Origin of the sequence: Veillonella magna (assembly GCF_959600285.1) — a bacterium.
In the GTDB taxonomy this organism is placed as follows: domain Bacteria; phylum Bacillota; class Negativicutes; order Veillonellales; family Veillonellaceae; genus Veillonella_A; species Veillonella_A magna.
In genome coordinates this window covers 230,685-288,355 of the sequence record NZ_CAUGKU010000001.1, presented here as the reverse complement: position 1 = coordinate 288,355, position 57,671 = coordinate 230,685, and the positions used below count along the sequence as shown (strand labels likewise).

Below are 57,671 nucleotides of genomic sequence, written 5' to 3'. Positions count from 1 at the left end.
TAAATTGGAAAAAATCGGCAAGGATATTTTTATTTGTGTACCGATGAATATTACTGTTGATTACAGTGATACGGCGTATGCAGATTTATCCGATAAATTAACCTGGAAAGAACCGCAGTTATAATCTGTTAACATATGCGGTTATCATAAAGACCGGGTATGATTGCTTTGTTACAACAGGTATTAGATAAGTAGATTAGATTGGTAGTAAGTAACTGAGTAATATAGTAGGAGCTGATGAAGGGTGAAAAAACGTATTCTATTTATAGGCATCGGTGCGATGGGCGGTGCCGTTTTGCGTGGCTGCCTTACATCAGGAGCAATGACGGACGCGGATGTAGTAGGTGTGGTTAATACAAAGATACATGCTAAGGCATTAACCGAGGAACTCGGTATTCCTGTATCGGCAGAACTTAATGATGTGGATAGTGCTGATGTGATTGTATTAGGAGTTAAGCCGCAGATATTGCAAAGTTCGGTATTAGCACAGCTATCGAAGGTAAAAAAAGATTGCCTTATTATTTCCATGGCAGCCGGTATTCCGTTGGGTACATTAGAAGGAGCTGTTCCGCAGGCTATATGGTATCGCATTATGCCTAATATGCCGGCTGCTATTGGAGCCGGTTTTGTGGCAGTAACGGCCGGCACAAAGGGAAATGATTGTTTGACGGCATGGGTAACGAATCTGCTGAACTCATTAGGTGAAAGTGCAGTTGTGTCCGAAGCGGATTTGGAACGGCTAGGTGCTCTTGCTGGAGCTGGTCCGGGATATGCCTTTGTTATTATGGATGCGTTGGCCGATGCCGGTGTTCGTATCGGCTTAACGCGGCGTCTTGCGTTGCGTGCGGCAATTCAAACGTTATACGGTGCCGGCTTTATGGCTATAAAGACAGAACAGCATCCTGCTGTATTACGTGATCAGGTAACCTCGCCGGGAGGTACGACAATTGCCGGTATTGCCGCTATGGAAAAGGGCGGCTTGCGCTCAGCTCTGCATGACGGTGTGGTGGCTTGTTACCAACGAGCACAGGAACTGGGGAAGAAAGAGAATTGAAGGATAAAGAAAAATTAATTAGATATTTTGAAGCATCTGGTAACGGTGAGGCGGCACGGCGCATGCTTGATTTAGCTGAGCAGGTTGTAGCAGGTAAGCCGTATCGGGTAACGGAGTTCATGTCGCCGGCAGGGCTGACAATTGCCGATGCGGTACGGGCACAGTATCCGCAGTTGCGTGTTGAGTCCGGTGGCGGTTATGAAGGTGCGGAACGCCTGCGTGTGGCATTTATTGATGCCGCTTATCAGGGACCTGTTGACTTAGGGTTGACAGCATTGAAGGTGTCGTGGGATCCGCGATTTCGTTTGTTGACACATCGAGATGTATTAGGGTCTTTAATGGGACTTGGCATTGAACGAGATCATTTCGGCGATATTATTATGCGATCCGGCGGTGCGCAGCTTATTGTAGATAGCACCGTGGCGGATTATGTAGTGTCCAATTTTACAAAGATTGCTATGGTTAGCGTTAGTGTAGAACCTATGGACATTTCCGAAATACAGCCGAAAGAAGAAAAAATCAAGGAAATACGTACGACGGTAGCATCACTTCGCCTTGATGCGGTAGCGTCATCGGGGTTCAGTGTATCGCGGACCAAGTTGGTAAGTGCCGTAAATGCCGGCTTGTTACAGGTGAACTGGCAGTCTGCCAAAGGACCATCTCAAGAGGTTAAGGAAGGCGATGTGATTTCTATGCGAGGTCGCGGTCGCATGAAGGTGGAAGCGATTACGGGTACGTCACGTAAAGGACGTATCGGCGTGTATCTGAAACGATTTATGTAATAGGAGGCGTACCATGATTACACCGATGGATATACATAATAAAGAATTTGAAAAGGGCTTTCGCGGCTATGACAGCGATGCAGTAGATGCTTTTTTAGCGGAGCTCGTGCGCGACTATGAAACATTGTATCGCGATAATCGAGAAATGACCGATAAAATAGAACAACTGGAAAAGCGGTTGGCGCAGTACGAGCAGATGGAAGCTACCATGAATAATACATTGGTGTTGGCGCAAGAAACCGGCGAAAACGTAAAAAATGCAGCGCGCAAGGAAGCAGAACTCATTGTGAAGGAAGCTGAGCAGCAGCGCAATGAAATTATGGCCTCTGCAGAACGTTCTGTGCGTGAAGCACAGGCTAAGCATGCTATTATACGCAATGAAATTTCCGTATTTAAGGCCAAGGTGGAGGCGCTTTTGCAGTCCCAGCTGAAAATGGCGGAAGGCTATGTGTTGGAAGTCAGCGAGGTACCGGCAACACTGGATGAACGTCATGCTGCCGCAGGGCACACGGAAACAGATTCAAAGGATGATATGTTGGCAGCGGCCATTATGAAGCAGGCTGCTGGTGAAGTGTAGCGGTGTAAGACTGTTACAGTATAGTCGCATACGAAGATGTCAATCGGCTTGATTGTATCAAGCCGTTTTTGACGTATTATGGTACATATGAAAATTCGTTATATGTAATGTGCGCGGATAGAAATTATTGTTGTATCGGATATGAAGCGGAGGACTATGTTATGGTGATGTTGGAAGTGACGATGAAAAACCGTCCTTGCTTGGTAGTCGGCGGCGGCGCGGTAGCGGAGCGGCGTATCGGATTGCTTCTTGCAGACGATGCAGACGTAACTGTTATAAGTCCAAAGGTAACGGATACTATTGAAAAGTGGGCCGAGAACGGTGAAATCAACCTGGTTCGGGAAGGCTATGAAAAAGGTCAACTGACACGGGCTGATTTTGTGGTTGTCGCCACGGATTCGCCTATGCTTAATAGGCAGTGTGCAAAAGAGGCACGGGCGATGGGCGCATTGGTTAATCGTGCCGATGATAACGATGATTGTGATTTTGTATTTCCCATGACGGTACGAGAAGGTGCTTTGACGGTGGCAGTAGCCGGCGATAAGGCAAGTCCTCGCCTTTTGAAATTAGTGGGACAGGATATTCGGCAGCGGTATCGTTTGGTGGCAACGATTATGCCTGCGTTAAAAGACATACGTAACGAGGTCAAATTACTATTGCCTACATCAAAGGAGCGCCAAGCATTTTGGCAGAAACATTTCGGTGAGGTGGAGTTGACTCAGATTATAGAAGGAAAATGGAAACTGGTAGAGGAGAAAGTAAGATATGCAGTTAGTCGTATTGGGATTAAACCATAGAAGTGCACCAGTAGCGGTGCGAGAACGCTTTTCCTTCGATAAAGAAGAAGTGAAGGATGCGTTAAAGCATGTATACGAGCATGAAGCGGTGGCGGAATGCGTACTGCTGTCTACCTGCAATCGCACGGAACTATATGCGGTGTTGGAAGATGTAGCAGAACCGCATGATTTTATGCTGCAGTTGCTGAAGCATATCAAGGGCGCCGAACAGTTGATTACGGATGATCAATGGTTTTTCTTTTATGAAGGAAGGGAAATGATTGCCCATTTATTCAATGTAGCATCCAGTTTGGATTCCTTGGTTATCGGTGAAGGCCAAATCCTTAGCCAACTCAAGGTGGCCTATATCACGGCATATAGTCAAGGCCTTACGGGACCTATTTTTAATATTATATTCCAACGTGCTATCAGCGTGGGTAAACGGGTGCGGACGATGACGGGCATTGCTAATACACCGGTGTCTGTCAGCTATGCAGCGGTAAATTTAGCTGAGGATGCATTGACTAAGCCTATGGAAGACGCAAAGGTACTCATTCTCGGCGCCGGCACAATGAGTGAATTAACGGCTACGCATTTACAGTCGAAGGGCGTTAAGAGTATGTTTGTATCGAATCGTACGTATCATAAGGCAGAAGAGCTAGCCCGACGTTTCGGAGGCAAGGCCATTCACTTTGATGCTTTTGCAGAACAAGCAAAGGATGCAGATATTTTAATTACTTCCACCGGAGCACCCCATTATGTGATTGGACCGGAACAGGCAAAAGCCATTGCAGAGGAACGTGGCGGTGAACCAATCGTTATGATTGATATTGCCGTACCTCGCGATATTGATCCGGAGGTAGCGGATATTCCCGGTGTGTATCTCTTCAATATTGATTCTTTGGAAAGTGTCGTAGAGGAGAACAAGCACCAGCGCGAGGCGGAAGCAGAAAAGGCAAAGCCGATTATTGCAGAGGCTATCGGTGATATTGAAGAAAAGCTTAGTTACCTGTCAGTGCGGCCGTTAATGGTGCTTTTATCGGATAAGGCAGAACGGATTCGTCGGCGTGAATTACATAGAGCTATGGCAAAATTTCCCGATGCTACCGACAGGGAACGTAAGATAATGGAAAATATGTCGCGCATGATTGTGCGCAAGTTGTTGCGGGAGCCTATGATTCGCTTTGGTGAAGTAGCCGGTAAAGATGAAGAAGGCGAATATTGGAATTTATTCCGCGAGATGTTCGATCTGGAGAAGGAGAGGCGTTCACTATGAGAGAGGTTATTCGTATCGGGACTCGTCAAAGTGCACTAGCACTGTGGCAAGCAGAGTACGTCGCAGAGCGTCTGCGCACATTGTATCCGATGTGTCGAGTTGAATTGGTACATCATACTACAAAAGGTGATCGCATTCTGGAAAAACCGTTAGCAGAGATTGGCGGCAAAGGCTTGTTTACGGAAGAATTGGAAGCTTCTATGCGTAGCGGTGATGTTGATATCGCGGTGCATAGCTTAAAGGATATGCCGACAGAGTTGCCGGATGGCCTTATTTTGGGAGCTATCACAGCTCGTGAAGTACCGTGTGATGTCTTGGTGTCTCCAAAATATAAAACATTGGATCAGTTACCACAAGGTGCTAAGGTAGGGACCAGTAGCCTGCGTCGTCAGGCACAGCTGTTGCACCAGCGTCCGGATTTAACGATTTGTATGCTTCGCGGCAATGTGCAAACTAGATTACGCAAGTTGGATGAAGAAGGATTTGATGCGATTGTATTGGCCCAGGCCGGTCTAAAACGCTTAGGTTTAGAAGATAAAATAACACAGGTGTTTACGGTGGATGAACTCATTCCTGCTGTAGGGCAAGGGGCACTCGCTATAGAATGCCGTAGTGATGATGAGGAAATGTTGCGTTTGTTGGAACCGTTGAATGATGAAACGACGATGTGGTGCACACGCGGCGAACGTAGTTTCCTTCGCCAGTTGGACGGTGGCTGTCAGGTACCAATGGGGGTGCATGGCACGGTGCGCAAAGGTCAACTTACATTAAAAGGAATTATGTGCTCTTTGGATGGCAAGACTTGTTATGAGGGCGAAATGTCCGGACCGCAAAAGAGTGCTGAGATTCTAGGACGTAATTTAGCAAAAGCTTTATACGAAGAAGGCGGCAAGAGCATTATTGAAGATTTGGTTCAGAAGGGAGTCCTATAATGGCAGGTGTGGTGTATTTAATCGGTGCCGGTCCCGGCGATTATAAACTCATTACTGTAAAAGGCAAGGAGTGTATTGAAAAAGCAGATGTCATCATATACGACTATTTGGCAGATACACATCTTTTGCGGTGGGCACGACCCGATGCGGAGCTGATTTATGCAGGTAAGCAATGCAAGAATCACACGCTGCATCAATATGAAATTAATGAAATCCTGATTGATAGAGGGTTAAAAGGTAAGACGGTGGCACGTTTAAAAGGTGGTGATCCGCTAGTATTTGGACGTGGCGGTGAAGAAGCTATGGCATTGGCCGAGGCCGGTGTGCCATTTGAATTTGTTCCCGGCGTTACTTCCGGTATTTCAGCACCAGCTTATGCAGGAATTCCGGTAACACAGCGAGCTATGGCAACTTCCTTTGCCATTGTTACCGGTCATGAAGATCCGACGAAAAGTGTATCGGGTATTCATTGGGAAGGATTAGCTACAGCAGTGGATACCTTGTGCTTTGTTATGGGGGTAGGTAATTTGCCGCTTATCTCTTCAAAGCTGATAGAGCATGGTCGTCCGGCTAATACACCGGTAGCGGTTATTCGTTGGGGCACTAAGCCCATCCAGGAAACCTTGGTATCGACATTAGAAAATGTAGCCTATGATGTAGCTAAGGCAGGTCTAAAACCGCCGGCTGTTGTTGTTGTAGGCGATGTGGTAAATCTCCGAGATAAGCTCAGATGGTTTGACACAAAACCACTATTCGGAAAGCGTATTGTAGTAACGCGAGCACGCTCCCAAGCCAGTGCATTAGTATCACGGTTGGAGGAGTTAGGTGCCGATGTTGTTGAAGCAGCTGCAATTCGAACAGAGGCATTACCAATAGATGTAGCAACGGCAGAGTTAGTGGCGAAAGCAGGTTCCTACAAGGTGATAACCTTTACTTCGGCTCAAGGTGTTCACTACTTCTTTCAAGCATTAGAAGCACAACAGTTGGATAGCCGCAGCTTGGGTCAGGCAAAGATATGTGCTATCGGTAGTGCTACGGCGAAGGCATTAAAAGCGAAGGGCCTATTAGCGGATATTGTGCCGACTAACTATCAGGCAGAGTCTGTGGTGGAAGCATTGTCACCGGTAATGACTACCGGCGATAAGATGCTTCTCATTCAGCCGAAGGTAGCGCGTCATGTTATTGAGAAGGGGCTGACTGCGCAGGGAATTACTGTAGATGTAGCTCGTTTGTATGAAACCGTACAGGACACGTCGCGTCGCGAGCTTTTGAGAGATCATTTAACGACTGGTGATGTGGATTATATTACCTTTACCAGCTCTTCCACAGTGACGAATACCTTGTCGTTGCTTGGAGAGAATGCAAAAGAACTGATGGCCAACGTACGCGTTGTTTGCATTGGACCTATTACGGCAGCCACCTGTGTAGAAAACGGCCTTACGCCGGATATTATTGGTGAGACATTTACTATCCCGGCCATGGTAGATATGATTGTAGCCGATGCGACAGCTGGTGTATAAATTGTGCAGTAAGATATATATGTAAGATATGGGCAGTCAGCCTCGGGCTGAGGTCCGAGTGTCGACTGTTTGTAGATAATTAGCAGAGTTCTGAAGTGAGGAGACGATGTATAATGTTAGATTTAACCTATCGCCCACGTCGTTTGCGGACGACGCCGGCTATGCGTGCATTAGTAAGAGAAACAACGTTGCAAACGGAGGATTTGGTATATCCGCTCTTTATCGTGCCCGGCGAAGGTGTACGGGAACCTATTGAATCACTGCCCGGACAATATCATCTTTCCGTTGATGAAGCTGTTAAAACAGCTAAGGAAGCATATGAGTTAGGCATTCCTGGCGTAGAAATATTTGGTTTACCTACCTATAAGGACGAGCAGGGCTCTTCGGCATGGGATATGAATCAGCCGGTGCAACAGGCTATTAAAGCTATTCGTGAAACAGTACCGAATCTGATTGTAATTTCTGATGTATGTTTGTGCCAGTATACGAGTACCGGTCATTGTGGTTGTGTGGAAGACCATGAAGTATTGAATGATGAAACCTTGCCATTACTTGCAAAAGTGGCGGTTAGTCATGCAAAGGCTGGTGCGCACATGGTAGCTCCGTCAGACATGATGGATGGCCGTGTGGCAGTTATACGTGAAGCGTTGGATGAAGAAGGCTTTACTAATGTATCCATCATGAGCTATGCTGCTAAATATGCATCTGCTTATTACGGCCCATTCCGTGATGCGGTACATTCTGCTCCGGAGTTTGGCGATCGCAAAGGCTATCAGATGGATGAAGCCAATCGTTTGGAAGCTATGCGTGAAATCGAACTGGATATCCGCGAAGGCGCTGATATTATTATGATTAAGCCGGCGTTGTCGTACTTGGATATCGTGCGCGAAGCACGGGATAATTTTGATTATCCCTTAGCCGTATACAATGTTAGCGGTGAATACGCTATGGTTAAAACGGCAGCGAAGGCCGGTTTAGTGGATGAAAAGCGTATTGTACTGGAAACATTGCTCTCCATGAAGCGTGCCGGTGCGAAAATTATCATCACTTACCATGCCCTTGATGTAGCGCGCTGGTTGCAGGAAAAATAAGGAGGCACCATGCTTAATTTAGATAAATCTCATAAGGCCTTTGCAGAGGCTAAGCTGTATATGCCGGGTGGTGTTAATAGCCCTGTTCGTTCCTATCGTAGTGTGGGTTCGGAACCGCCGTTTATTGCCTCGGCCTCCGGAGATCGTATTTATGATATTGACGGTAATGAATATATAGACTATGTATTGTCTTGGGGCCCGATGATTTTGGGGCATGCTAATGCGGAAGTAGTGGCAGCTTTGCAAGAAGCCGTATTGCGCGGTACCAGCTATGGTGCTCCGACTTTGCTTGAAACAGAAGTGGCTAAGAAGATTCAGGCTTTTATGCCAACGATGGAAATGCTCCGTATGGTTAATTCTGGTACAGAAGCTACTATGAGTGCGTTACGTGTAGCGCGCGGTTTTACCGGCCGTGATAAAATTGTTAAATTTGTAGGTTGTTATCACGGGCATAGTGATAGCCTACTTGTCAAAGCAGGATCGGGTTTAGCTACTTTCGGTGTACCGGATAGTCCAGGTGTACCGGCTGGTGCAGCAGCGGATACAATTACTATGCCCTACAATGATAGCCAAGCAATTCGAGGGCTCTTTGATGAACAAGGAGATACGATTGCTGCTGTTATCGTTGAACCGGTAGCCGGTAATATGGGGTGTGTGCCACCGGTGCCGGGCTTCCTGGAAACCTTGCGAGAAGTTACTGAGGAACACGGTGCTCTGCTCATATTTGATGAAGTAATGTGCGGCTTCAGAGCCAGCGCAGGTGGCGCCCAAAAATTATATGGTATCATCCCGGATTTAACCTGTCTCGGCAAGATTGTTGGAGGCGGGATGCCGATGGCCGTATTTGGCGGGCGCAAAGATGTGATGAGTTGTGTAGCACCGGCCGGGCCGGTATATCAGGCAGGTACGTTAAGTGGTAATCCTATTGCTATGACGGCGGGCTTGGCAACACTATCTGTATTGCAGCGGGATCCGACTATTTTCCGCCGCGTCGAAGCAGCTACAAAGGAGCTGTGTGAAGGATTGGAACGTCTTGGTGAAGCCGCTGGTGTACCGGTGACAGTACAGCGTGTAGGCTCTATGTTTACCTTGTTCTTCCATGATGGTCCGGTATGTAACTTTGACGATGCATCGGCGTGTGACATGGAGGCCTTTAAGACTTTCTTCCATTATAATTTGGAACATGGAATTTACTATGCACCAAGTCAGTATGAAAGTAATTTTGTATCGGTTATGCATAATCCAAAGGAAATTGAAAAAACGTTGGCTGTTGCGGAAGAAGCCTTTCATCTTCTTAAATAAAAAGAAAGTACATTGTAGTGTACGGCAGTGAGCTGTGAATAGGGCATGTAGAAAATCGTGGTGGTCACTGTATTTTTTTTTCTACATACGATATAATAACAGTGGGCATAGTGAAAGTAATAGGTACTAATCATAGATGACTAACTATGCAAATAGATAGTTGTTTGCGTACGAAGTCTTTCCTATGCTTATGGAGTACATAAGCGAAGGAGGCAATGATATGGCAGTAACAGGCGTTGCGGAACACGAATTATATGGTAAGTGCCCGTACGTGACGGTACAGAAGGTATTGACCGGCAAATGGACTTTACTGATCATGCACCACTTAGAAAATGGCCCCTTGCGATTCAAGGAGCTGGAACGCGTATTGGCACCAATCACACAGGCTACCTTAACGAAGCAGTTGCGCACGATGGAACGAAACGGTTTGATTCACCGTAAAGTATATAATCAGATTCCGCCAAAGGTAGAATATTCGCTTAGCGAAATAGGAGCTAAATTTAGCGGTGTCTTGGCAGCTCTCGGTGAATGGGGACAGGATTATCTTGATTATCTGCGCGAAGAGGGCGAAATTGATATGGATAAATAAAGCGTAGCGGAGGGAACATCATGGAAATGCGAACGGAGGAATTGCGGGCAGCAGCCAGAAAAAGTCTGGATGAATGCTTGGCAGATAGCGTGGTTCCCAAGGAACTATGGCCGGATATTGAGGCGTGGCTCGTTGAAACGGGCTTGGGCGCAATATATCTGGAAGGACGGGAGGCCGTTGGCGCATGGTGGGCTTCCCGTGAAGTGGCGCGGTTAGGATATGCGATTAATTTCGCAAAGTGTGGTTGCTTGCCGGGAAATTGGTTCCCGGAAGGTGAAAATTGGCTATTGGCACAGGCGGAGGCAAAGTTCCGCTTGGTAGCCGATTGGGAAACACTTATTGCCAATGCCGCCTTAGAGCGGATATAACAGCATATAGCGATAAACCGGATGCCTTGTGTATCCGGTTTTCTCGTTTAGAAAAGGAGTGAGGCCATGCAGAAGGTAGAAAAAGGTGTCAGCTTATCGGTAGTCACATTGAGCTGGCCTATCTTTATCGAAATATTTTTACAAATGCTGGTAGGAAATATAGATCAATTCATGATGAGTCATTATTCACAAGAAGCGGTAGCCGCTGTAGCTAATGCAAATCAAATTATGAATATTTTTATTATGCTCATTATCGTCATGAGTACAGCTAGTACCATATTGATTGCACAGTTTCGCGGTGCTAAGCAAACGGAGTCGCTGAATGAGGTGGGAACGGTAAGTGTGGCTTTTAATTTGGTGTTCAGCTTTACCGCGGCTTGTTTAATCTGGCTGTTTCATGAAACTTTTTTTCACTGGCTTGGTGTACCGGCAGATATCTTTGCAGAGACATCGCTGTATATGAATATTGTTGCGGTCAGTATACCGATAACCGGTGTATATACGGCATTTGTTGCCATGTTTCGTGGTTATTCTTTGCCAGTTATTTCTATGATGGTGGCCTTCGTAATGAATGTCATTCACATCATTAGTAATGCAATTTTAATTTACGGTTGGGGACCGATACCTTCTATGGGTGTGTTTGGGGTATCTTTGTCGACGACTTTGAGTAAGGCAGTAGGACTTATCATTATATACTGGTTATTTAAAACACAGTTACCGCTGCGTTTATCATGGCAGTATATATGGCCGGTCCCAAAGCGGATGCTAAAAGCATTGTTGCGTATAGGTGTACCGTCCGGTGGAGAAACTTTGTCGTATCAGCTGTCACAAACGACAATTATGATGATGGTTAATCTGTTAGGATTAGTGGTCATCAACACAAAGGTGTATGTATATATTATTGCTATGTTCTGTTATATGTATACGATTGCATTAGCCAATGCGGCGCAAATTGTAGTTGGCTTTTTAGTTGGGGCTAATAGAGAAGAAGAAATTTCACGACGTGTATGGCAGACGGTAGGCATAGGTCTTTGTGTCAGTGTGGGCTTGACCGGTATTTTTTATGTATTTAGCGATAGCGTGTTAGGACTTTTTACAAGAGATCCGGATATGCTTGCCTTGGGACATACTATTTTAGGCATTGAAATGGTTTTGGAAATCGGTCGTTCTGTTAATATTGTAATGGTGCAATGCTTACAGGCCGCTGGGGATATTAGAACTCCGATGTTAGTCGGTGTATTTGGTATGTGGTTGTGTGCAGTTACCTTGTCGTATATCTTCGGCCTGCAATTAGGATGGGGTCTTCTAGGAATTTGGTGGGCAATGGCTATTGATGAAGGGGTACGAGCACTCATCTTTGTATGGCGTTGGCAAAGTGGTAAGTGGAAAAATCGTAAGCTTATTGCCAATGTATGATGTACCATGAAAAGGGCTAGTCTAAAGTATATTGAGTAGGCTATAATAGTAAATATCATGATGTGGCGGAGAGGTCATGCATGGTAGAGCGGTTATGTCGATGGAGTCGTATACGGCAATAATATGGCAGGCCGGGTAGAATAGTAGGTGAGTCTGGAGACTCAAGGGAAGGATGAAGAAGTACATGAGTAGTAATGTTATCGGAATTATAGGATTAGGCTTACTGGGCGGTTCACTAGCGAAGGCGTTATCGTTACATACATCATACCGGGTTGTCGGTTATGCTCGGCGTCAAAGTGTATGTGATAAGGCCATTGCTTCCGGAGCGGTAGCAGTGGCATATACATCGGTGGTAGATGTAGTTAAAGAAGCAGATGTTTTAGTATTTGCTTTACCGCCGGATATTAACGGAGTGGTATTCAACGAAGTCGCCCCTCTTATAAAAGAAGGAGCATTGGTTACGGATGTATCCAGCACCAAGCATAATTTTGTACAGGCTGTGTATAAATATTTGCCGTCACATGTGCGGTTTGTATCCATTCATCCTATGGCAGGATCGGAAAAGGGAGGCTTTGAGGAAGCCAAGGCTACACTTTTTGAAGGCTGTACATGGATTGTGATACATAGTGAAGACACTCCCGGTTGGTCTGATGATGGAGCTGCGGAGTTACGCCATTGGGGGGAGCTGTTTGGAGCACACATCGAAGAGATTACTATGGCAGAACATGATGCATACATGGCATCTATCAGTCATATGCCGCATTTGGTAGCCGGTATGGTTGCCACTGTAGCCGGCGGAGATGCAGACGGAGAACAACGGCTACGTCTTGCGGCTGGAGGATTTCGGGATATTACCCGCGTAGCCGGTGGAAACCCATCCATGTGGCGAGAAATAATTATGGGAAATGCCGAGTGTATTGATGCGGCATTGGCTTCATTGGAAGTAGAAATAAGCCACGTACGTCACCTATTGGCCGAGACAGATAGTGAAGGGATGGAAGCCTATCTAAAACGGGCTAAAAAAATCAGAGATACATTTGCTTCATTACTAGGAGGATATAATGAGCGTATTTGAGGAAACCTGTAAAGCGATTACGCCGAAGAATATAGCTATCGGCGATGCGGTTAAACGCACATGGGACGGAGTAGTCATGTACGGCAATTACGGTAAACTAGTGGATATGACGGCACAGTATGCGATGGCTACGAATCAGTCATTGGAGGATAATACCTTGCATATTCCTAAGCGATGCATGATTATTGCCAGTGCAGATCACGGAGTAGCCGAAATGGGGGTTAGCGCCTACCCACAGGATGTCACGGTAGGCATGACACAGAACTACTTAATACCTAAAGGGGCCGGTGCGAATGCGTTGGCCAATTACTGCGAAGCGGATATGGAAGTTATTGATGTAGGCATTGCGGCTGATATGTCTTGGGTACCGGGTTTGCGGCATGAAAAAATTGCTTACGGCACGAAAAACTTTTTGAAGGCACCGGCCATGACTAAGACTCAAGCCATTAAAGCTATTGAAGCGGGTATCGAACTGGTAAATGAAAAGGTTAAGGAAGGCTATAATGTATTCCTCGTAGGAGAAATGGGAATTGCTAATACTACTTCCAGTGCGGTAATGACAGCTAAATTTGCCGGAATTACTGCTGATGAAGCAACAGGACGAGGAACTAATATTTCCGACGAACGACTTAAGGTGAAACAAAAAGTAGTGCATGATGCCTTGATAAAATACGCTCATATTGATAAAAATGACGGACTTGGTATTTTACAATCTGTAGGTGGTTTTGAATTTGCTTGTATCACCGGTGTTATTCTAGGGGCAGCTGCACAGCATGCTATGGTAGTTATTGATGGCTTCAATACAACAGTATGCGCTTTGGTTGCTCATGCTATTGTGCCGGAAAGCATGGATTATGTGATGGCCTCTCATTTGTCGGCAGAAAAAGCGCATGTACGCGCTTTGAAAGTATTGGGTCTTGAAGCATATGTTGACCTTGGACTCTGCCTCGGTGAAGCCTCTGGCGGATCTATACAGATGGGGATGCTTGATTTGGCGGTGCGTATGTATAATGAACTGGAAGGAGGCGCCCAATGATGAGAGATTTTGCTATCGGGGCATTAAGTACGCAGGCTATGGATGCGTGCCAGTTGCGCATTGATAATTTAACAAAACCGATTTATAGTTTGGCACAACTAGAAAAGATTGCGGCGCGCATGGCTGGTATTTTTAATGTAGAACAGCCAAATCATGTGAAAAACGGTGTTATTATTTTTGCCGGTGATACGGCAGTAAACGGTCGTCAGAATTTAACAGGTGGCAAAGAAAGTCTTGCAGTTATGAAGCGGCTGGCTACGGGGAAAAGTGCTACTCATGCGGTAGCGGCAAAGCTATCGGCGCCGGTATATTTAGTAGATGTAGGTATGGAAGCAGATACGTCTTCTATTGATGGTATAGTGACGGCAAAGGTAAAAGCTGGTTCTGACTTTTTCGGCATGAGCCCTGCTATGACTGCGGAGGAAACTGAGGCGGCTATCGAGGTGGGCGCCGTTTGGGCAGATCGCATGCATAGTGAAGGAATTCAGGTAGTGGCGGTAGGCAATGTTGGTGAACGCGCTTTGCTATCGGCATTAGCGGTAACTGCAGCTGTTACAGAGTATCCTGTACGCCGTCTAGTCGTAAATAATGAATGTACCTTAACCTCGGATGAAAAAGTGGAACGTTTGACGGCCACCTTGCAGCGCTATAGTCTGTCACCGGAAAAACCGTTGCAGATTTTGGCTTCTGTGGGATCTCCGGATATTGCTGCCTTAACAGGATTTATTTTGCAGGCAGCAGCGCACCGTATGGCGATTGTCTTTGATAATGCGGTAACAGGTGCAGCTGTGTTGTTGGCCTCCTTATTACGCAAAGGGGTCACAGACTATGTATTCCAGTCAGCAGCCTATGACGATCCTGTTCACCAGGGGCAGATGAAATATTTAGGTATCAAGCCATATTTGTTTTATCATTTTACAATAGAAGAAGGCTTGGGGTCTGCCATGGGATTATCAGTAGTAGATGCCTCCCTGCATATGTTAAACGATATGAAAACTTTCGGTGAAGCAACAGTTACCGTTGCTGAAGACGGTCCGGGAAACAAACGCCAAGACGGTCGTTGATGAATATGAAATAAGAATTGTTACGGGAAGAAAAGCTAACGCTTAGGTAAGAATGCAGGTTGAAGTAAGAAGTAATACTTACTATAAAAATAGGGTCGCAGTGCATCGGTGGATGACTGCGACCTTTTCTGAATAATGTATAAGATTATTAATTTATAAGGAGATGAAAGCGAATGAAGGTATTACAAGGGCTGGCTTCTTCCGGCATCAGTGGGAATATGATGATAGGAGCTTTGCTTGATTTGGGATTTCCTTATGACGTCTTACAACAGGAGATTGAAAAACTACATCTGGCAGGCTATCATTTTGTTCATCGACGAGGGGAAAAGCTCGGGGTAGAGGGCATCTATTTTGATGTACATTTACATGAACATCCCCATGGATATGATAGAATCAGTGAGACAGTGTTGCCTAGTTCTAGACAGGTTCATCATAGTCATGGGCATGGTGGACATAGTCATGCTCGTGGCGAGGGGAATTACGGGCATAAGCATCTTACTCATGAACACAGCCATGGAGAACGACGAAGCTACACGGAGATAAAACAGATTATTGAAGGATCGGATTTGTCAAAATGGGTTAAAGAAAAATCGGTGGAAGCTTTCTACCGATTAGGCATGGCAGAAGCAGCTGTTCATAATAGCACATTGGAAGAAGTGCATTTCCATGAAGTGGGTGCTATTGATTGTATTATCGACATTGTGGGTACTATGATTGGCATGGAATATTTAGGCTATGAGGCTATTACTTTTTCTCCGCTTCATGTTGGCAAAGGTAAGGTGAATTGCGAGCACGGCTTAATGGATGTGCCAACACCGGCTACAGCAATGTTGCTACGTGAGTTTCCTACATATACGACGACAGTGACCGGTGAATTAGTAACACCTACGGGGGCTACTTTGGTCCAGACACTGAGTGCTGATGTTTCGACATGTCGAGATGAGGCGGCTATTAAAGAACAGGTAGGCCGTATGATGGCACTTTCTGATAGCGCAACACATAAGGGGGTAGGTCTGGGGACAATGAATTTGATAATTCCTAATGTGTTTACTCTGTTTGAAGTGTAACTGATGAAAGGAGATTCGCTGATGTCTGCGTACATCATGAGTAGTAGCACGATGATGCGAATCTCCAATCTTAAAAATTTTTAAAATTGGTGTTGACATAAATTAGGCTCTTTGTTATTATAATAAAGCAGTCAGGCAAGACAGTAAAAAATAAGAACGAAATAGAAATTTTCTTAAAAAGTGCTTGACAGTTTAAACGAAATGAAGTAAAATAAATTTCGTTGTGACATGCGGAAATAGCTCAGCGGTAGAGCACCGCCTTGCCAAGGCGGGGGTCGCGAGTTCGAATCTCGTTTTCCGCTCCATTTTTATTCCTCGATAGCTCAGTCGGTAGAGCAATCGGCTGTTAACCGATCGGTCGTAGGTTCGAGTCCTACTCGGGGAGCCAATATGCTTATACAGGTTTAACCTTTGTATATATAGGGGTATCGCCAAGCGGTAAGGCAACGGACTCTGACTCCGTCATTCCAAGGTTCGAATCCTTGTACCCCTGCCATTTCATGATCCATTAGCTCAGTTGGTAGAGCACCTGACTTTTAATCAGGGTGTCCCGCGTTCGAGTCGCGGATGGATCACCACTGTGGCCCGTTGGTCAAGCGGTTAAGACACCGCCCTTTCACGGCGGTATCGGGGGTTCGATTCCCCCACGGGTCACCAGCATGGACGATTAGCTCAGCTGGGAGAGCGCCTGCCTTACAAGCAGGATGTCGGCAGTTCGATCCTGTCATCGTCCACCATATCTCTTTGCACGAGTCTCTTCAGGAGGCTCGTTTTTTTGTACCCCGTTTTAATAATTATCGTTTTATTCTTATACAGCCTCGGTTATGTGCCGAGGCATTTTTATTAATTATCGGCTCATTATCTATTGACAGTACAGATAGATGTGTTTATACTTATCCATATTAACAGATGTAAAGTTTGTTAAGTTTTGCATATGCATGTAGAGGAAAGCCACGCCCGGACATGGCTGAATTTAGGTCTTTGGGTAATTAGATCATTAGGTAATGCAGAGGATAGGAGTATTTGTATGGCTGAATTAATTGCACGTCTGGATGGGATGAAGTTGCGTCCCTTTCATTACAAAATATTAATGGTATCTGGTTTGGGCTGGGCTTTTGATTCCATGGATACTGGGATTATTGCATTTTTAATGCCTCGGTTAATTCACGAATGGGGACTTAGTGGCGCGGAAGTTGGGTGGCTAGGTAGCATCGGACTTATTGGTATGGCTTTGGGGGCGGTCACATCAGGTACACTGGCGGATGTTATTGGACGTAAACGCGTTTTTGCGTGGACTGTTTTTTTATATAGTTTGGTAACGGCATTGTGCGCAGTAGCACCCAACTATGAATGGTTACTGATATTTCGTTTTTTAGTAGGTGTAGGACTAGGTGGGGAACTGCCTGTAGCGGCTACCCTTATGACAGAATATATCCCTACGGCTGTGCGCGGTCGATTTATTGTTATACTGGAAAGCTTTTGGGCCGTAGGATGGTTGTTGGCAGCGGCTATAGCTTATTTTCTTGTACCTCATACAGGATGGCGCTTTGCTTTTTTAGTTGGTGCGTTACCGGCATTATATATAGGTTTAATACGTGCCCATTTACCGGAATCAGTGCGTTACTTATTGCGCAAGGGACGAATAGACGAAGCTAGGGCAATTGTAACTGCCATTGAAGAGGAACAATGTCCGATTGCATCACATGTAGCAGTGGTAGCTAATCAGCGTAAGCGGAATAGTAAACTGCTTTCAAAGAATAATATGCTAGAGAGTAACATAATAGAAGTTAATAAAGCAGGCTCAATTGAAAAAGAAATGAAGTCACCTTGTACCGGTGTAGTTGAGAAAGATAATAACATAATTACGACTGATGCGAAGAAAGATGGTAAAGAAACAATTACAAAGGGGCCCGGAGCATTATGGCAGCCATCTTTACGTCGTCGTACAGTCATGCTATGGTTGGCTTGGTTCGGCATTGTATTCAGTTATTACGGAATCTTTATGTGGCTACCTTCTCTTGTGTATCAACAAGGTTTTTCTGTGGTGAAAACATCAGAGTATGTTTTCTTTATGACCATAGCACAATTACCGGGATATATGTGTGCTGCTTGGTTAGTAGAACATTGGGGACGTAAATATACATTGTCTGTCTTTTTGCTGGGCAGTGGTGTAGCTAGTTATTTTTTCGGCCATGCAGGAACGGTAACGGTGCTTTTAATAAGTGGTGCTCTGATGTCATTTTTTAATTTGGGTGCTTGGGGTGTTATGTATGCGTATACACCGGAACTTTATCCGACAGCTATTCGCGGGTTAGGTTGTGGTTGGGCTGCCGGTGTAGGACGTATCGGCGGCATGGTAGCCCCTATGTTAGTAGGTGTCCTGCTGACAGCACAATGGGACATGCGCCACATCTTCTATGTATTTGCTGCTATGTTTGTTATAATAGCGGTAGTAGTTATTACTCTAGGTACAGAAAGCAAACAGCGTTCGTTGGAGCAATTAGAGCACCAAGGAGTATAAATACTATCAAGAGATAGTATTTAAAATGGTAGTAAAATTATTGCTAAAAGATTAATATAGAGATAACTACATTAGTAAGAGGATAATAAAATTCTAATTAGAAGAGAGTTAAAAAGGGTATGAGCACAGCGATACTGAAATGGGAATAAGGAGATACTATGCGGAGTAAAGAACGACAACAGACAATTATCAGATATTTGGCGAAAGCGAATGCTCCTATTGCCGGTGGTGAATTAGCGGAAATGTGCGGTGTATCTAGACCGATTATTGTTGGAGATATTGCCGCTTTACGGCAGGAAGGCTATCCGATTTTATCCACTCCCAGAGGTTATACGATGACTATGCCCGGCAGTAGTAGTGTAAAGCGTATTATTGTATGTCGTCATGATGCAGCACGTGTGGAAGAAGAGCTTACCACTATTATTACTATGGGAGGAGTGATGTATACCATCGGCGTGGAACACGATGTGTACGGTCATATTGAGGCGTCCTTATATATCCGCACTTTAGAGGAGTGTCGGCAATTTATAGAAAAATTTGCTTCCTCGGCGAATCAACTGCTTAGCACCGTTAGTGGTGGTGTACATACTCACCTTATTGGTGCTGATACACCGGAACGGTTGTCCCTCATCATTGATACGCTTCGACAAAAGGGATTTCTTTACGAAACAGTTGTCTCATGATATACTGCTGATGAGGTATCGCTGACAGTTAAACGAGTGATATAGAAGGATAAAAAAGACACTGTCCGTGTGGACAGTGTCTTTTATGTTGTAGGTTACGGCGTATTATCTAGGAGAGTACAATGAAACAAATACAGCTGAGATGGATAGGCCTTACCGCAATTTTAGCGGTGGCAGCTGTCATAGCCGGTTATTTTGGCTGGTATCTACCGCGCCAACCGATATACACGGTTCGGTTATTACAAACAGCAGCCGATAAGAATGATGTAGCAACCATTTATGAGCATGTGGATGTGCGATCTATATTGGGACATGCCATCGATGACTGGGTGAGCTCTGATGAAGAGTTAAAAGCAAATCCATGGTCAGCAGCATTAAAGCCGTTAGCAAAAGAGGTAGGTACGGCATTAATAAAAGATGCGATTGCAAAGGAAGTGCATAAAAGGGCACAGAAGAAAACCGACCATGAGATGAAAGATCTTACCGGACATAGCAATGAAATGGAATGTGAATCTGTTGAAAAAAATGGAGAGGATCCTCTGGTGGGTGATATGGTACAGCTACGCCATTCTTACGCTATGGCGGATATTACTTTTTCATGGAAAGAAGTACAAATCACTACGGTAAAGGATGGAGTGGTGGATGTGCGAATTTCTGCTAAAGCTACTAATCCACCTGAAACAATACCTATCGTTCTTCGGATGCGACAATTAGAAGACGGTACATGGCAGGTTTATGAAATACCGAATATTATGGATATTGTGAAGCAACTTCAAGAGCGTAAAACAGCAGTTGACGACAAAGGGCGGACTTCTCTATAATAGATGAGATGTAATATAGTTGAAAAAGGAGATACTATGCGATTACGAAGAAAACCATGGATTGACGAGGCAATTCACGAGTATGATACACATGTGATTTTAAGTGATCACACATCGTATAAAGGGCATTGGAATACTGTGTTTACAAATCCGGAGAAACCACTGTATGTGGAGCTGGGCACCGGAAAAGGACGTTTCATCGCCGGTATGGCAGAGGCGCATCCGGAAGCCAATTTCCTCGGCTTTGAAGTACAGCTGGGTGTTTTATATTATGCAGCTCAAAAACTATTTGAAGCCGGGGCGGATAACGCGAAGGTAACGCTGTTTGATATTGCCGGTATTGAAGATATCATGGATCCCGGTGAAGTGAATCGATTTTATATTAACTTCTGTGATCCATGGCCAAAGGCGCGGCATGCGAAACGACGTTTGACGTATCACACCTTCTTGGACCGCTATGCACGGCTTTTAGGCCCTAATGGGGAAATCCATTTCAAAACAGATAATGAAGGTCTTTTTCTGTTTTCCTTAGAGGAGTTTAAGAACTCCGGTTGGACATTGAAAAATGTGTCTTATGATTTGCATAGTACGGACATACCGAATGTAAAAACAGAGTATGAAGAGAAGTTTAGCGCTAAAGGGCAGCCGATTTTCCGGTTAGAAGCAATCAAGCCCAAGGAGGCGTAATCATGAAAGAGGACGGTCAGGCTAAGGGCTTGCGCCGTGTGCTTCATAATGATGTGCAAGGTGTGTTCTTTGCCGTATTTTTATGGGTAATTATAGGTAGCATCAATATCTATAGTGCGACCTATGTGGAGGCCACCATTGATGGTAGTTTATGGGCAGGCTTCTTCGTTAAGCATTTGGTGTCATTAGTATTGGGATTTATTATTCTAATGGCTATGTATCGTATGGATTATCGGCGATTGCGCTCACAAAAGGTTCTTAACGGTATGGCAGTGGTGTTGGTTATCTTGCTGGTGGCCGTACTCGTTGGTGGTACTGTCGTTAATGGTGCACGGCGATGGCTACAATTCGGCCCGGTATCATTACAGCCTTCAGAATTTGCCAAGCTGGGATCGGTTATTTGGGCAGCAGCTTACGTAGAACGGCAGCGATGGAAGCAGAAATACATTCACTTCTTCGAGTATTACGAATTTGGTCGTAGTCCGGGAAGTAATGGACGCGTACCTTTTTTTGCACGCTTTTTGTTGATGCCCTTAGTATATGCACTGCTTACGATTTTACAACCTGATATGGGTACGGCGATGCTTATTTTGGGCTTTGGTGCTATACTGGCGGCTATTGGCGGTATCGGCTACATTCGACGCATACGTGGTCCTATGCTGTATGTAGCAGTGGGGGGAACGTTAGCGGTACTCGGTATTTTAAGTGCTTTGGTGTATTTATCACCATATCGATGGGAACGTATCCTTGCTTATATAGATCCATGGAGTCATGCGCAAGGCATCGGCTATCAGACTGTGCAAAGTCTATTAGCTGTAGGTTCCGGCGGTGTGCTAGGCCAGGGCCTAGGTAATGGCACGGCCAAGTATTTCTACTTACCGGAAGCGCATACAGACTTTGCCTTCGCCGTGTGGTCTCAAGAGACAGGTCTTGTAGGTTCTTTGGCACTGCTTGCCATTGTGTTGACCTTTACTTGGTACGGGCTACGTATTGCACAACAGGCCCGTGATTACTTTGGTGCATTTGTGGCATTTGGTATTACGTTAATTATCAGCGGTCAAGCGCTGTTTAATATGATGATGGTTTGCGGAGCCATGCCGGTTACTGGTGTGCCGTTGCCATTTGTATCCTATGGCGGTTCTTCATTAATGTTAAATCTGGGAGCCGTTGGAATTTTGGCCAGTATTGGGCGTTACAGCCTGGCGGCACAACAGTCACCGCGCGTTGGTACGCGGGGTGAAGCTCCGTCGCTTCGGGAAGAAACACTCAGTCGGTTTTCGGTGGAAGGTTCGTCGACTTCGCGTAGTCGCTAACGGAAAGGGGTAGTTAATCTATGAAAGACTTTATTGATGTGCAGGAACGCCCGTCGTTTGGGGCACTGTTACCACTTAGCTTCCAGCACGTATTCGCTATGTTCGGATCTACGGTGTTGGTACCATTCCTTTTGAAAGTTGATCCGGCAACAGCCTTGTTTATGAATGGTATCGGTACCTTGTTGTATCTCTTTGTATGTCAGGGAAAGATTCCTTCATATTTAGGCTCTAGCTTTGCTTTTATTGCACCGGTGCTATCGGTTATGGCAGCCGGGATGAGCTATGAAGCAGCGCAAGGTGGCTTTATTGCCTTTGGTGCCGCCTTCATTATCTTATCTATTATCGTACGTTTCGTTGGCATTAAATGGATTGATGTTATTCTGCCGCCGGCAGCTATGGGAGCCATCGTTGCCGTAATCGGTTTGGAACTGGCACCGGTAGCTATGGGGATGGCCGGTATTACCGGTGATCAGTGGCAAAGCCTGGGGATGACGCATATGCAGGTTGTAACGCTGTCTATGTTCTCTTTAGTAGTGACGATTCTCGGTACCGTACTTTTCCGGGGATTTTTTGCTGTTATACCGGTACTTATCGGTGTAGTAGCCGGCTATGTATTGGCAGCCTTTATGGGCGTTATTGATTTTGGTGCGGTGGCAGCTGCACCGTGGTTCTCTTTCCCGCATTTCTACGCACCGGAATATAATCTTAATGCAATTCTTATGATTATGCCGGCCTTATTTGTTGTATTTGCGGAACATGTAGGACACTTAGTGGTAACCAGTAACATTGTGGGCCGAGATCTCATGCAGGATCCGGGGCTAAAACGTTCTTTGTTGGGCGATGGTATTGCTAACATGTTATCCGGTTTCTTCGGTGCTACACCGAATACGACCTATGGTGAAAATATCGGCGTATTAGCTATTACGCGCGTATTCAGTGTGTACGTTATCGGCGGTGCGGCCGTATTGGCTATTCTCTTTTCCTTTATAGGTAAAATTGCAGCTCTTATCCATGCTATTCCGGTACCGGTAATGGGTGGTGTCAGCATTTTGCTTTTTGGTATTATCGCAGCTTCCGGTTTGCGTATGCTGGTAGAACGTAAAGTAGACTACACAAGCCCGGCTAATTTAATTCTTACTTCCGTAGTACTTATTACTGGGGTAAGCGGTGCAAAGGTTGCTATTGGACCGGTAGTATTACAGGGGATGGGACTTGCTACGGTAGTAGCTATTCTTATTAGCTTAGCATTCACTATTTTCCGCAAAACCGGCTTGGGAAATAAGCAATTAAATAGAAAATAAAAAATAAAGAATAAAAGATAAAAGGACGACTCACTTCGTAAGCAGATTATTTGTAAGATGTAAATGCTGTGAAATGAGTCGTCCTTTTATTTTTTTATAGTTTGCTTGGTCATATGTGTTGTTGTACATAATCAATAAAAGCTTGAACAGCTTTGCGCTGCGGTTTGTGCGGATGATAGTAGAGATTTGTTTCGCGTTCAATCGCTATTCCATCGTTCCAATATAACGGTTCAATGCGTATATCGTCGGCAAAGTACTCCAATCCTGTATATGGAAGAATAGACCAACCAAGATTTTTCTGAATAAAACGGCGACAGGTTTCCATGGTATCCAGATACAAACCACTATTAGGAGGGGTAGTATAATTTTGTTCCCACCAAGTATCCATGATGGCATATAGGGAAGGATCAGTAGTGTATCGAATTTGTGGGATGGAAGCCAACCTATTGCGATTGCAGTGTTTTGATGTGACGAGGCAAATCGGTTCGGAGCGAAGAAAAATTTTTTTTACCCGTTGGTGCATGGTTACTAAATTTCTATGGCTCGGTGAATGGTTTCACACCCATTTGGATTTGCACGTATTTCCACCTTTGGTGGCAATGGCGCTATTACTTCTTTTGACTATGCTTATTCGTTATTTCTTCGCATCTACGATTACCTATGTTGTTACCTTGGTACCGGTTATATTTATACTGGGGCAGGTGTTTGGATTACCGGCGATTCCTTTGCTTTTATTGGTAGCGGCATCGGCACAGCTAGCCAGTCTTATGACACATTACGGTAATGCTGTAGGACCGCTTCTCTTTGGTGCCGGGTATGTACCGGAAAGTCGTTGGTGGTTTACAGGTCATATTATTGCATTTTACTCCATGGCAGTGTACTTTGTAGTCGGCTTGGCATGGTGGAGTGTACTTGGCCTTTGGTAACTGTAGTCATTGATATAATTAGTTTTTATTATGCTTTTGATTTTGAATTACATATACTGCTAAGAACATAGAAACTGCTGATCTGGGTAGGCGGCAGACTCCATGTTGTTATAAAATGAGAGGTCCATATATCTCAGTGGTCATATTTATTGAATGATACGCTTTTGATATATGGACCTTTCTTGCAATACGTAAGTTGGCAGTAGAGATATAAGGAGTTCTTTCTATGGCTTCTATGCTTCTTAAGTAGTTCAGTATATACCCCCCTCATGACATTTATACCGAGTATCCGTATACTATAAACAGAATAATAAGTAAGAACATGTGCCTTTGTAAAAGAGAGAGTACAGAAGCACAGATAAGGAGATTATGATGAAAAAAAGTAAACGTATGCAATGGCTACTGGGGAGTGCTTTGGCAGGAACGTTAGTGATTGGCTCCGCAGGATTTGCTTTAGCGGATACAAATGATACAACCGGTGTTTCCTGTATGACGGGAGCAAACGGACAACCGATGAACGATGCACAGCATCGTTCAATGATGAATCGTATGATGGGATATATGCAGGGGATGATGCATGGCAACGGTCAGGGAATGATGAAGGGGCAGACTATGCATCGGTCAATGATGGATGGCAACGATCAAGGCATGATGCAGTCGATGATGTCCGGTATGCATGGCATGATGCACCAGCATATAGCTATTCAATATAAAAATGTAGCTCAAGCAGAGCGGCCGTTGGCAATTCCGCCTATTCTGACACCTACAGAGCAAGAGGGGAATCATGTAACCTATTCTTTGACAGCGCAGCAAGGCGAAACAGAGTTATTAGATGGGCATCGAACACAGTCCTTGGGTTATAACGGAGCTATGCTGGGACCGGTACTACGGTTAACAAAAGGGCAGCAGGTGACGATGAAGTTATCCAATCGGCTTGACGAACCGACGACATTTCATTGGCATGGCTTGAAAGTAGATAGCGATGCTGATGGCGGTCCGCATAATGCAGTGCAGCCCGGCGAAGATAAAACAGTACAGTTTACCGTCGATCAGCAGGCGGCTACCTTGTGGTATCATCCGCATTACATGGGGAATACGGCGCGGCAGGTATACCAAGGTTTAGCAGGACTTATTTTGGTAGAGGATTCGCAAGAGACTGCCTTACCATTGCCACGAACGTATGGTGTCGATGATATACCTTTAGTGATACAGGACCGTTATTTTACGGAGGATGGACGCATCGATTACAATGCAGTGTCAAATCCGGATGGCACACAGGGAGATGTGCTTATAGTAAACGGTACAGTGAAACCGTATATTACGACAAAGTCGCATTGGGTGCGCTATCGTATCGTCAATGGATCGAATGCATCCAACTTTGATGTAGCTTTGAGCGGTCACCATAACTTTTATCAAGTCGCTTCGGACGGAGGTTTGCTGACAAGACCGGTATCGCTTACAACGCTTCGCCTCAGTCCGGGAGAACGGGCAGAAATCGTAGTGGATATGAGTCAGTATAAGGTGGGAGAAATAGCACAGGTTACGGTAAATGGTGCTACGGCACTAGCTGTGCGCATAGCTGATGTGGCTGATACGGTTGCTTTTTCACCGGATATGGCACTGACGACGATAGCACCGTTGCCGGAGTCAGACACATTAGCTACGCTACCGCGCAAGCATATTGAATTGCAAGGTATGGGGCCGATGGTATCCATCAACGGACGAACCTTTTCTATGGAACGAATTGATGAACAGGTTGTATTTGGTACACAGGAAATTTGGGAAGTGACGAATCCATCGACGATGATGGGAGGCATGATTCATCCTTTCCACATGCACGGTGTACAGTTCCGTATTCTTTCGCGCAATGGTCAAACACCGCCGGCGCAGGAGCAGGGATGGAAGGATACGGTACTGGTTAATCCTGATGAAAAGGTAGAATTATTGGTACGATATGAGCGTAAAGGAGTATTCATGTTCCACTGCCATATTTTAGAACATGAAGAAAATGGTATGATGGGACAGTTCGAAGTTAAATAAACGGTACATAAACATATGCCATAGATATATCGCATAGATACAAATTATATACGACGTAAAGAAGGAAAAACGACGATGAAGAACGAATGTAGTAAAAATATAGATTTTCATCGTCGTTTTTTTAGTTGCTTATGATAGCTTCATGTAATAGGTGTATACTTAATGTATAAAGAGCAAAAAAGTATATTTATATTGGCATGAAAGAGAGGTGAAGTAGTGCTGTATTTAGTAATTGGGGGTATTATCCTCGTAAGTATTGAAGCCTTGGTGCCGGGTTTCGGGCTGTTTGGGGTAGCCGGTGTCAGTGCGTTGCTTTGGGCGTTGTATTTGTGGTTAGGTGCTACGGTGGAAGCAGCTATGACGGTGGCGGTGCTGGCTGTTTCCAGTATGCTAATAGGCTTTTGGCTTATATCAAAGTTCCCTGACAGTCGCATTGGTAAGCTACTGACCCTGCAATGGCGGTCGACGACGGATAACGGTTATGTAGGCAGTGAGCCTAAGGCGGATCTACTGGGGAAAACCGGTGTTGTACAATCGGTACTTCGTCCGGCTGGTCGAGCAATTATTGACGGCGAACCGGTAGATGTTGTGTCGGACGGTGAATTTTTTGAACCAGGTACGAAAATCCGTGTAGTGGATGTAACAGGCGGGCGCGTTGTAGTGCGTCGTAATGCAGACTAAATAGTGATAGGTTTATGCGTAGTGTAGAAGGAGGCTTTTATGTTTGAGCTAATGAATGTCAGTTTTATTTTTGTTGTAGTGGCCATTGTTATAATCGTGTCACTATTTCTTCATTTTGTACCGTTAGGCTTATGGATTTCCGCATTGGCGGCCGGTGTCAATGTAGGTATTTTTACATTGGTAGGGATGCGTCTTCGTCGTGTTTCGCCGTCGCAAATAGTTTTGCCTTTGGTAAAGGCCAATAAAGCGGGACTGGGTGTGAATGTAAATCAGTTGGAAGCGCACTACTTAGCCGGCGGTGATGTAGACCGTGTAGTAGATGCACTTATTGCAGCCGAACGCGCTGCGATTCCACTTACCTTTGAACGGGCGGCGGCTATTGATTTAGCCGGACGAGATGTACTTGAAGCGGTTCAGATGAGTGTTAATCCAAAGGTTATTGAAACACCGATTATTTCTGCCGTCGCAAAGAATGGCATTGAGTTAAAAGTGCGGGCACGGGTAACGGTGCGTGCTAATATCGATCGCTTAGTAGGCGGTGCAGGCGAGCAAACGATTATCGCCCGTGTCGGTGAAGGGATTGTTACTACGGTAGGTTCATCCGAAGAACATACAGATGTCTTGGAAAACCCGGATCATATTTCTCGTACGGTTCTCACTAAGGGGCTTGATGCGGGATCGGCATTTGAAATCTTGTCCATTGATATTGCAGACGTTGATGTAGGACGTAACATCGGCGCACAGCTTATGACGGATCAGGCAGAGGCAGATAAGAAGATTGCCCAGGCTAAGGCGGAAGAACGACGTGCCATGGCCGTGGCTAAAGAACAAGAAATGCGGGCGTATACACAGGAAATGCAAGCGAAGGTCGTGGAAGCACAGGCTGAGGTACCGCAGGCGTTGTCGCAGGCGTTGCGTGAAGGTAATATGGGCGTTATGGATTATTATAATATGAATAATATTATGGCAGACACTAAGATGCGTGAAACCTTGGCAGTCGGAGACAACGAAGAATTATCTACCAGCGGTAGTGATGGAAATAAATAGAGGTACTGTGTATGGATATCATCGTATTGATTGTACTCTTCCTGTTGGGGGCGGCCATTTTCGGTAAAAGAAAGAGGCAGTCCGCTCCACCGGAGGATACTGCGAATGGAGAAGAACCGATGACATGGGAAGAGATGGAACGACACTACGGACTTTCTATGGAACCGCGTACAAATGAACAAACTACAGCGAATAAAAATACAGCAAAGTCTGATAGGCTAACGTTAGATACATCAGAAGGCGATACGGTAATGCATACCAATCACAGGCAGTCAATGGAAACATCCGGTTACGGCGAGGACTCCGGCCTATCAAAAGAGGTGGAACGGTATCGCAGGTATATGAATCGCAAAGTGGATGACCAAAGCGATGAGACCGTGGTAGCAAGGGATGACAGAAGAAGACGGCAAGCACTAACGTGGTATGGTGATCGTGAAGCTGCAGCATCACAGCGTGCTGTCTTGACGCAGAAACGTCTGACCGGTACTGTGCGAGACGGTGTCCTATGGTCGGTAGTATTGGGACCGCCGCTGGCTAAGCAAGGACAGTATAGGAGAAAGAGATAAGGAGATAAAGAACACTATGAAACAATACACATGGCATTATGGTGAAGGAGAGTTAACGTTCTCCATAGATGAACGGCGTATAGCCGCAGAATTGCACATGGCAATTACACCGGTACTGGATAATCCGGTGCAAGCTGTTAAGAATGGATTGGATCACCCCATTGGCAGTAAACCCTTACGTGAGCTGGTACATCCCGGTGAAACTGTGGCTATTTTAGCAAACGATCCTACGCGAGTAGCCAATTCGCATGTATTTATGCCGGTATTATTAGATTACCTTAATGAAGCGGGCATTCCGGATAGCCATATGACGATTGTCTTTGCATTGGGGACGCATCGTCGTATGACTGAAGAGGAGATGATTGACTCCGTCGGAGCTGAGGTAGCCGGGCGTGTGAAAATGATTAATTCTTATGCCAAGGATAGTGATGATTTTGTGGAGTTAGGGACGACCTCCTTTGGAACACCGGTGCGCTTTCACAAGGCTTGTGTGGAAGCCAATCATATCATCTGTACGGGGTCGGTAGTTCATCATTTCTTTGCCGGTTACGGCGGTGGACGTAAGGCACTTTTGCCGGGGTGTGCGGAGTATGAAACAATCCGAAAGAACCACAGTTTGATGCTGAACCCGGCAGCAGAAATTGGTCGCCTTGAAGGTAATCCGATTTACGAGGATCAGGTGGAGGGGACGGAAATGTGTCGCCCTACTTTCTTGCTTAACGTGGTGCTGAATGAGGCGGCGGAATTCACCGGTGTATTCTGTGGCGATTATATTGAGGCGCATAAAGAGGCTTGTCGCTTTGTGGACTCGCAAAATGGGGTACGCATTACGGAGAGCACGCCTATTGTCATAGCTACCTGTGGTGGTTATCCTAAGGATATTAATATTTATCAGATGCAAAAAACTATGGATAATGCGGTGAAGGCAGTCGCACCGGGTGGTACGGTCATTCTTATGGCGGAGTGCCGTGAAGGTTCTGGGTCGGCCATTCTCGATGAAACAGTGCGAAACTTTGACAGTATTGATGCTATTGAGGAGTCAGTGCGTGCTGATTTTCAAATTGGACGACACAAAGCCTATGCGGTGACGCGATTGATGAAAAAAGCTGATTTTTATCTTATTTCATCTTTGGATGATGCGTATGCGCGACAAGCTTTTTTCACGCCGGTACACTCTGTGGAAGAGGCTTTGGCTTTGGCGGATAAGAAATATGGTAGCGACGCTAAAATTACATTGATGCCGTATGCATCATATACGGTGCCGCTTTTACGATAGGTGATGAAAAGTAAAAAAGAAGGCCTCTTAATGAGACCTTCTTTTTTTGAATATATTGTAATGCACATAATCTAGGAAAATGTTCGAATCGTAGATACATTATTAAAACAGCATGCGTATTGCATTTTTGTTAGCTATTTTAGGTTAGCGGTAATAGCAAGAATGTAAACAACGTTAGAATCGAGTGTTGTAATGGAATAAGTACGTGACCCAGCAGCGGAGAATAGGCAAAGATAATTAAGATAAGGAAACTAAAACGTTCCCATTGTAAAAAGCGCATTTGCCATGCCGGACTCATTAAGGCCATGAGAAGGCGTGAACCATCCAATGGAGGAATGGGCAATAAATTAAAAATAGCAAAGTTAATATTTAAAATGATAGTGTACAGAAGCACGCGATATAAGCCGTCGGATATAGCAATGTGATGTGTGCGTATGACTGTCAGTACCGCTAAGGTAATAAAGGCAACAATTAAATTTGCCAGTGGCCCTGCGATGGATACCAACATATCATCGGTTTTCTTATCTTTGAAATTGGCAGGATTTACCATGACCGGTTTAGCCCATCCGAATTGAACGAGAAAGAGCATAATCATGCCTACAATATCAATATGGGAAAAGGGATTTAACGTCAAACGGTCCATGCGACGAGGTGTGTCGTCACCGAGCCAATCGGCTACCTGTGCATGCGCATATTCGTGAACGGCCATAGAGATAATAATGGCCGGCAATGTGGCGGCCATGGTAATTATATCAAAATTAAACATAGTCATCTCCCTTGGGGTAGTATCTGTAATATTAAAATATAAAATCAATGCTATAAAGAGATTAGCATCAAGATAAAAATATAAAGAGTAAGTGTAGACTAAAAACTAATAATAGATTAACGGAAACAGTATATGCGTCGCTATACGAAATGATAATTTGTAGCGACATAACTACTGTAAATCAGCTTACTCTGTCTGTATAGTATATCATATTGCAATGCACAACAACACCACCATTGTCAAATTCCTATTTGAAGACAAGTAATATTAGTGACTATAATAAAGGGCGGAAAGGAAGCGGTATGGCATGAAGCAACAGACAGTAGAGATAAGTGAAGAGCGACGCATTACTATTCCGCGAAGCTTGTTATGGACATTGTATGTGGAGAAGCAGATGACAACGTGGGCAGTGGCAGAAAAGCTGCAATGCAGTCAAAATACGGTTGTTCGGAGGTTACACGAATATTGTATTCCGGTACGCGGGATTAAAAAATCACTTCCCACCGATGAGATTGTCTATCTATATGAGGTGAAGGGTAAAAGTATGCAGGAAATCGCTACTATTTATCAATGCTCACATACGACAATTGGTCAGCGCCTTCATGAACATTATTGTTTGAAGGAGTCCAACAAAGCTACGGCTAATAAAAATGATGGTCGAAAGAGAGCTTCACGGCCATGTTTGCCGACGGCAGAAATTATCAAGAGCTATCAGGCGGGCACGAGTGCTACGGCAATTGCCAAAAATCTCAAGATATCACGGTGGTATGTATTAAAGGTGTTGCATCATGCCCAGATTACGATTCGCCATAGCTGTAGGTACAAAAATATTTCCGAAGACGAGTTGGTGTATCTGTATACAGTAGCTCATATGTCGACGGAAAGACTGGCTAATTTATATCATGTACGATCAGGTACGATTGCATCGCGCTTACGTGATGCGGGAGTTTCACTGCGCGGGCATCGCCGTCAGTTGGATGAGGTGCGAATTTGCGAATTGTATGCTAAAGGAATCAGCGTCAGTGCTATCGCCAAAGATCAGGGATGTTCGCACACAGCAGTGCGTTGTCGCCTGGAGAGACGAGGATTATATCGAGGTCGGAAGAAGGCAAAATCCATATAACAGCTCTTGCCGTGAAGCAGATAAATGCGTATACTTATAAATAGACTTGTATACTAACATTGAAGAGGAGCGGTTTTTATTATGGAATATATTACAGTGTTGTTACCCTTTTTAGGGGCTGGGTTTATGAGCGCCGTTATTTCGCGATTCACCGGTGTGGCCATCTCTATGCTGTTGGTGCCGACTATTTTATATATGGGCGCAACACCGGCAGAAACGATAGCATTTATGCTTACGTTTGTATTATACAATAACTTTACTGTAGAAACGCAAGATGTGCGCATGAGTGCTAAGGACTTGGTGTTCTTCCCGGGATGGCGATTGATTATACCGGTCATCTTATCATTGGTGATTGGATTAGTATTACCTTATGTAGGCGTAGGAATTTTTATTTTCTGTTTTATTCTGGAATTGGCTGCGGCTTTATATTGTCGGATTCCGGTGGAACAGCGTCCGACAGTGGCTAGTGTCGTGTATTATAGCTTGGCGGCGATGGTGGCATGTATAGCCGGGGTATTGTTGTTCCCCTTTATTCCGGCACCGTACTTCTTCATTGTTGTAGGTGTAGCTATCTTAGCGGTTACCGCATTTGCTTGGTATGCTGGTAAACATCGTGATGCTTTTCGCGGTTCTTGGGGGACTATTTGGACGGCCTTAGCTTTTGTGCTTGGCTTCGTTGGTATCGAAGCATCGTCGTATAATAAAGGACTGCGTCGTAGTTTTTCTACCGGCTTTGATGGCGTGCTATCCATTGTCATGGCCATGGGAGCTTTTGCCGGTATGATGCTGTACTTTGCTATGTACAATGAGTTCTCTATGCCGTCTCTTATTGCGGCTATTGGTTCGGCTATAGGAATTCGTTTTTTTGGTGTGTATGAATTCAGTCGTGGTGGTTCCTTCTCGTATATAGCCATTGCGTTGGCTGTGCTTGCTGTGCTTTGTCTGTATTTGGTAGCACCGGAGCCGATAGGATTTACTGCTGTGCAGCAGGTTTTCGATCAACAAGTAGTAACACCGCGTTAGAAAATTAGTTATGGGAATATCTTTGTGTAGATAAAGGAAGCCCGTCACATCTGTTATGTAGACAGATGTGACGGGCTTTTATTATATAACTATTTTTCTATGCAAATATATAACTAAAAAGAATATTTATTATAATAATTTTACAAAATAAAAGAGGAGATTATAAGATGTATGTCTAATTAGTATAACTAAGAAATAAAATAGAGAGGGTAATGACACGGGATTGTATTTTACTTTTAGGGTTTAGGTAAGGAGGTCTTGGCATGACAGTGTCACAGCAGGAACAGACTGCAATTTGGGATAAGCTGTTCAAAGTAAAAGAGAGACAAAGTACGGTGATGAGGGAGTTGTTCGCGGGATGTACGTCTTTTTTATGTGTAGCGTATATTTTGGCGGTAAATCCGATTATTTTAGGTGAAGCCGGTATGGATATGGGGGCCGTATTTACGGCGACGGCAGTATCTGCGTTTATTATGACATTGGTATTGTCTTTATATGCAAACGCGCCATTCGTTGGGGTAGCCGGCATGGGGATTAATGCATTTTTAGCTTATACTGTTGTTGTGCAGATGGGATATAGCTTTATGTTTGCACTGACCGCACAGCTGTTGTCAGGTCTTATATTTTTACTAATTGCAGTTACACCGTTTAAAGATTTATTATTTAATGCTATACCGCAGAACATTAAACTGGCAGTAACGGCCGGCATTGGTTTATTTATTACGATGATTGGCTTAGGCAGTTCAGGTATTATCGTAGCTACTCCGGGTACGATGGTGGGGATAGGCTCTTTACATAATCCGGCAGTTTTGATAACGTTAATAGGCATTATACTGATTGCTGTATTTACGGCACGGCAAGTAAAGGGTGGAATCTTTTTGGCTGTAATTATCTGTACTTGTTTGGCGTGGGGTATCGGTCTTACTCAGTTGCCGGATAAAGTGGTAGCTATGCCACCATCCATAGGGCCGGTTATGGGGAAATTTGATTGGGATGAAGTGATGCAAGCAGATATGCTATTCGTAACATTTACATTTTTATTTGTTAATTTATTTAATGTTGTAGGTGTTACCATTGGCCTTACCGATCAAGTAAAAGTATCTGGTGAAGAATCTCGCAAAACCAACGGACGCTCAATGGCAGCAGCTGCATTAGGGACAGTAGTGGCTAGTTTATTGGGAACCTCGGCCCATATTGTGGCTGTGGAGTCAGCAGCGGGAATCGCTGAAGGAGGTCGTACAGGTTTGACTGCCCTGACGGCAGCCGTTCTTTTTCTGGCTGCCTTATTTTTTGCGCCTCTCTTGATGATTATCCCTGCGGCAGCTACGGCTCCGGTGCTTATTGTAGTGGGGCTTTTCATGGTAACAGCTGTTAAAGGGGTGGATTTTGAGGACATATCGGAGGGCATCCCTGCATTTTTAACAATTATTATGATGCCCTTTGCGTATTCGATTGGTATTGGCATCGAATGGGGATTGGTAAGCTATGTGATTATTAAGGTGCTTACGGGGAAACATAAAGATATATCGCTTATCATGTATGTATTGAGCTTAATTTTTATCGGTAAAGAATTATTCATGTGATAAATGTGATTAGCATAGGCAGAAAAGAGGTATAATATGAATTACAAAACCTATAGACGACTGTCACGGATTGCGCGCGGCTTGGAAAAAGCAGATGTGGTATTGCACGGGGCGCATGTGCTTGACGTGTTTAATGAATGTTGGCGTACTGCGGATGTGGCGATTGCTGATGAGTATATTGTAGGTATCGGTACCTATGAAGGTGTAGAGAACGTCAATTGTACAGGAAAATACATCGTTCCGGGATTTATAGATAGCCATTTACATCTGGAGTCGACGCTGGTAAATCCACAGGAACTTGTCTATGAAGCCATGCAGTTTGGTACGACGGCATTTGTAGTGGATCCGCATGAAGCAGCAAATGTAGCTGGGCTTAAAGGAATTCAATATATGTTGGATGCGACAGCGCAGTGTGAAGCAGATGTATATGTCATGGCTCCGTCATGTGTACCGGCTATTGCCGGCGAAGATAACGGCGCTGTATTAGATGCGGCGGATTTAGCTAAGCTTATGGATAATCCGCGGATACTGGGACTCGGTGAGGTTATGGATTGCCCCAGTGTGTTGGATGGGGAGCCGGGAATGATGGATAAGTTAGCATTGTTTGCCCATCGAGTAAAGGATGGGCACAGTATCGGTTTATCACCGGTACAGGTGCAGGCATACGCTTTGGCAGGTATTACTACCAATCATGAATGTGTTACCTATGAAGAAGCTAAGGACCAGGTAGCAAATGGCATGTATGTATGGATTCGCGAAGGCAGTGCAGCGCATAATTTAGATGCTATTGTAAAAGGTTTAGTAGCTGACGGTGCACCGACAGCGCGCTATGGTTTTTGTACGGATGATAAACATATAGAAGATATTCAAGCACAAGGGCATATCAGTTACAATGTGCGCCGTGCTATCGAGTTGGGAATTCCCCCTATTGATGCATTCAAGATGGCTTCGTATAATACGGCTATATGTTATAATTTGCAGCGCCGCGGTGCAGTTGCACCGGGATATCGGGCTGATATGGTTATTCTCGATGACGAACGAGCACAATCAATTGCCGGTGTTTGGATACAGGGAAAGCCGGTTTCGGAATGTGTGCGTCGACCAAATGTGCCGGCGCCGGTAGAATTATTACAGACCGTTAATATTGGGCGTTTTACGGAAGACAAGCTACAGATGATTGTCAACGGGCCTCAGGCTGTGATTACAATGGTTCCGGGACAGATTGTAACGACAAAGACGGTGGAAGAGCTACCTACCATAGATGGTGTCTTTACACCTAACGCAGTATACAATAAAATTACCTGTATTGAACGGTATCGTGCATCCGGTCGTAATGGTGTGGCAGCGGTGAAAGGCTTTAATTTACATAATGGTGCTATTGCTACTTCTTTTGCTCATGATGCACATAATGTGGTAGTTATAGGTGACAATGATACAGATATGATGGTGGCTATCGACCGTATGGTACGCATCGGTGGTGGCTATGTCATTGCGTCCGAAGGCAAGGTAATAGCTGAGTTACCATTGGAAATTATGGGCCTTATTAGTAATCGGCCGCATGAAGAAGTGGATGCAAAGGTAAAGGCAATGAAGGAAGTTGCCTATGGCATGGGAATCAGTCGAGCCTTTGATCCGTTCATTAATCTCAGCTTTTTGGCATTGTCGGTAATTCCTAGTTTACGTATTACTACGAAAGGGCTGGTGGAAGTAGGTATGTAAACATGCTTCGTCGAGTGTAGAAAAAGTAAATGTAATGGGAGCAAATAATAAAAGCAATCCTGTCCATACATAGTAAAAGAAATAACAAAAGTAAAAATAAAAGCCGGTATACGATGGAATGATGGATAAGCATCATTCTTGTATACCGGCTTATTGTATGGGAAGGGGAGTAAGTCTGTGTATAAAAATACTTGTTCGAGTCCATAAATAGACTATGGGAACAGTGGCAATGCACTGTATTGTTAGCATAAGAATACTAACATATAAACGGATTGTTATCTATGATTATTGTCGATATTCATTCCCGTCAGAAGAGCTTGTTCAGAATGTTCCATGTGAAGGCGAGCAATCTTGCGAGCTTTATTAGCATCTCGATCGGCGATGGCTTCTACTAAGAGGCGATGCTCTTCCCAAGTTTTTGCAAGACGCCCCGGTTGATTCATGGATACAGTACGGAAGCGTAAAGTTTGTTCGCGTAGATTGTGGATGATTTCTACTAATCGTTCATTGCGTGATGCTTTATACAAGACTTCGTGGAAATTTACGTCGGCTTCTACAATCCTATCCATGTCTTTCTTTTCGATGTAGGTGCCGATTTCAACAAGCATTCGTTCCAAGTACTCAATTTCTTCGGCCGTAATGCGTTCGGCAGCAAGTGCGCCTGCCAATTCCTCCAAGGCGGAACGAATTTCAAAGACCTGTGAAATATCTTTTAACGAAATATCCGCCACATAAGTGCCGCGACGAGGAATCATGATAACAAAACCTTCCAGCTCTAATTTGCGGATGGCTTCGCGAATAGGTGTGCGACTCACTCCAAGCTCTTCGGATAAAGGAATTTCCATTAAGCGTTCGCCGGGCTTGAAGATACCGTCGCGGATAGCTTGTCGCAGGGTTTCACTGACAACTTCGCGCAACGGTTTATACGCATCGAGACGAATCGGTTGTAACCGTGATGTTTCTTTACTCATGCAAGTTCCTCCTTCGCATGTGTACGAGTAATAAGTGACAGCCAGTTGTGTCCGGCTGCTTTAATTTCTTCTTGTAAATCCAGTGCATCTCGGGCCTGGTTTAAATAAACGGCCATGGTAGGACCGCTGCCGGTCATGACAACAGTATGACCGCGATCGGCAAAGAAGGCTTTGCACTGTGCCAGTTCTTCGTTGTTCGGGAAGAGTAACTCTTCGAAAGTATTGCCGCTGCGCTGCATGGCTTCATCCATGCGACCGTCGTTCATAGATTTTTCCACGGCATCGATAGTAGTGCTATTAAAAGCGGATATTCCGTTGAAGCGATTATATGCTGCGCCGGTGGATACAGAAATCTCCGGTTTTACCAAAAGAAGCCAGTGTGCTTTACCGGTAGGTAAATAGCGAAGTTCTTCACCACGGCTGGTACCGCGGGCGGTACCGCCTTTTAGTAAAAAGGGAACATCGGAGCCCAGCGTTTTGGCAAGCTGGAATAATTCGGCTTCGGTCAGGCGTAAATCCCAAAATGTATTAAGCCCTAACAGCATGGCAGCGGCATCACCGCTACCGCCGCCCAGTCCGGCTGCAGGCGGTACTCGTTTTAACAAATGAATGGCACCGCCGGTGGTACATCCTGTATAGTTCTGTACAGCGCGCAATGCTTTCATTGCTAGATTTGATTCGTCGTAAGGAATCATGTCGTTCATATACGGGGGAAGTTCTGGGGCAATGCCGCTAAATACTACGGAGTGATGCTTGGCAAAGTAAATGGTGTCGCCTAAGTGAATGGATTGAAAAATTGTATCAATCGCATGGTATCCGTCGGCGCGTTTGTTGAGAATGGCCAAGCCTATATTAATTTTACTGATACTGTGTTGAACCACCGAATTCATAACTGGTCTCCTTCTTACATCATCTGTTAAAGTAGCGGCCTCATGTCGTATCCGCGTGGACAGCTACCTTACTATTTATCTATTTGTAATATAGCAATTCTACATGAAATTTGCAATAGTAAAGGGATAGTGATAATGCTGAGAAAGGGCATGATAACTGGTTTTTATTGATTTATATGACAGTTTATATTATGATGTACTTGCAAGCATCGGCGTATGCGAAGAAGTTACGGATGTACTCTCGACGCGGCGCGGATGCATATACTTTTATATGTAGGCGGTCTGCGAGCAAGTTATCGGATCGAACACAACGTAACATGGGTAGTCTTGAAGGAGGTTATCATGCTGATAAAGTGGGGTCCCACAGCGAGAACAGTAGTGCTTATTACCATTGGTGCCGTATTATTTGCAATCGGTATTAATGCGTTCATTGTGCCGCACAAATTAGTTGGCGGCGGTATCAGCGGTATAGCGTTGATGCTTTTCTATTTGACGGGTGTTCCTATTGGTACGCTGAATTTGGTGTTGAATATACCGATTTTGTATGCTGCGTATCGATGGCTGGGGCGCTGGCATTTGATGATTACACTCATTGGCACGGCTATTTCATCGTTTACGATTAATGAATTCTCCTTTTTGCAAGACTATAGCTTAACACAAGAACCGTTGGTAGGAGCTATCCTAGGCGGGATAACATGTGGACTCGGCCTTGGGGTTGTTTATCGTTCCGGCGGCAATACGGGTGGTCTTGACCCGATTGCATTGATTATTCGTAAGTACTATGGTTTGCAGATGGGAAGTATCGTCTTTGCCATTAACATGGTTATTCTCGTGATTTCGGCGGCTATTGTTGGTGTGGAACCGGCGGCGATTACTCTTGTAAGCCTATATATTTCGGCAATTATTACGAATAAGGTTATCGTTGGTTTCAGTCAGCGAAAAGCCATTTTTATTATTTCTTATAAGCCGTATAAAATTTGTGATTTGATTATTCATCATATCGGCCGTGGGGCGACGATTTTAAATGGTGAAGGGGCTTATACGCATCAGCATAAGCAGGTCATTTTAGTTGTGGTTGGCTTAATGCAGGTGGCAAAGTTAAAAGCAGCGGTTCAAGAAGAGGATCCATCTGCGTTCTTGCTCATCACCGATGCGGCCGAGGTTATTGGACGGGGATTCACCTTTGGCAGTTTACCGGAACCGCAACAGGCAGTGCAGCAGGCTCTTCACGAAGGTGTTTGTACGGAATGTGGTCATGAACACAATACTGTGAAGACTGATTATGAAAAATCCCAAGACAATCACATGGCGGTAAACGCAGAGCAAGAGAGTACATCGGCAATTGCTGCAGAAAAACCAATAAATACGGAAGCAGCTACGGCTGCGGAGAAAAAATAAAGTGATAGATGAAAGCGGTGGCGACGGCAGGTCGCCCATGAAAGGGGTACAGGTTATGATTCATCCGTTGGCGGGTAAGAAGGTACAACAGGAAGATTTGATTAATCCAGATGAGTTGGTAGAGGCCTATTACAGTAAGATACCGGAGGCAGATGATAAGCGGCAACGTGTGGCATTCGGAACATCAGGACATCGTGGCCGAGCGCAGGATACAAGTTTTAATGACTTACATGTGGCGGCTATTGCACAAGCTGTTTGTGATTTGCGTAACGAGTTCGGCGCAACGGCGCTGTGTTTTGTAGGGGCCGATACTCATTTGTTATCGTCGCCGGCGTTGGCTACGGTGTTGGAGGTGTTAGCCGGTAACGGTGTTGTAGCCGGCGTGGATGAAGATGCAGGCTATGTACCGACGCCTAGTGTATCGCGGGCTATTATCCGATATAATGAAAATCATGACAAAAAGGCAGACGGTCTGATTATTACGCCGTCTCATAATCCGCCCGATAACGGCGGTATTAAATACAATCCTCTTAATGGTGGACCGGCGGATACATCGATTACAAAACGCATCGAAGAAAAAGCCAATGCGTATATTGGGGCTGGTGGTAAAGGAATTAAACGTATTGCTGTTGATGAAATTCCACCGGAGCTGCAGGTGGAATATCCCTTCAAGCGGCTCTATGTGGAAGAATTGCCTCAAATTATTGATATGATAGCGATTCAAAAGGCGCGTCCCCATGTGTTGATTAATGCTTTGGGCGGTAGCGGTGGTGCGTATTGGGAAGCGATTCGTGATATGTACCAGCTGGACCTGACAATTATCAACGGTGAAGCGGATCCCACATTTAGTTTTATGGCCTATGATCATGATGGTGTGGTGCGGATGGATTGCTCCTCTGCCTACGCGATGGCAGAAGTGATTGCCGGCATCGGTGCGTATGATTTAGCGGTAGGAAACGACCCCGATTATGATCGGTATGGGATTGTAACAGCAGAAGGTTTGTTGCCGGCTAATCATTTTCTCGTGACAGCAGGGGCGTATTTATTTGGGACGCGGTCATGGCAAGGCAAAGGTTTTGGCAAGACAGTAGTAGTTACCGGCTTGGTAGATCGGTTCTGTAATGATAAGCACATTCCCGTTTATGAAGTACCGGTAGGATTTAAATATTTTGCGCCGCTCCTCTTTGATGGAACCATTGGTATTGGCGGTGAAGAAAGTGCAGGCGCGTCGTTCTTGAAAAAAGATGGCACCGTATGGACTACGGACAAGGATGGAATGATTATGGGACTATTGGCTATGGAAATGTTGGCAACTACGGGTCAATCACCGGCACGGTTATATGAGGCATTGACGAAGGACTACGGTACGCCGGTATTTACACGTGTGGATACAGCTTGTGATGCAGAAACAAAGGACGTATTATCCCATTTATCCGGTAACGATGTTGTCGCAGATACTTTAGCCGGTGAGACCCTGGAAGAAGTGCGGACAACGGCATATCATGAGGCGCTAGATATTGGCGGTCTTAAACTGACTACGGTTAATAGCTGGTTGGTAGCCCGACCGTCGGGTACAGAAAATCTGTACAAGATATATGCGGAAACCTTTGCCGGTAAGGCAACGCTGGATGCGTTAATCAAAGAAGGTCAGCGTATTGTGGATGATGTGGCACGTCCGTAATAGAGCTACCATGCAAAGTAATGCATTGAGGCAGGTAATGGTTGCGGATAAAGAGATAGCGTGTTTTTGTTTATCAACCGGCACCGAGTGTGATATAATAACCGTGTATTTTGAGAAAATAAGGCCTTTGTATTGACAGTGGCCTATTTCCTTTAGAGAGGAAAGAGAAGGTGGATCACATGAAACTGGTAGTGACGGTAGTAGGGTTGGATCGAGTAGGGATAACGGCCGGTGTGGCAACAACATTGGCGGAAAATGAAGTGAACATCGTATCTATTAATCAGACGATTTTAGATGGCATGTTCAATATGATTATGATGTGTGAAGCCTCAGATGCATCTGATTTGGAGCATATTCAACAGGCCTTGGCTAAGGTAGGGGATGCATTAGGTGTGCAGGTACGAGCACAGCATGCAGATATTTTTCTTAGCATGCACCGCGTAGGGTAGGTGATACTATGCTAAGTATAGAAAATATCTTGGAAACTAATGCAATGATCCACGAAAATAAGCTGGATGTGCGAACTATTACTATGGGCATCAGCTTGTTGGGATGTACAGCTACGGATGGTCGTCGCCTTTGCGATAATATTTATGATCATATCGTACGGGAAGCGAAGGAATTGGTAGCTACTGGTGAAGCAATCGAACGCGAGTTCGGTGTACCGATTATTAATAAGCGCGTATCGGTGACTCCTATATCGATTGTAGCCGGCGGTAGTGACTTGAAAGATTATGTACCGGTGGCCAAGGCGCTTGATAGAGCAGCTAAAGAGGTTGGTGTTAACTTTATCGGTGGATTTTCCGCATTGGTGTCGAAAGGGTACACCGAAGGAGATCGACGTTTGATAGCGTCTATTCCGGAAGCATTGGCCATGACGGATTTAGTGTGCAGTTCCGTCGGCATAGGTTCTACCAAAGCGGGCATCAATATGGACGCAGTGGCTGAAATGGGACGCGTTGTTAAGCAGACGGCAGAGCTCACTGCTGATAGAGATGCCTTTGGTTGCGCTAAGTTGGTTATTTTCTGCAATCCCGTTGAAGATAATCCATTTATGGCCGGTGCCTTCCACGGTGTTACGGAAGGTGATACGACCATCAGCGTCGGTGTCAGTGGCCCGGGGGTAGTAAAACATGCGTTGGAAGCGGTACGTGGTAAGCCGTTTGATGTAGTAGCGGAAACGATTAAGCGTACGGCTTTTAAAATTACCCGCGTAGGGCAATTGGTAGCACAGGAGGCATCGCGCCGTTTAGGAAAGCCTTTCGGCATTATTGATCTTTCCTTAGCCCCGACACCGGCAGTCGGTGATTCGGTGGCTCATGTATTGGAGGAGATGGGAATTACTTCTTGCGGAGCGCATGGTACGACGGCCGCATTGGCGCTTTTAAATGATGCCGTTAAAAAGGGTGGTCTTATGGCGTCCTCTCACGTAGGCGGACTCAGTGGTGCGTTTATTCCAGTCAGTGAGGATAAAGGCATGATTGATGCTGTATCGGTAGGAAGTCTAAGCCTTGAGAAATTAGAAGCAATGACCTGCGTATGCTCGGTAGGTCTTGATATGATTGCCGTGCCCGGCGATACGTCGGCAGCGACGATATCGGCGATTATTGCCGATGAAGCAGCTATTGGCATGATAAATAATAAGACAACAGCAGTACGTCTTATTCCCGTACCGGGAAAAGGAGTAGGCGATGTTGTTGAGTTTGGTGGACTATTGGGGTATTGTCCGATTATTGAAGTCAGCCCGTTCAGTGCTGAGGAATTTATCAATCGAGGCGGCCGGATTCCGGCGCCCGTACGTAGTTTGACGAACTAAAGGGTGGCACGAGGAGGTGCTCAAATGACGGTGTACGTATTAGCATTTGTAACGGCATTGTTCGTTACCTATGTCTTGACACCGATAATTAAACGATTGGCAGTACGCGTAGGTGCGATGGATGTGCCGGATGCCCGTAAAGTGCATCATGGCTCCATCCCACGTTTAGGTGGGTTAGCAATCTTTATTGGTTATATTGTAGCTGTAGTTGCTACTGTGTCAGATCTGTCTTCGGTGATGGGTCTTATTGTGGGCTCAATCATCTTGATTGCCGTTGGCGTATGGGATGATGTTAAGCAAATTGGTCCTAAAACTAAATTATTAGGGCAGATATTGGCAGCAGCAGTATTGGTAGCCTTCGGCGATAAAGTAGAGTTTATTACCAATCCATGGGGGCAAATGATTTATCTCGATTACTTCTCTATTCCGTTAACAATTTTTTGGATTGTAGGCTTTACAAATATTGTGAATTTAATTGATGGGCTTGATGGTTTGGCTGCAGGAATTTCTTTAATTTCCTGTATTGCTATCTTTACGGTACTTCTGCAAATTGGTCAAAGCGATTTGGCTTTGGTAACAATGGCATTGGCCGGAGCAGCTTGTGGCTTTTTACGCTATAATTTTAACCCTGCCAAGATTTTTATGGGCGACACCGGAAGTATGCTCCTTGGTTACACGATGGCGGCCGTATCGGTTATTGGCGCAGTAAAGACAGCGGCAACTGTATCTTTAGTGGTGCCGGTTATTGTATTGGGGCTTCCGATTTTGGATACTACCTTTGCGATTATTCGTCGTAAAATTAACAATCGTCCGGTATTTAAACCGGATAAGGGGCATGTACATCACCGCCTATTGGCCATGGGGCTTACACAAAAACAGGCAGTGTTATTGATGTATGCGGTGACGACGGTACTCGGTTGTGTAGCGGTTATCGTGGCAAAAGTAAATATTCTGGTTGGAATTGTGCTGGTAGCGGCAATTCTGCTTGCGTGTGTCATTGTGGCGACCAAACTAGGTGTTATCGCAAAGGATAAAGCGGTATTAGCTTTGGATCGACAGCGAGCGCAAATGGCCGGGAAGGACAACAAATAAAAGCGCCTTGCCCCATTAGGGGCAGGCGCCTTCATCACATATAGGATAGCTTTTATAAATCAAGGTAGCTGACTTTTCTAATGTAAAAGAGACTATGCATAGAAGTTGAGCACAGGTGGGAGGTATATCATGTTAAAAGTAATGACGGTATTCGGTACTAGGCCGGAGGCAATCAAAATGGCACCAGTAGTAAAAGCCTTGGAAGCAGCGCCGGATATGGAGGCGATTGTGACGGTAACGGCACAGCACCGAGAAATGTTAGATCAGGTATTGCATTTATTTTCTATTACACCGGATTATGATCTCAATATTATGAGTGCCGGCCAGACTTTATATGACGTGACGACGAAGGCCTTATTAGGGCTTAAAGACGTGTTGGAAGAAGCAAAGCCTGATGTGGTATTGGTGCATGGCGATACGACAACAACTTTTGCCGGAGCATTGGCTGCATTTTATCAGGAAATCCCTGTAGGTCATGTAGAAGCAGGCCTGCGGACGGGCAACATTTATTCTCCTTTCCCAGAAGAAATGAATCGAAAATTGACCGGCTCTTTAACTACATACCATTTTTCGCCTACCAGCAGTGCGGAAAAGAATCTTCTAAAAGAAAATATTTCTTCCGAACACCTGTATGTGACGGGGAATACAGTTATTGATGCGCTGCGTACAACTGTGAAGGAAGGGTACCATTTTGAAGAAGAACTGCTGAATAGTCTTGATTACGAACAGAAACGCATTATTCTCGTGACAACACATCGCCGTGAAAATTTAGGCGAGCCGATGCGTCACGTATATCGAGCTATCCGTCGATTGGTACATGAATTTGATGATATTGAGGTAGTTTTCCCGGTACATCGCAATCCGAAGGTACGGAGCATAGTGGCTGAAGAACTAGGCGATACAGAAAGAGTACATCTTATTGATCCCTTGGAATACGAACCGTTCGCTAATTTGATGGCACGCTCATACTTACTGATGACTGACTCCGGGGGCATACAGGAAGAGGCACCGGCGTTGGGGAAGCCTGTACTAGTATTACGCAATACGACAGAGCGACCGGAAGCGGTAACAGCGGGAACTGTTAAATTGGTAGGTACTGATGAGGAAGCAGTGTTTATGACGGCTCGACGTTTATTATCGGATAAGGAAGCTTATGCATCTATGGCGAATTCCGTTAATCCTTATGGTGACGGGGAGGCTTCGCGGCGTATTATTGAAGCATTGCGTTTTGAATTGTTGAACAGTGGTAAGCGCCCTGATCGATTTGGCTACTAATTGAACGGTAGAACTAATAGGTTGAAAATCATGGCTGATAGAAAGCTGTATTATATTGTCAGGGAATAGTGAGATGAAAGAATATATCCATCTGTCGAAGACGAAATAAGATAAATGATGATTTTTTTGCATATACAGTATGAATGCGATAAAATAAGACATTTATTTATCAATACACTAGCTATAATTGATTGTTATATCAAAAAATCTAGTTTTCTATCAGTTTAAGTAATTAGAGTTTATTTGAAGAACAATGCTATAATAGTACAGTATTAATAGTGGTATAGTAAAACACATCGTAGAATGTGTGACACTATTACTATACGAGGACGAAATAGTGCGACAATAAACGGGGTGACGTCATGAAACAGGATAGGTCTGATATATGGCAGGCTGTCAGTGTGGCGGCCACTGCGGGTATGACTATGGTTGTCTGCATTGCTCTCGGCCTATTCCTGGGCAGTCGGGCAGATGCTTGGCTGGGATCATCACCGTGGTGTTTGTTGATAGGTGGTCTATGGGGCGGCATAACCGGTTTGTGGTCTATTATCAAGCAAGCAGCGGGGCGACGATGAGACGTAAGTTATTTGAGAGGTACGCATGGAAGTATATCAACAGTATGTGCAGCGCATGCTCAAATTATTGGTCATTACGACAATCGTCATAGCCGTACTTCTTTATGTCGGTGGCGGAGCGCGGTTCGTTGGTGGCTGGCTGTGGGGCGGAGGTACAAATTGTGTGTATTTCGTTATTTTAGCAGCACAAGTGAGACGTTGGCCGGATATACCACCGGAAAAGTTGAAAAATAAAATTCGAATGACAGTAGTGAGCCGATTCATTCTGGTTCTGGCTATGACAGCGATTGCTACCCGCATACCGGGTGTGCATATGCTGGGGGTACTGGCAGGGATGATATTACTCACACCGTTACAATATCTTGATTATTGGTTGGGACAGAGGCGCAAGTCATTGCCCCGTTAGCTAGTAGATTAGGTGCATAGGAGGGAGGTGGAAGTATGGAACTGCACGCAGGGCACCATACTATAGCCCATTTTGCCGGAATGTCCTTTAATATGGACACGTTGTATATGACTTGGCTGGTTATGGCTGTTGTCATACTTATCGGTTGGTTGGCTACGCGTAAACGCGCCATGGTGCCACGAGGGACACAAAATGTGATGGAGCTTATTTTGGAAGGCTTGGCAGGACAGCTTAAACCAAGTTTAGGCAAGTATTGGGGATTGGTTAGTTCAATTCTGTTTACGTATTTCTTGTTTTTGCTCATCAGTAATGAGTTGGGATTAATTCCGAGTCCGCACATTTTGGCATCGCCGACAAATGACTTAAATACGACATTAGGATTAGCTTTGACCAGTTCGGTCATCGTTTGGTTTGTCGGTATTAAGGCCCACGGGCCGGGGTATTTTAAACACTACTTACAACCGTTTGCGCCGTTTATTGTCATTAACCTACTGGAAGAAGTGGCAAAACCGATTACGCTGTCTTTCCGTTTATTTGGCAATATTTTGGCCGGTGAAATCATGTTGGAAGTACTCAATTACTTATCGCCGTATTTGACGCCGATAATTTGGCTTGCTTTCAGCTTGGTGGTAGGTATCATTCAGGCATTTGTATTCACAATCCTAGTAACGTCCTATTTGGGCATGAGTATAGGTGAAGAACATTAATTACATTTGAGGAGGAATCTTATTATGGAAAAAGCATTTGTACTCGCTATCTCGGCTATCAGTGCCGGCTTGGCAATCGGTTTCGCCGCTATTGGGGCCGCTATCGGTGACGGTTTGGCTACAGGGAAAGCATTGGAAGGTATGTCTCGTCAACCTGAAAATGCAGGTAAATTGTTAACGAACATGCTTATTTCGGTTGGTTTGATCGAATCCGTGCCGATTATTGCTGCCGTTATTGCCATTGTATTGGTATTTGCTAATCCGCTGATTGATTTACTCTAATTTATCACCTAAGCAGAGGGGGTTTGACCGTTGGTAGAATTAAACGGTACATTGCTTGTGCAGTTCATAAACTTCTTCATTCTGGTAGCTATTTTGGCAAAATTTGCCTATAAACCGCTGTTAAAGGTGATGGAAGCGCGTAGCGAACGTATTGCCCGCGATTTGACAGGTGCGGAAGAAGCAAAGGCTAAGGCAGAGGCTCTTCGCGTTGAATACGAAGCACAGTTAGCCGATGCACGTCGCGAAGCGCAGATAATTATTGAAAAAGCGGTAAAACAGGCGGAAGCCGATTCGCAAGCACAGATCAAAGAGTTGCGTGAACAGTTGGCACGTGAAAAAGAACAAGCCCGTCAGGATATCGTACGCGAAAGAGAAAAGGCAATGCGCCAGCTTCGTGAAGAAGTGGTTACTCTTTCCGTGGCCATTGCTGGTAAGGTGGTAGCTAAGGAAATAGATAGCAAAGCGAATGCGGCATTGATTAATGATGCGATTGAAAAGCTTGACGGCAAAGCGATAGGGTTGTGATGCTATGAGCGTAGATATTATAACAGACAAATATAGCACCGCCATCTTTGAGTTGGCTGAAGAGAATCATATTCTCGAGCAAATGGAAACAGATCTTTCTTATGTTAAGGAAGTATTGGACAGTCAGCCGGAACTGAAAGCACTGCTTGTATATCCGGCGTTGGATGCCAAGAAGAAATGTGATGTGCTGGGAAAAGTTTTTGGGACGGCCATCCACACATTGGCACTCCATTTCTTGTATGTTATGGTAGAGCGTGGTCGCGGTCGTTACCTGAGTGCTACAATCCGAGAATACCTGCGTAAGTCGTGGGCAGCTCGCGGTATTATGGAAGCCACGGTGACGGTAGCGGAACCATTGTCTGATGAATTGGAAACAAAACTGAAGGACAAGCTAAAAGCCATAACAGGCAAGCAGTATATTTTCGATGTCAAAGTAGATCCGTCTGTTATTGGCGGTTTTGTCATCAAAATCGGAGATACGCGTATTGATGCCAGCATGGCACGGCGCCTTGAAGATTTGAAAACATATTTGCTTAAGGCAGGTACGACAGAGATTGGGGTGAATGGTTAAGTATGAAAATGAAGCCTGAAGAAATCACTGCCATAATTAAACAGCAGATTCAGGACTACAATGTGGAACTTAACGTTGATGATGTAGGTACTGTTCTCGAAGTCGGGGATGGTATTGCGCATATATACGGTCTTGAAAAAGCCATGGCCGGCGAGTTGTTGGAACTGCCCCATGGTGTATATGGTATGGTACTGAACCTTGAATTGGATAACGTAGGTGCCGTGCTGTTAGGGGATGACTTCCTTATTAAGGAAGGCGACCAGGTACGTCGTACGGGACGTATCATGCAGGTTCCGGTAGGGGACGGCCTTATCGGACGTGTTGTTAACGCCTTAGGACAGCCGATTGACGGTAAAGGCGATATTAAAAATGATGGGTATCGACCGGTAGAATATCCGGCACCGGGGATTGCAGATCGTAAGTCCGTATTCGAACCGTTGCAGACAGGGCTCAAGGCGATTGATGCAATGGTACCAATTGGTCGTGGTCAGCGTGAACTTATTATCGGTGACCGTGGCACCGGTAAAACTGCGATTGCTCTTGATACTATTTTGAACCAAAAGGGACAGGATGTTATTTGTATTTACGTTGCTATCGGTCAGAAAGAATCGACGGTAGCCCGTGTTGTACAAAAACTGGAAGAAGCCGGTGCAATGGATTATACCATTGTGTTATCTGCCGGGGCATCCGAAGGGGCACCAATGCAGTACTTGGCACCGTATGCCGGGGTAGCTATGGGTGAACACTTTATGTATCAAGGTAAACATGTGCTTTGCGTATATGATGACTTGTCTAAACAGGCAGCTGCATATCGTGCAATGAGTTTGCTTCTTCGTCGCCCGCCAGGGCGTGAAGCATATCCGGGCGATGTATTTTACTTACATTCCCGTTTGTTGGAACGTGCAGCTAAGCTGTCCGATGAACTCGGTGGTGGTTCCATTACGGCGTTGCCTATTATTGAAACACAGGCTGGTGACGTATCGGCATACATTCCGACCAATGTAATTTCTATTACTGATGGTCAGATTTTCTTAGGCACTGATATGTTCTACTCCGGTGTTCGTCCGGCCGTTGATGTAGGCCTTTCTGTATCTCGTGTTGGCGGTAGTGCACAGATTAAAGCGATGAAACAGGTAGCTGGCAAGCTTCGCCTTGACTTGGCTCAATATCGTGAGTTGGCAGCGTTTGCTCAGTTTGGCTCTGATCTTGATAAGTCGACGAAAGCGCAGCTTGATCGCGGTGAACGTTTGACGGAAATGCTCAAACAGCCACAGTACTCTCCACTTCGTGTAGAAGAGCAGGTAGTATGTTTGTATGCGGGCACTAACGGTTATTTTGCTACTATTCAGGTAGCTGATGTACCGGCATTCCAAGCAGAGCTTTTGCGCTATGTTCACAGTAACTACGCAGATATTCTGACGTCTATTGCTACGAGTAAAAAGCTTAACGAAGCTACGGAAGAACAGCTGAAAAAAGCAATTACCGAATGCATTCAGGCCTTCGGTGCTACCCATACATTAGTAGCAGAGGAGGCCTAGTAGATGAGCAGTGCACAGGATTTACGTAAGCGTATCAAAAGCGTTAAAAATACGCAGCAGATTACGAAGGCCATGAAAATGGTAGCGTCTGCTCGATTGCGCCGTGCACAGATGAAAGCAAAATCTACGGAGCCCTATGCGGAACGATTGGGGCACATTTTACAAAATGTAGCCTCCGGTATTGATGCAGGTGCTATGAAAGCTTATCCTCTGATGGCAGCTCGGTCGGTGAAAAAAACGGCCTATGTGGTTATCGGTGCAGATAAGGGGTTGGCCGGAGCATATACGAGTAACATAGTAAAATATTTCGTACATGCCGTAGAAGGTAAGGAACGTAATGAATATGACGTTTTTACTGTGGGCCGTAAACCACAAGAGCACTTGAAGCATCATAAATACCCGATTTATAACTCTTACGCAGAATTTTCCGATAAGCCGGAGTATGCGCATGCCGTAGCCATTGTACGCGATGTGACAGCACGGTTTATAGCAGGAGAAGTAGATGAAGTTATTATGATTTACACTCACTTTGTGAATTCGCTTACTCAAACGGTAACGAGCCGTCGATTACTACCGGTAGAGACACCGGAAGAAAAGAGCGGCAGTACCGGCTTATACTTATTTGAGCCGGATGAAGGAGCAATTTTCAAAGAGCTGTTGCCTAAGTATCTGGAAATTACGGTATATAACGCATTATTGCAGGCAGCAGCCAGTGAACTCGGGGCACGTATGACGGCGATGACATCGGCAACGGACAATGCAGGTGAGCTAATCAGCAGTCTTAATTTGGAATACAATAAATTACGCCAAGCCGGCATAACTAACGAAATATCAGAAATTGTCGGCGGTGCGAATGCGCTGCAATAGCAGTCGATAAAGGAGGAGAGACCTCTTAATGAGTACAAATATCGGTAAAGTTGTACAGGTCATCGGACCGGTAGTCGACGTCTTATTCGAAGCGGGTAAGTTGCCGGCTATTTACAACGCAATTCATATTAAAAAAGAAGATGCCGACGGCAAAGAAGCTACCATTGTGGTAGAGGTCATGCAGCACCTCGGTGACGATACGGTGCGTGCGGTAGCTATGAGCTCTACCGATGGTTTGACACGTGGTATGGAAGCTGTTGATACAGGTGCAGCTATTTCTGTACCTGTCGGCGAAGGCGTATTGGGTCGTATCTTCAATGTTCTCGGTGAAACCGTTGACCATGATCCGACTCCGGTGAAGGCTGACGAAAAGTGGCCGATTCACCGTCCGGCGCCTAAATTTGATGACTTGGCACCGGAAACGACGATTCTTGAAACGGGGATTAAGGTTGTTGACCTCATTGCTCCGTATGTAAAGGGTGGTAAAATCGGTTTGTTCGGTGGTGCCGGTGTTGGTAAAACCGTACTTATCATGGAATTAATTCATAACATTGCTACGGAACACGGTGGCTATTCCGTATTCTCCGGTGTAGGCGAACGTACCCGTGAAGGTAATGACTTGTGGAATGAAATGAAGGAATCCGGCGTTATTTCGAAAACTGCTTTGGTATACGGGCAGATGAACGAACCGCCAGGAGCTCGTATGCGCGTAGGTCTTACTGGTCTTACGATGGCAGAATATTTCCGTGACGTACAAAAGCAAGACGTGTTGCTTTTCATCGATAATATTTTCCGCTTTATTCAGGCAGGCTCCGAAGTATCGGCTTTGCTCGGACGTATGCCGTCTGCTGTTGGTTATCAACCGACTCTGGCTAATGACGTAGGTGCTCTTCAGGAACGTATTACGTCTACGAAGGAAGGCTCTATTACATCGGTACAGGCTGTATACGTACCGGCGGATGACTTGACTGACCCGGCACCGGCAGCGACATTTGCTCACTTGGATGCAACGACGGTATTGTCTCGCTCCATTGCGGAATTAGGGATATATCCGGCTGTGGATCCATTGGATTCTACCAGTCGTATTCTTGATCCTCTCGTATTGGGCGAAGAACATTACAAGATTGCTCGCGGTGTACAGGAAGTATTGCAGAAATACAAAGACTTACAGGATATTATCGCTATCCTCGGTATGGAAGAATTATCCGAAGAAGATAAATTGACGGTAGCGCGAGCACGTAAGATTCAGCGTTTCCTCAGTCAGCCGTTTTTCGTAGCGGAAGTATTTACCGGATCTCCGGGGAAATACGTACCGCTTAAAGAAACATTGCGTGGCTTTAAGGAAATTCTGGAAGGCAAGCATGATGAATTACCGGAAGGGGCTTTCTACATGGTAGGTACGATCGATGAAGCCGTTGCCAAGGGAAAGGAAATGCTGGGAAAGGGGGAATAAGCTATGAGTAGTGCGCGCACAGTGCGTTTAAATATCATAACCCCCGATGAAACCGTCTTCAGCGGTGAAGCGAGCTTTATTGTAGCACGCTCCGTAGGCGGCGAGCTTGGTATTTTACCAAAGCATGCACCGATGGTAGCTGCTCTTTCGATTTGGCCGCTACGAGTTGATACTGCAGACGGTGGGTCACATTATTTTGCGGTGTTCGGCGGCTTTATGGATGTGCATCCCGACGAAGTTACGATTGTTACCCCTAATTGTGAGGTACCGGCCTCAATTGATGTGAATCGCGCACAACGTGCTAAGGAACGTGCGGAAAAACGATTGAAGGAACGTTCTGAAGATATCGATATCGACCGGGCTAGATTAGCATTAGCACGGGCGTTGATGCGTCTTGATGTAGCAAAATATAAGTAGGTCTGTCAGCTGGGACGAGAAAAAATATAAAAATCCTGTTGACAGCGTGGGAAATAACTGCTATAGTTATCACATCGAAACAATAACACAATGTAGAGACAATGAATGGATAAGTACCCGCAGGGTGTTGGCACAGAGAGTCCCGTTAGGTGAAAGGGGATGCAAAGGAATGCGGTGAAAATGGTCCGGGAGTCATCAAGGCGGAATGCGAAAGCTTTAGTCTTGACGGATGCAACCGTTACAGTGCCGCGGTATAATCTTCCCGGGGGAAGACGTACCGGTTGAGGGATAGAGTGTGAGCTTTATCTGAAGCAAGGTGGTAACACGTTACAATGAGTATAACGTCCTTGTTCGCGAAAGCGAATGAGGACGTTTTTTTATTACGAGGTACAGCTTAGCGATAACCGTGGCAAGCGTTATGGTTTTGATTAGAGAGAAACTGGTTAAGAGGTGAGTGCATAACGATTAGAAAAAGGTATATAAAGGAGCTTAATGAGGAACAGAAGAGAGTTATAACAAGAAGAGAAAGATAAGAGAGCAGAGAGAACAACGAAGATATATAACATGTTTACATTGAGAACAAAAGAGAGATAATCGGTGCGAAGAGGTGAGAGACCTTTGCCCGATAGAAATTAAAGGGGTTGAGAAAGACAAAGAGAACATACATTGAGGCAGGAGGGAGCAGACATGCCGATAACGGTAGTCAAACAGTTGCCGGCCATTGAGAAGCTGGCGGAGGAAAATATTTTTGTGATGGATACAAAGCGTGCGGAAACGCAAGATATCCGACCGTTACAGATTTTAATTGTGAATTTAATGCCTACGAAGGAAGCAACGGAAACACAGATTTTACGAGCGCTTAGCAATACGCCGTTACAGCTGGAAATTACACTGTTATATACGGCCTCCCATAAGGCAGCTAATACGACGAAGGAATATCTACAAACCTTCTATCGTACTTTTGATGCTATTAAGGAAAATTATTTTGATGGAATGATTATTACCGGTGCACCGGTGGAATTGATGCCTTTTGAAGAGGTAAATTATTGGGATGAACTAACCGGTATTATGGAATGGAGTAAGAGTCATGTATATTCCACTCTCTATATATGCTGGGGAGCGCAAGCAGGTATTTATTATCATTTCGGGATTGATAAGGAAACATTGCCGACGAAGTTGTTCGGTGTTTTTGAAAATAAGGTAAACAATACACGGCCCATGCTTTTGCGAGGTATGGATGAAGTATTCTACATGCCGCATTCCCGTCACACAACGGTACCTATCGAGCGCATTCGCGAACAAAAAGAACTGGAAATCCTCGCAGAATCAGAAGAAACAGGGGCAGCAGTAGTTCGCAGCTTAGATAATAAGCATATTTTTGTGTTTGGTCATGCTGAATACGATAGAGATACACTGCAAAAGGAATATGAACGCGATGTGGCATTAGGGCTGGATATTGAGGTGCCTAAAAATTATTATCCCAATGATGATCCCCGCAGAGACCCCATTGTTAGATGGCGTTCCACAGGTACATTATTATTTACTAATTGGTTAAATTACTATGTGTATCAAGAAACGCCGTACATCATAGAGCAAATTAAAAAAATGAAGGACAAAGTTAGCCACAGTTGTGGCCAATAAGAGATATTTTTTATTAGCCGGCGTGAGAAACCGGCGAGAAGGAGAGAGAATTATGAGCAACAATAAACAGTACAAATTTGAAACCATCCAATTACATGCAGGCCATAAATTAGATCCTACCGGATCGCGTGCAGTACCGATTTATCAGACTACCAGTTATGTTTTTGAAAGTGCAGAACAAGCAGCTAACCGTTTTGCATTAAAGGATGCCGGCGGTATTTATTCTCGCCTCGGCAATCCAACCAATGATGTTTTGGAAGCTCGTGTGGCTGAACTTGAAGGTGGTGCCGGTGCATTAGCTGTTGGCTCCGGATCGGCTGCCATTGCCTACGCTATTCAAAATGTTGCTTCTGCCGGCGATAACATTGTAGCTGCTTCTACGCTATATGGAGGCACTTACAATTTGTTTAGTGCTACATTGCCACGTTTTGGTATTACTACAAAATTTGTAAATCCGGATGTACTTGATGAATTTGAAGCGGCTATCGATGATAATACGAAGGCATTGTACATTGAATCCATTGGTAATCCGAATATTAATCTGGTAGATATTCAAGCCGTTGCCGACATTGCGCATAAGCACGGTATCATTCTTATCGTAGATAACACTTTCGGTTCGCCGTACTTGATTCGACCGTTTGAACATGGTGCGGATGTAGTTGTTCATTCTGCTACGAAGTACCTCGGTGGTCACGGTACAACCATTGCAGGTATTATTGTGGAAAGCGGCAATTTTGATTATAAAGCCAGCGGCCGTTATCCGGGCTTTGTAGAAGGGGATACGCATTACAATGGTCTTGTGTATGGTGATCTACCGATTCCGTTCACCGTAAAAGCACGGGCTCAGCTCCTTCGTGATACCGGTGCCACCCTGACTCCGTTGGCAGCATGGCTTATCCTGCAGGGCATTGAAACATTGTCGCTTCGTGTGGAACGGCATGTAGAAAATGCGCGTAAGGTAGTTGATTTCTTGAGCAAGCATCCGAAAGTAGCTTGGGTGAACTATCCTGAATTGCCGGATAGTCCTTATAAAGCATTGGCTGATAAATACTATCCGAAGGGTGTAGGTGGTATCTTTACCTTTGGCATTAAAGGCGGCGTAAAGGAAGGAATTGCTTTTGTAGATGCATTGCAAATCTTCTCTAATCTGGCTAATGTAGCCGATGCGAAATCTCTTGTGATTCATCCGGCCAGCACAACACATGCGCAGTTGAATGCGGAAGAGCAGAAGGCAGCCGGGGTATCGGAAGATATGATTCGTATCTCCGTCGGTCTTGAAAATGCCGATGATTTGATTGATGATTTGGCACAGGCATTGGATCGTGTGTAAGATTCATTACTTTGTTGTCTTATGATGTAAAATTATAGTAGATATAGAAAAGCTTCATTGCCGAATAGCGGTAATGAAGCTTTTTTTCTTGCAATTTGAATGGAGTATGTTATAATAATTTCGTACTTTATCATAATAAAGAGAAAAAGAGTAATAGCAAGTAAGCTAATCTTGAGAAATGAAAGAGAAAGTTGTGATATGGATGGATACCTTATTAGAGACAGCAAAGAATAGTAATCATCAAGAGCTTTTGGCAATCAGTGCCATGCAGACGGCAATTTGGGATATCTTTGCGGTACATGGATACCGGATGATTGATACACCGTTATTTGAGTCGTACGATTTATATAGTCAATATGCACCACACATAAAAAAAGATTGTATTAAGACGATCGATAGGGACGGTGAAGTGCTGGCATTGCGTTCGGATATTACCTTATCCTTAATTCAATCGGTAGCACAGGAGTATAAGAATCGTGATGCATATGCTAAATATGCATATATTTCTCCGGTGTTTTTACCTTACCAGGGAAAGCATTCGGCAGGACATGTATTCTTGCAGGCCGGGGCAGAAATTATTGGCAGTGATGCAACGGATTGTGACAGTGAATTATTGGATATGGCACTAAAGATTGTGGAAACACTTGGTGTGACTCAATGTCAAACAGCGATTGGTTCCGTAGCATATATGAAAGGGCTTTACGAGGCAATGAACCTGACGAAGGAGCAGCAAGAAGCTTTTGAACTGGCCATGGAAGCTCGTAATGGTATGGCCATTCGAGAATTGTCTGCGCGTTGGCATATTGACGAGGAATACGTTACCATATTGGAAACATTGGCCATGTCCGGCGGTCCTTATGAGGATGTAATCGAAACGGTACGCAGTTTCTGTAAAAACGATACTATGCGTAATGCGTTGGAACGTTTGGACCGGATTGTGCGTGAGTTGCGTTGGATACGTCCGCAGGAACGCATTTATTTAGAATTTATTGCTTCAAATCATCTGGACTATTACACGGATATGATGTTTAAAATTTACGCATTGGGAGCACCTTATGCACTGGTGTCCGGTGGTCGTTATAATGAGTTGGCCGGTAAATTCGGCAAGGCGCGGCCGGCTTGTGGTTTTGGTCTAAATTTACAATTATTGCGAGAGTATATCGAACTGTACGGCGAGAAAAAAGCAGAAGACAAGGATTTGGACATTCTTATCTTTTATAGCAAATCGGATGCTACTATTTGGCGCAGTGTTGAAATACTTCGTCATAACGGATGGCGCACAATAGCTGTGAAGGAAGGCACGCCGATACATACAAATGAAGCACGTTGGGTATTTACTTATGATGAAGCCGGTTTTACCGGACAATCGGATATGTCAATGCAAAAACTACTTTGGCTAACGACTGCAGAATATCGAGACGCAGTCGATGAGCACACAGATTATCGGTGATATGGAGTCGACGTACAGTAGTTGGACAAGTAAAACAGTCATATGGGGGTATATATGTTACATATAGCATTGGCAAAGGGCCGCATAAGTGAGCAGGTCATTGCCTTTTTAGAAGCAGCGGGAATCCACTTTCCCGAGTATAACGAAACAAGTCGTAAACTCATTTTTGTCGATGACACGGACTCTTTTAAAATTACCTTAGTCAAATCACCGGATGTACCTGTTTATGTAGAGCGCGGTGCTGCCGATGTCGGCGTGGTGGGGAAGGATATATTGGAAGAGCATAGCTACAGCTTGTATGAAATATGTGATTTAGGTGTAGGACGATGTCGCATGGCAGTAGCCGGCATTAAGGGGCGTTCCTTACCGACGGGACGGCGGCTGGTAGTAGGCACGAAGTACCCTGCCATTGCCAGAAAGTACTATGCATCCTTGGGGGAACGAGTAGATATCGTACCGCTCAACGGGTCCGTGGAGCTCGCACCTCTTGTGGGATTGTCTGATGTCATTGTTGATATTGTAGAATCAGGTAACACACTGCGTGAAAACGGATTGGAAGCGTTGACATTCTTTATGGACTTAAGTGCGCGCTTGATTGTAAATAAAGGGGCTTTTCGGTTTAAACGCAAGGCTATAAATCGGATAATTGCCTGTACTAAAGGAGGAACCGAAGATGGAATGGATTGAAATAACAGCAGATTGGGATGCAGAGCGTTTGCGCAAAGTGACGGCGCGATCGGAAACGGAACAAAATGATGTAGATGCCACCGTAGCGGCTATCCTTG

The 57,671-nt window shown here is 45.0% G+C and carries 58 protein-coding genes and 6 tRNA genes (2 of these 64 cut by a window edge); 60 read left to right on the top strand and 4 right to left on the bottom strand.

The genetic code is table 11. From position 1 onward, the window contains the following. From Q5873_RS01320 to uraA, 29 genes are all read left to right on the top strand, one after another. On the top strand, positions 1-124 hold the end of the coding sequence (locus tag Q5873_RS01320) for a cell division protein SepF (RefSeq protein ID WP_028254604.1). Its footprint begins 365 nt before the window's first position; 124 of the gene's 489 nt are visible here — the last part of the coding sequence; its start codon lies beyond the left edge, outside the window; it ends in the stop codon at positions 122-124. 120 nt (positions 125-244) lie between these two features. After that, complete coding sequence (gene proC / locus Q5873_RS01315; RefSeq protein WP_303058982.1) at positions 245-1,054, top strand: pyrroline-5-carboxylate reductase; 810 nt, start codon at positions 245-247, stop codon at positions 1,052-1,054. Then, on the top strand, positions 1,051-1,836 hold the full coding sequence (locus Q5873_RS01310; RefSeq protein ID WP_288301329.1) for a YlmH family RNA-binding protein: 786 nt from the start codon (positions 1,051-1,053) through the stop codon (positions 1,834-1,836). Before proC ends, Q5873_RS01310 begins: the two co-directional genes overlap by 4 nt. A 13-nt stretch (positions 1,837-1,849) precedes the next feature. Then, the gene (locus Q5873_RS01305; RefSeq protein ID WP_288760809.1) at positions 1,850-2,413 is read left to right on the top strand and encodes a DivIVA domain-containing protein; all 564 of its coding nucleotides are present in this window, start codon (positions 1,850-1,852) and stop codon (positions 2,411-2,413) included. Between the two features lie 161 nt (positions 2,414-2,574). Beyond that, entirely contained in the window at positions 2,575-3,210 is a 636-nt protein-coding gene (locus Q5873_RS01300; protein WP_288190889.1) for a precorrin-2 dehydrogenase/sirohydrochlorin ferrochelatase family protein, read from the top strand. Beyond that, the gene (gene hemA, locus Q5873_RS01295; protein ID WP_303058981.1) at positions 3,179-4,465 is read left to right on the top strand and encodes a glutamyl-tRNA reductase; all 1,287 of its coding nucleotides are present in this window, start codon (positions 3,179-3,181) and stop codon (positions 4,463-4,465) included. Before Q5873_RS01300 ends, hemA begins: the two co-directional genes overlap by 32 nt. Then, positions 4,462-5,397 carry a hydroxymethylbilane synthase gene (gene hemC, locus Q5873_RS01290; protein WP_289088634.1) on the top strand — a complete coding sequence of 312 codons (936 nt, stop codon included), beginning with the start codon at positions 4,462-4,464 and terminating at the stop codon, positions 5,395-5,397. Before hemA ends, hemC begins: the two co-directional genes overlap by 4 nt. Continuing rightward, the gene (gene cobA, locus Q5873_RS01285) at positions 5,397-6,917 is read left to right on the top strand and encodes a uroporphyrinogen-III C-methyltransferase (RefSeq protein ID WP_303058980.1); all 1,521 of its coding nucleotides are present in this window, start codon (positions 5,397-5,399) and stop codon (positions 6,915-6,917) included. Before hemC ends, cobA begins: the two co-directional genes overlap by 1 nt. A gap of 113 nt (positions 6,918-7,030) precedes the next feature. Next, positions 7,031-8,008 carry a porphobilinogen synthase gene (hemB, locus tag Q5873_RS01280; protein ID WP_205087963.1) on the top strand — a complete coding sequence of 326 codons (978 nt, stop codon included), beginning with the start codon at positions 7,031-7,033 and terminating at the stop codon, positions 8,006-8,008. Between the two features lie 9 nt (positions 8,009-8,017). Beyond that, positions 8,018-9,310: a glutamate-1-semialdehyde 2,1-aminomutase gene (hemL, locus tag Q5873_RS01275; RefSeq protein WP_288189810.1), complete on the top strand. Its 1,293-nt coding sequence runs from the start codon at positions 8,018-8,020 to the stop codon at positions 9,308-9,310. 220 nt (positions 9,311-9,530) lie between these two features. After that, complete coding sequence (locus tag Q5873_RS01270; protein WP_303058979.1) at positions 9,531-9,899, top strand: winged helix-turn-helix transcriptional regulator; 369 nt, start codon at positions 9,531-9,533, stop codon at positions 9,897-9,899. Between the two features lie 20 nt (positions 9,900-9,919). Then, the gene (locus Q5873_RS01265; RefSeq protein WP_303058978.1) at positions 9,920-10,267 is read left to right on the top strand and encodes a hypothetical protein; all 348 of its coding nucleotides are present in this window, start codon (positions 9,920-9,922) and stop codon (positions 10,265-10,267) included. A gap of 66 nt (positions 10,268-10,333) precedes the next feature. After that, on the top strand, positions 10,334-11,683 hold the full coding sequence (locus tag Q5873_RS01260; protein WP_288189807.1) for an MATE family efflux transporter: 1,350 nt from the start codon (positions 10,334-10,336) through the stop codon (positions 11,681-11,683). 172 nt (positions 11,684-11,855) lie between these two features. Next, positions 11,856-12,758: a prephenate dehydrogenase gene (locus Q5873_RS01255; RefSeq protein WP_288189806.1), complete on the top strand. Its 903-nt coding sequence runs from the start codon at positions 11,856-11,858 to the stop codon at positions 12,756-12,758. Next, complete coding sequence (locus tag Q5873_RS01250) at positions 12,745-13,794, top strand: nicotinate-nucleotide--dimethylbenzimidazole phosphoribosyltransferase (RefSeq protein ID WP_288760816.1); 1,050 nt, start codon at positions 12,745-12,747, stop codon at positions 13,792-13,794. The genes Q5873_RS01255 and Q5873_RS01250 overlap by 14 nt, the downstream gene beginning before the upstream one ends. Beyond that, a complete protein-coding gene (locus tag Q5873_RS01245) occupies positions 13,791-14,858 on the top strand; it encodes a nicotinate-nucleotide--dimethylbenzimidazole phosphoribosyltransferase (protein ID WP_308525866.1) in 1,068 nt (355 codons plus the stop codon). The genes Q5873_RS01250 and Q5873_RS01245 overlap by 4 nt, the downstream gene beginning before the upstream one ends. 173 nt (positions 14,859-15,031) lie before the next feature. Continuing rightward, the gene (locus tag Q5873_RS01240) at positions 15,032-15,925 is read left to right on the top strand and encodes a nickel pincer cofactor biosynthesis protein LarC (protein WP_288189804.1); all 894 of its coding nucleotides are present in this window, start codon (positions 15,032-15,034) and stop codon (positions 15,923-15,925) included. A gap of 230 nt (positions 15,926-16,155) precedes the next feature. Next, positions 16,156-16,230, top strand: a tRNA-Gly gene (locus tag Q5873_RS01235). Positions 16,231-16,237: 7 nt separating this feature from the next. Then, a tRNA-Asn gene (locus tag Q5873_RS01230) sits at positions 16,238-16,313 on the top strand. A gap of 33 nt (positions 16,314-16,346) precedes the next feature. Beyond that, positions 16,347-16,421 (top strand) — tRNA-Gln (locus Q5873_RS01225). A gap of 6 nt (positions 16,422-16,427) precedes the next feature. Beyond that, a tRNA-Lys gene (locus Q5873_RS01220) sits at positions 16,428-16,503 on the top strand. Positions 16,504-16,507: 4 nt separating this feature from the next. Then, a tRNA-Glu gene (locus Q5873_RS01215) sits at positions 16,508-16,582 on the top strand. A 4-nt stretch (positions 16,583-16,586) separates the two neighbouring features. After that, a tRNA-Val gene (locus Q5873_RS01210) sits at positions 16,587-16,662 on the top strand. A 290-nt stretch (positions 16,663-16,952) separates the two neighbouring features. Then, on the top strand, positions 16,953-18,446 hold the full coding sequence (locus tag Q5873_RS01205) for an MFS transporter (protein WP_288189803.1): 1,494 nt from the start codon (positions 16,953-16,955) through the stop codon (positions 18,444-18,446). A 158-nt stretch (positions 18,447-18,604) separates the two neighbouring features. Then, the gene (locus Q5873_RS01200; protein ID WP_288189802.1) at positions 18,605-19,129 is read left to right on the top strand and encodes a transcription repressor NadR; all 525 of its coding nucleotides are present in this window, start codon (positions 18,605-18,607) and stop codon (positions 19,127-19,129) included. A 122-nt stretch (positions 19,130-19,251) separates the two neighbouring features. Further along, positions 19,252-19,950 carry a hypothetical protein gene (locus tag Q5873_RS01195; protein WP_303058977.1) on the top strand — a complete coding sequence of 233 codons (699 nt, stop codon included), beginning with the start codon at positions 19,252-19,254 and terminating at the stop codon, positions 19,948-19,950. Positions 19,951-19,986: 36 nt separating this feature from the next. Then, on the top strand, positions 19,987-20,637 hold the full coding sequence (gene trmB / locus Q5873_RS01190; protein ID WP_288189800.1) for a tRNA (guanosine(46)-N7)-methyltransferase TrmB: 651 nt from the start codon (positions 19,987-19,989) through the stop codon (positions 20,635-20,637). 2 nt (positions 20,638-20,639) lie between these two features. Further along, a complete protein-coding gene (locus Q5873_RS01185) occupies positions 20,640-21,950 on the top strand; it encodes an FtsW/RodA/SpoVE family cell cycle protein (protein WP_288189799.1) in 1,311 nt (436 codons plus the stop codon). A 20-nt stretch (positions 21,951-21,970) separates the two neighbouring features. Beyond that, positions 21,971-23,251 (top strand): uracil permease, encoded by a 1,281-nt coding sequence (gene uraA, locus Q5873_RS01180; RefSeq protein WP_028254584.1) that lies wholly within the window; start codon positions 21,971-21,973, stop codon positions 23,249-23,251. Between the two features lie 109 nt (positions 23,252-23,360). Here uraA and Q5873_RS01175 read toward each other — a convergent pair whose 3' ends face one another. After that, positions 23,361-23,774 carry a LysR family transcriptional regulator substrate-binding protein gene (locus Q5873_RS01175; protein ID WP_303058976.1) on the bottom strand — a complete coding sequence of 138 codons (414 nt, stop codon included), beginning with the start codon at positions 23,772-23,774 and terminating at the stop codon, positions 23,361-23,363. Here Q5873_RS01175 and Q5873_RS01170 point away from each other — a divergent pair. The 6 genes from Q5873_RS01170 to larA all read left to right on the top strand — a co-directional run bounded on the left by Q5873_RS01170 (position 23,665) and on the right by larA (position 29,787). Beyond that, the gene (locus Q5873_RS01170) at positions 23,665-24,177 is read left to right on the top strand and encodes an anion permease (RefSeq protein WP_303058975.1); all 513 of its coding nucleotides are present in this window, start codon (positions 23,665-23,667) and stop codon (positions 24,175-24,177) included. The genes Q5873_RS01175 and Q5873_RS01170 overlap by 110 nt on opposite strands. A gap of 372 nt (positions 24,178-24,549) precedes the next feature. Continuing rightward, the gene (locus Q5873_RS01165; RefSeq protein ID WP_303058974.1) at positions 24,550-26,217 is read left to right on the top strand and encodes a multicopper oxidase family protein; all 1,668 of its coding nucleotides are present in this window, start codon (positions 24,550-24,552) and stop codon (positions 26,215-26,217) included. Between the two features lie 216 nt (positions 26,218-26,433). Beyond that, on the top strand, positions 26,434-26,898 hold the full coding sequence (locus Q5873_RS01160) for an NfeD family protein (RefSeq protein ID WP_288189795.1): 465 nt from the start codon (positions 26,434-26,436) through the stop codon (positions 26,896-26,898). A gap of 51 nt (positions 26,899-26,949) precedes the next feature. After that, positions 26,950-27,945 carry a flotillin-like protein FloA gene (gene floA, locus Q5873_RS01155; RefSeq protein ID WP_205087999.1) on the top strand — a complete coding sequence of 332 codons (996 nt, stop codon included), beginning with the start codon at positions 26,950-26,952 and terminating at the stop codon, positions 27,943-27,945. Between the two features lie 11 nt (positions 27,946-27,956). Continuing rightward, positions 27,957-28,511 (top strand): hypothetical protein, encoded by a 555-nt coding sequence (locus Q5873_RS01150; RefSeq protein WP_288189794.1) that lies wholly within the window; start codon positions 27,957-27,959, stop codon positions 28,509-28,511. A gap of 16 nt (positions 28,512-28,527) precedes the next feature. Next, positions 28,528-29,787 (top strand): nickel-dependent lactate racemase family protein, encoded by a 1,260-nt coding sequence (gene larA / locus Q5873_RS01145; RefSeq protein WP_288189793.1) that lies wholly within the window; start codon positions 28,528-28,530, stop codon positions 29,785-29,787. Positions 29,788-29,926: 139 nt separating this feature from the next. Here larA and Q5873_RS01140 read toward each other — a convergent pair whose 3' ends face one another. Further along, entirely contained in the window at positions 29,927-30,553 is a 627-nt protein-coding gene (locus tag Q5873_RS01140; protein WP_288189792.1) for a site-2 protease family protein, read from the bottom strand. Between the two features lie 307 nt (positions 30,554-30,860). Here Q5873_RS01140 and Q5873_RS01135 point away from each other — a divergent pair, with 307 nt between their 5' ends. The 4 genes from Q5873_RS01135 to ade all read left to right on the top strand — a co-directional run bounded on the left by Q5873_RS01135 (position 30,861) and on the right by ade (position 36,001). Further along, positions 30,861-31,676 carry a hypothetical protein gene (locus Q5873_RS01135; protein WP_028254575.1) on the top strand — a complete coding sequence of 272 codons (816 nt, stop codon included), beginning with the start codon at positions 30,861-30,863 and terminating at the stop codon, positions 31,674-31,676. An 81-nt stretch (positions 31,677-31,757) separates the two neighbouring features. Beyond that, a complete protein-coding gene (locus Q5873_RS01130) occupies positions 31,758-32,699 on the top strand; it encodes a hypothetical protein (protein WP_308525861.1) in 942 nt (313 codons plus the stop codon). A gap of 263 nt (positions 32,700-32,962) precedes the next feature. Then, positions 32,963-34,282 carry an NCS2 family permease gene (locus Q5873_RS01125; RefSeq protein WP_303058973.1) on the top strand — a complete coding sequence of 440 codons (1,320 nt, stop codon included), beginning with the start codon at positions 32,963-32,965 and terminating at the stop codon, positions 34,280-34,282. 36 nt (positions 34,283-34,318) lie between these two features. Continuing rightward, complete coding sequence (gene ade, locus Q5873_RS01120; RefSeq protein ID WP_303058972.1) at positions 34,319-36,001, top strand: adenine deaminase; 1,683 nt, start codon at positions 34,319-34,321, stop codon at positions 35,999-36,001. Between the two features lie 275 nt (positions 36,002-36,276). Here ade and Q5873_RS01115 read toward each other — a convergent pair whose 3' ends face one another. Both Q5873_RS01115 and ispE read right to left on the bottom strand, forming a co-directional pair. Next, positions 36,277-36,972, bottom strand: coding sequence for a GntR family transcriptional regulator (locus Q5873_RS01115; RefSeq protein ID WP_028254571.1), 696 nt, complete (start codon positions 36,970-36,972; stop codon positions 36,277-36,279). After that, the gene (gene ispE, locus Q5873_RS01110) at positions 36,969-37,862 is read right to left on the bottom strand and encodes a 4-(cytidine 5'-diphospho)-2-C-methyl-D-erythritol kinase (RefSeq protein WP_205087942.1); all 894 of its coding nucleotides are present in this window, start codon (positions 37,860-37,862) and stop codon (positions 36,969-36,971) included. Before ispE ends, Q5873_RS01115 begins: the two co-directional genes overlap by 4 nt. A gap of 342 nt (positions 37,863-38,204) precedes the next feature. Here ispE and Q5873_RS01105 point away from each other — a divergent pair, with 342 nt between their 5' ends. The 21 genes from Q5873_RS01105 to hisD form a co-directional block, all read left to right on the top strand. After that, on the top strand, positions 38,205-39,260 hold the full coding sequence (locus Q5873_RS01105; protein WP_303058971.1) for a YitT family protein: 1,056 nt from the start codon (positions 38,205-38,207) through the stop codon (positions 39,258-39,260). Between the two features lie 55 nt (positions 39,261-39,315). Next, on the top strand, positions 39,316-40,941 hold the full coding sequence (locus tag Q5873_RS01100; RefSeq protein ID WP_303059005.1) for a phosphoglucomutase: 1,626 nt from the start codon (positions 39,316-39,318) through the stop codon (positions 40,939-40,941). Between the two features lie 179 nt (positions 40,942-41,120). Then, positions 41,121-41,390, top strand: a complete 270-nt coding sequence (locus Q5873_RS01095) for an ACT domain-containing protein (protein WP_028254568.1) — start codon at positions 41,121-41,123, stop codon at positions 41,388-41,390. Between the two features lie 8 nt (positions 41,391-41,398). After that, on the top strand, positions 41,399-42,757 hold the full coding sequence (locus Q5873_RS01090; protein WP_303058970.1) for a PFL family protein: 1,359 nt from the start codon (positions 41,399-41,401) through the stop codon (positions 42,755-42,757). A gap of 24 nt (positions 42,758-42,781) precedes the next feature. Further along, positions 42,782-43,849 carry a glycosyltransferase family 4 protein gene (locus tag Q5873_RS01085; RefSeq protein WP_288301291.1) on the top strand — a complete coding sequence of 356 codons (1,068 nt, stop codon included), beginning with the start codon at positions 42,782-42,784 and terminating at the stop codon, positions 43,847-43,849. A gap of 129 nt (positions 43,850-43,978) precedes the next feature. Further along, positions 43,979-45,124: a non-hydrolyzing UDP-N-acetylglucosamine 2-epimerase gene (gene wecB / locus Q5873_RS01080; RefSeq protein ID WP_028254565.1), complete on the top strand. Its 1,146-nt coding sequence runs from the start codon at positions 43,979-43,981 to the stop codon at positions 45,122-45,124. 362 nt (positions 45,125-45,486) lie between these two features. Beyond that, complete coding sequence (locus Q5873_RS01075; RefSeq protein ID WP_028254564.1) at positions 45,487-45,699, top strand: AtpZ/AtpI family protein; 213 nt, start codon at positions 45,487-45,489, stop codon at positions 45,697-45,699. A 25-nt stretch (positions 45,700-45,724) separates the two neighbouring features. Beyond that, positions 45,725-46,105, top strand: coding sequence for an ATP synthase subunit I (locus Q5873_RS01070; protein WP_028254563.1), 381 nt, complete (start codon positions 45,725-45,727; stop codon positions 46,103-46,105). Positions 46,106-46,140: 35 nt separating this feature from the next. Then, positions 46,141-46,812 (top strand): F0F1 ATP synthase subunit A, encoded by a 672-nt coding sequence (gene atpB / locus Q5873_RS01065; RefSeq protein ID WP_303058969.1) that lies wholly within the window; start codon positions 46,141-46,143, stop codon positions 46,810-46,812. Positions 46,813-46,836: 24 nt separating this feature from the next. Then, a complete protein-coding gene (atpE, locus tag Q5873_RS01060) occupies positions 46,837-47,094 on the top strand; it encodes a F0F1 ATP synthase subunit C (RefSeq protein ID WP_028254561.1) in 258 nt (85 codons plus the stop codon). A 30-nt stretch (positions 47,095-47,124) separates the two neighbouring features. After that, positions 47,125-47,619: a F0F1 ATP synthase subunit B gene (atpF, locus tag Q5873_RS01055; RefSeq protein WP_303058968.1), complete on the top strand. Its 495-nt coding sequence runs from the start codon at positions 47,125-47,127 to the stop codon at positions 47,617-47,619. A 4-nt stretch (positions 47,620-47,623) separates the two neighbouring features. Then, positions 47,624-48,190: an ATP synthase F1 subunit delta gene (atpH, locus tag Q5873_RS01050; RefSeq protein WP_205087936.1), complete on the top strand. Its 567-nt coding sequence runs from the start codon at positions 47,624-47,626 to the stop codon at positions 48,188-48,190. Between the two features lie 2 nt (positions 48,191-48,192). After that, positions 48,193-49,728: a F0F1 ATP synthase subunit alpha gene (gene atpA / locus Q5873_RS01045; RefSeq protein ID WP_303058967.1), complete on the top strand. Its 1,536-nt coding sequence runs from the start codon at positions 48,193-48,195 to the stop codon at positions 49,726-49,728. 3 nt (positions 49,729-49,731) lie between these two features. Next, complete coding sequence (atpG, locus tag Q5873_RS01040) at positions 49,732-50,595, top strand: ATP synthase F1 subunit gamma (protein WP_303058966.1); 864 nt, start codon at positions 49,732-49,734, stop codon at positions 50,593-50,595. Between the two features lie 28 nt (positions 50,596-50,623). Next, complete coding sequence (gene atpD / locus Q5873_RS01035) at positions 50,624-52,048, top strand: F0F1 ATP synthase subunit beta (protein ID WP_028254556.1); 1,425 nt, start codon at positions 50,624-50,626, stop codon at positions 52,046-52,048. Positions 52,049-52,051: 3 nt separating this feature from the next. Further along, positions 52,052-52,465 carry a F0F1 ATP synthase subunit epsilon gene (locus tag Q5873_RS01030; RefSeq protein WP_303058965.1) on the top strand — a complete coding sequence of 138 codons (414 nt, stop codon included), beginning with the start codon at positions 52,052-52,054 and terminating at the stop codon, positions 52,463-52,465. Positions 52,466-53,152: 687 nt separating this feature from the next. Continuing rightward, entirely contained in the window at positions 53,153-54,106 is a 954-nt protein-coding gene (metA, locus tag Q5873_RS01025) for a homoserine O-acetyltransferase MetA (protein WP_288301283.1), read from the top strand. 52 nt (positions 54,107-54,158) lie between these two features. Further along, positions 54,159-55,436, top strand: coding sequence for an O-acetylhomoserine aminocarboxypropyltransferase/cysteine synthase family protein (locus Q5873_RS01020; protein ID WP_303058964.1), 1,278 nt, complete (start codon positions 54,159-54,161; stop codon positions 55,434-55,436). A gap of 202 nt (positions 55,437-55,638) precedes the next feature. Next, positions 55,639-56,886, top strand: a complete 1,248-nt coding sequence (locus Q5873_RS01015; RefSeq protein ID WP_288191076.1) for an ATP phosphoribosyltransferase regulatory subunit — start codon at positions 55,639-55,641, stop codon at positions 56,884-56,886. A 54-nt stretch (positions 56,887-56,940) separates the two neighbouring features. Continuing rightward, positions 56,941-57,573, top strand: coding sequence for an ATP phosphoribosyltransferase (gene hisG / locus Q5873_RS01010; RefSeq protein ID WP_303058963.1), 633 nt, complete (start codon positions 56,941-56,943; stop codon positions 57,571-57,573). Further along, positions 57,560-57,671: the 5' end (the start) of a histidinol dehydrogenase gene (hisD, locus tag Q5873_RS01005; RefSeq protein WP_303058962.1), read on the top strand. It continues 1,193 nt past the right edge of the window; the window shows 112 of its 1,305 coding nt (coding positions 1-112); it begins with the start codon at positions 57,560-57,562; the stop codon falls past the right edge of the window. The genes hisG and hisD overlap by 14 nt, the downstream gene beginning before the upstream one ends.

What these genes read in the sequence shown, in the direction of transcription:
- Q5873_RS01305 (WP_288760809.1), top strand. Translation starts at nt 1,850, where the DNA reads ATGATTACACCGATGGATATACATAATAAAGAATTTGAAAAGGGCTTT.
- Q5873_RS01300 (WP_288190889.1), top strand. Translation starts at nt 2,575, where the DNA reads ATGGTGATGTTGGAAGTGACGATGAAAAACCGTCCTTGCTTGGTAGTC.
- hemA (WP_303058981.1), top strand. Translation starts at nt 3,179, where the DNA reads ATGCAGTTAGTCGTATTGGGATTAAACCATAGAAGTGCACCAGTAGCG.
- hemC (WP_289088634.1), top strand. Translation starts at nt 4,462, where the DNA reads ATGAGAGAGGTTATTCGTATCGGGACTCGTCAAAGTGCACTAGCACTG.
- cobA (WP_303058980.1), top strand. Translation starts at nt 5,397, where the DNA reads ATGGCAGGTGTGGTGTATTTAATCGGTGCCGGTCCCGGCGATTATAAA.
- hemB (WP_205087963.1), top strand. Translation starts at nt 7,031, where the DNA reads ATGTTAGATTTAACCTATCGCCCACGTCGTTTGCGGACGACGCCGGCT.
- hemL (WP_288189810.1), top strand. Translation starts at nt 8,018, where the DNA reads ATGCTTAATTTAGATAAATCTCATAAGGCCTTTGCAGAGGCTAAGCTG.
- Q5873_RS01270 (WP_303058979.1), top strand. Translation starts at nt 9,531, where the DNA reads ATGGCAGTAACAGGCGTTGCGGAACACGAATTATATGGTAAGTGCCCG.
- Q5873_RS01265 (WP_303058978.1), top strand. Translation starts at nt 9,920, where the DNA reads ATGGAAATGCGAACGGAGGAATTGCGGGCAGCAGCCAGAAAAAGTCTG.
- Q5873_RS01260 (WP_288189807.1), top strand. Translation starts at nt 10,334, where the DNA reads ATGCAGAAGGTAGAAAAAGGTGTCAGCTTATCGGTAGTCACATTGAGC.
- Q5873_RS01255 (WP_288189806.1), top strand. Translation starts at nt 11,856, where the DNA reads ATGAAGAAGTACATGAGTAGTAATGTTATCGGAATTATAGGATTAGGC.
- Q5873_RS01250 (WP_288760816.1), top strand. Translation starts at nt 12,745, where the DNA reads ATGAGCGTATTTGAGGAAACCTGTAAAGCGATTACGCCGAAGAATATA.
- Q5873_RS01245 (WP_308525866.1), top strand. Translation starts at nt 13,791, where the DNA reads ATGATGAGAGATTTTGCTATCGGGGCATTAAGTACGCAGGCTATGGAT.
- Q5873_RS01240 (WP_288189804.1), top strand. Translation starts at nt 15,032, where the DNA reads ATGAAGGTATTACAAGGGCTGGCTTCTTCCGGCATCAGTGGGAATATG.
- Q5873_RS01205 (WP_288189803.1), top strand. Translation starts at nt 16,953, where the DNA reads ATGGCTGAATTAATTGCACGTCTGGATGGGATGAAGTTGCGTCCCTTT.
- Q5873_RS01200 (WP_288189802.1), top strand. Translation starts at nt 18,605, where the DNA reads ATGCGGAGTAAAGAACGACAACAGACAATTATCAGATATTTGGCGAAA.
- Q5873_RS01195 (WP_303058977.1), top strand. Translation starts at nt 19,252, where the DNA reads ATGAAACAAATACAGCTGAGATGGATAGGCCTTACCGCAATTTTAGCG.
- trmB (WP_288189800.1), top strand. Translation starts at nt 19,987, where the DNA reads ATGCGATTACGAAGAAAACCATGGATTGACGAGGCAATTCACGAGTAT.
- Q5873_RS01185 (WP_288189799.1), top strand. Translation starts at nt 20,640, where the DNA reads ATGAAAGAGGACGGTCAGGCTAAGGGCTTGCGCCGTGTGCTTCATAAT.
- uraA (WP_028254584.1), top strand. Translation starts at nt 21,971, where the DNA reads ATGAAAGACTTTATTGATGTGCAGGAACGCCCGTCGTTTGGGGCACTG.
- Q5873_RS01175 (WP_303058976.1), bottom strand. Translation starts at nt 23,774, where the DNA reads ATGCACCAACGGGTAAAAAAAATTTTTCTTCGCTCCGAACCGATTTGC.
- Q5873_RS01165 (WP_303058974.1), top strand. Translation starts at nt 24,550, where the DNA reads ATGAAAAAAAGTAAACGTATGCAATGGCTACTGGGGAGTGCTTTGGCA.
- floA (WP_205087999.1), top strand. Translation starts at nt 26,950, where the DNA reads ATGAATGTCAGTTTTATTTTTGTTGTAGTGGCCATTGTTATAATCGTG.
- Q5873_RS01150 (WP_288189794.1), top strand. Translation starts at nt 27,957, where the DNA reads ATGGATATCATCGTATTGATTGTACTCTTCCTGTTGGGGGCGGCCATT.
- larA (WP_288189793.1), top strand. Translation starts at nt 28,528, where the DNA reads ATGAAACAATACACATGGCATTATGGTGAAGGAGAGTTAACGTTCTCC.
- Q5873_RS01140 (WP_288189792.1), bottom strand. Translation starts at nt 30,553, where the DNA reads ATGTTTAATTTTGATATAATTACCATGGCCGCCACATTGCCGGCCATT.
- Q5873_RS01135 (WP_028254575.1), top strand. Translation starts at nt 30,861, where the DNA reads ATGAAGCAACAGACAGTAGAGATAAGTGAAGAGCGACGCATTACTATT.
- Q5873_RS01130 (WP_308525861.1), top strand. Translation starts at nt 31,758, where the DNA reads ATGGAATATATTACAGTGTTGTTACCCTTTTTAGGGGCTGGGTTTATG.
- Q5873_RS01125 (WP_303058973.1), top strand. Translation starts at nt 32,963, where the DNA reads ATGACAGTGTCACAGCAGGAACAGACTGCAATTTGGGATAAGCTGTTC.
- ade (WP_303058972.1), top strand. Translation starts at nt 34,319, where the DNA reads ATGAATTACAAAACCTATAGACGACTGTCACGGATTGCGCGCGGCTTG.
- Q5873_RS01115 (WP_028254571.1), bottom strand. Translation starts at nt 36,972, where the DNA reads ATGAGTAAAGAAACATCACGGTTACAACCGATTCGTCTCGATGCGTAT.
- ispE (WP_205087942.1), bottom strand. Translation starts at nt 37,862, where the DNA reads ATGAATTCGGTGGTTCAACACAGTATCAGTAAAATTAATATAGGCTTG.
- Q5873_RS01105 (WP_303058971.1), top strand. Translation starts at nt 38,205, where the DNA reads ATGCTGATAAAGTGGGGTCCCACAGCGAGAACAGTAGTGCTTATTACC.
- Q5873_RS01100 (WP_303059005.1), top strand. Translation starts at nt 39,316, where the DNA reads ATGATTCATCCGTTGGCGGGTAAGAAGGTACAACAGGAAGATTTGATT.
- Q5873_RS01095 (WP_028254568.1), top strand. Translation starts at nt 41,121, where the DNA reads ATGAAACTGGTAGTGACGGTAGTAGGGTTGGATCGAGTAGGGATAACG.
- Q5873_RS01090 (WP_303058970.1), top strand. Translation starts at nt 41,399, where the DNA reads ATGCTAAGTATAGAAAATATCTTGGAAACTAATGCAATGATCCACGAA.
- Q5873_RS01085 (WP_288301291.1), top strand. Translation starts at nt 42,782, where the DNA reads ATGACGGTGTACGTATTAGCATTTGTAACGGCATTGTTCGTTACCTAT.
- wecB (WP_028254565.1), top strand. Translation starts at nt 43,979, where the DNA reads ATGTTAAAAGTAATGACGGTATTCGGTACTAGGCCGGAGGCAATCAAA.
- Q5873_RS01075 (WP_028254564.1), top strand. Translation starts at nt 45,487, where the DNA reads ATGAAACAGGATAGGTCTGATATATGGCAGGCTGTCAGTGTGGCGGCC.
- Q5873_RS01070 (WP_028254563.1), top strand. Translation starts at nt 45,725, where the DNA reads ATGGAAGTATATCAACAGTATGTGCAGCGCATGCTCAAATTATTGGTC.
- atpB (WP_303058969.1), top strand. Translation starts at nt 46,141, where the DNA reads ATGGAACTGCACGCAGGGCACCATACTATAGCCCATTTTGCCGGAATG.
- atpE (WP_028254561.1), top strand. Translation starts at nt 46,837, where the DNA reads ATGGAAAAAGCATTTGTACTCGCTATCTCGGCTATCAGTGCCGGCTTG.
- atpH (WP_205087936.1), top strand. Translation starts at nt 47,624, where the DNA reads ATGAGCGTAGATATTATAACAGACAAATATAGCACCGCCATCTTTGAG.
- atpA (WP_303058967.1), top strand. Translation starts at nt 48,193, where the DNA reads ATGAAAATGAAGCCTGAAGAAATCACTGCCATAATTAAACAGCAGATT.
- atpG (WP_303058966.1), top strand. Translation starts at nt 49,732, where the DNA reads ATGAGCAGTGCACAGGATTTACGTAAGCGTATCAAAAGCGTTAAAAAT.
- atpD (WP_028254556.1), top strand. Translation starts at nt 50,624, where the DNA reads ATGAGTACAAATATCGGTAAAGTTGTACAGGTCATCGGACCGGTAGTC.
- Q5873_RS01030 (WP_303058965.1), top strand. Translation starts at nt 52,052, where the DNA reads ATGAGTAGTGCGCGCACAGTGCGTTTAAATATCATAACCCCCGATGAA.
- metA (WP_288301283.1), top strand. Translation starts at nt 53,153, where the DNA reads ATGCCGATAACGGTAGTCAAACAGTTGCCGGCCATTGAGAAGCTGGCG.
- Q5873_RS01020 (WP_303058964.1), top strand. Translation starts at nt 54,159, where the DNA reads ATGAGCAACAATAAACAGTACAAATTTGAAACCATCCAATTACATGCA.
- Q5873_RS01015 (WP_288191076.1), top strand. Translation starts at nt 55,639, where the DNA reads ATGGATACCTTATTAGAGACAGCAAAGAATAGTAATCATCAAGAGCTT.
- hisG (WP_303058963.1), top strand. Translation starts at nt 56,941, where the DNA reads ATGTTACATATAGCATTGGCAAAGGGCCGCATAAGTGAGCAGGTCATT.